The following is a 57,671-nucleotide window of genomic DNA, read 5'->3' on the forward strand; positions in this document are numbered from 1 at the left end:
ACAGTCCCTCACTCAGTATGTTGTTTTTACGGGTTATTAAATAATATCCTCTCTTCCTCGTGCTCTGTGTATTTACACTCTGTTTTGTCTTTCTGCTATCTGGATTCTAACCATCGAGTTGGTTGGGTTTTCTTTTGTTTTCTACTTTGGGGTATTTTGATGGCTAATGTTTTATCGAGGGGAAAGGGGCGCTCTACGCTTCTTCATAGTGGTGCGTATTTGCACAACTCATTGAGTTACAGTGTTAACTACGGTACAGGCTGTAAATGTTCACCACTCTATATTGAGATCTTAGATAAATTTACCAATGAAATTAATGCTATGCGTAGTTGCTATAACCGTACATATGCGTTCAGATTTGACTTACACATACCTGAAGGAATGAGTGTTGATGAATCTAACTCTCTGATCAGTGAGCTATTTTCTAAGTTAAGGGACAAATTCAAATCTAAGCAATGGGATAATCAGCCGATTAAAAAGTTTGCTTACGGGTGGGTATGGGAACTTGAAACCGTCAAACAAGTACATTATCACCTATGGATTGCACTACCCGGGAATCAGGTGCAAAACACGGGTCATGTTGATTACGGGATGTTTCAGATAATAAATGACTTGTGGCTAAAGCTCACTAAAGGCTTGGGGAGTGCTCACTTGGCTAAGAATCCGTATATGATTAAACGAAGCGATGACAAAGAATTAAAGAAGTTCGTTTATCGAATATCTTATCTAGCCAAGGACAGAGGTAAGTATTCTGAGGGGGACAAAACCAAACGTTTTGATGGTTCCAGACTCTTTGGTAAACTGGCTACCACGAGCATTGAGAAGCATTGAGAGGTAAACTGCTTAGCAACTCTCTTTACACTCTGGCATTACCGATTTAAATTTTTAATTCATATTGGTTACGGACCATCCTCTGCAATGCCTCTAAAAGAGCCTGTAGCGCTGCCTGTGATGATGTGTTCATATAGGTAATGCAACCCCAAAGGCTATGAATTAAATGGCCTTAAATGGCTCTGAATTGAGTTTTTCATCATTGATAGCTTTTCCTAACAATCCAGCCTCAACTTAAAGCCATTTCCTTCTTAATACGGAACACCGTGGCACGCCCACATTCGCATAGCTTAGCAATCTCATCAGCGGATAACTGGCTATTTGTAAGGTAGCTCTTTACCCGAGTATGTAACTCTTCATCTCTTGCTTTACCTTTGAATACCCCACCTTTCGCTTTAGCGATTGCTATACCTTCCTGCTGGCGCTGGCGGATGAAGCTACGTTCTAGTTCACCCACAGCTCCCAGCATAGTGATCATAAACTTGCTGGTGGGGCTATCATCAAACATCATAGAGTTGTCTAAAAAATAAACAGATACACCCTCGGTCGTCAATTCCTCCAACAATGATAAAAGGTCTTTTGTATTACGAGCTAATCGATCTACTGATTTAACTGTAACCTTATCACCCGCACGGACTTTGTTTAGGAGCTTTTGAAGTTCAGGGCGTTCAGTATTCTTACCACTGACTTTATCAATGAATAAACACTGTTCTTCTATGCCTGCGTTCTGCAATGCTTCAACTTGCCTACTCACATTTTGATCTTTACTGCTAACACGCACATATCCAAAAGAAGCCATAACCACCTCAAGTCTCGTTAACGTGGATTAAATGATACAGTATCATTAGGCTTACACCAAGAGATTATTGATACTCTATTGAAATGCTTTAAGGGGTATCAGTGGAGTCTACACGAATGGTACTGATATGGCTCCTAGGTGTGGTGACCTATACATCGGATATTTCCAAAAGACTAGACAATCAATTTGGGGACGTATCGAAGGTGCTTAACTACGTTGCTGATACAAATAGATATTTTTAAGCCGAAGATCCATCTGTGGAAAAAATTTACTTTATTCCACAGAGTAGGAGATGTGAATAAGTTGGTAATGCTATTTATCTTCAGGTTCAAGAGCTGACTTGATTACAGGTATGAGTGACTCCCCTTTACGTATACCGAGACTTAATTCGGTCGGAAGTTGTTCGACTGCAATCAGTGTGCTGCTATCCACGATGATAGTTTGGTCATTTAGAACCGCGTATGATGGGTACCACTTAAGGGCATCTTTATCCCATTCATAGGTTAACAGTCGCGCTGGTTTTCCTCGGTCTTTAAAATTACTTATCAATTGTGCAGCTTGTGCTGCTGCTTTTGGTAGTGCTTCATGTGCCGCATAGTGAAGTTTCACGTCCTTTCCTCGAAAAAGAAATGACACCTGACAGTCATTTTGATAAGAGCTTACGTCGAGCAGTGGATTTCGCCTGTCAGCTAATTTTGAAAGTAATTTACGGAGCCATTCATGGATCGCTGTATAAGTTCGTTTACCAGCCTCAGAAGCAACAGATGTAACGTAGGGATTCCAGACAATTGCTAGATATCCAATACCAATCCTAATCAACTCAAGTTCGGCGTCTGCTGCGTTGTGTGAAAGCTCTGTATATTCTATCGGTAGCGGGCAGTCATTGATAACTTGGGCCAGCCATGCTGCATCAACTTCTCTTGGGTCTGTTGCAAACTCAATTTGTTCTCCATCCGGCAACAGTGGGAGCATTTTAGGCGATGATACGAATGCTTTTTGAACAAAGTCTAAGCTGCTAAATTCAACGACACTTTTACCCGAATATAAACCCAAAACAGCAGCAACAAACTTTGTACCATCCTTGCTCTCAAAGCATTCACTTTCAAGAACATAGCCTTTTGGTTTTCCTGGATCATGATTGTGTAAGAGAATGAATGGATCCATGTTGATTTTTGCCACAAGGTTTACGGGATCTTCGTTGACTAATAGTTCACCATCGTTTCCTCGTGCATCTGTCCAGATAACAGCCGGTACAATTTTTCCATAAATACCATTAGCATGGCGTTGTATTGCCTTTTTCACCCAATCTCGTGCAGAGGGCGTATTTAACAGTTCAGACATAGCTTTTCCCGTATGATGGTACCTTAAGAGGTAATTGTAGCATCAGTCTGGGTTAATAATTGGTACTGAGATTTAGTTCCAATTGTATCTTAGCTAAAGTCATCAGGGACGGTATTTATGTATTTAAGAAGGATACTTTTGTTGTTTTGGGTGAAAAATTTTAGATAGGTTTTTGAGCAGTAGTAACGTTGCTCAACTTACAGTTTCTCTAATGTTTAATAAACCGATAAACGATCATGATTTTAAGATTTTCGGCAAAATCTTATCCCCCAGAGTGTCGAGCAGTAAGCCCCAGTAATGACGCAGTTTGTGAGCCTTTCGTAACAATTCGCCCCCAAGTTATCCACACAATTTAGCGATCTTGTTCACTTGCCAAAAGTCTCAATACTCACTATCTTGTGACTTGCTATAGGGGTTTGCACTATATGTAGTGTTCCTTCGGGGCGCAACAGTGTTCTCTAGGCAACAAAAAGCCGAACCCACAATGTGAATTCGGCTTCCGAGAAGCATGACTCGCGATGAGTTTCGAGACTCACAGCTAATCGCTAGCTTCTACTTCCTTACTTTAGTCAGTTGGATTGTAGTCAGCTTCGACGGGTCATGTAAACCTACTTTTACCCAAAAGGGTGAGGAAGAGTACATGGCAATTTGTCAAGATATGCATCGTTATTGGAGTTTATTGGCGGGTCTACCTGATGATCAAGGTGGAGTAGGTCGCCATAAGTGCTGTGGTTGCGCTTATGAACAGGGGTATAACGCTGGTTTTGCTCGTAGTGGGCATATTTGGGTTAACCTCGATTCGTTGCATCAGAGTCAAGCGGGGGTTGTTCGTCATAAAAGTCCTCACGCCGCATATGCGAAAGGATATCACGACGGTATGTTGGCTTCTTACAATCAGTCTTCATTGGCTGGTTAAGATACGACCTAATAAAGGGTGTTTAACGCATCCTTCTCTTATGATTGTGAGGATATAGCTATGACAACCAGAAAAGTAGTTCGCGATGCAGGAACCGGCCAATTTGTAAAACCGGAAGAAGCAAAACGCCGTCCTAAGACGACAGTTACAGAAACCATTAAAGTCCCTCCGACTAAAGGTAAAGGGAAAAAATAAGCAGTGCCAAAAGGCACTCGTAATAATGACACGCCCTGTGAGCGCTATGCTGGCAGGGTGTTTTTTTATGTATACCTAAGTAATTAGCTTGCTATGATGGGATACGAACTGAGATACACATTAACCTTTAACTACGTGTAAATGCAGCGGAAAACGGTCTTTCATTTGGCTAGTTGCCTTACCGGCCAACTCCACTCACTCCATAAACCCCGTTGCCATGCCACCACCAATTTCTCCCGTAGTTCCCGGGGTGAAACCCAGATTCGGCCATCTGAAACAGATGGCTAGTGATATTTGAGAAAGATCGGCGTTAGGTTTTGTACTCTATTGAAACTGCTAAGCAGCTCTATATGAATATCTAGGGTATTTCCAGCAACCCTATAGATATAGATGTTGTGCAGGTTGGTTTGGGTACAGCAAGAAGTAAACTTATATGGAAACAACATACTTCTTTGAGATGAAGCCCATTCTCCGCATCTGATAATACTTTCATCACTATCTTGGTGATACCTTAAATAAAAAATGACTGCATCTTTTATTACAAGGACGATATATGCCGATGGTTCGCCACTTAGAAATAGAGAACTTCCGTTCCATAAAAAAGTTAGTTTGGTGTCCTTCTCCCGGATTGAACTGTCTGATCGGCACTGGGGACTCAGGGAAATCGACAATATTAGACGCCATTGATCTCTGTCTTGGTGCAAGAAGGTCTTACTCTTTTAATGATGCTGATTTCTTCAAATCGAATGTCAATTCGCCAATCATAATTAGTGTTACACTTGGTAAGCTGGATGACGAATTGTTGAGCATTGAAAAGTACGGATTATTTCACCGTTCTTTTAATTCAGTGAATAACGAAATATATGATGAACCACAACCCAATATGGAGACGGTTCTAACTATCAAGATGTCAGTTGACGCAGATTTGGAACCAGATTGGCGCTTGTACTCAGTAAGGGCTGATGCGGATGGAATCGAGCGACGGCTCCCATGGAAACATCGAGAACTAATATCTCCCGCACGGTTAGGAACGACGTCTTACAATAACCTCGCTTGGGGTAGTCGTTCAGTTCTCAATAGGCTTTCGGAAGATACTTTTGATGTTTCCTCAGTTCTGGCGCAATTAGGTAGGCAAACTCGTCAAGCCTTTGCAACTGAACAAATTTTAGGAGTAACAAAGGTTCTTGAGCAAGTAGAGACAATTGGAAATAATCTTGGCGTCCCATTAGAGGGAGTAAAAGCATTATTAGATGTGAATGGATTATCTTTATCTAGTGGTGCAATAAGCCTTCATAACAATAATGATACCCCACTCAGACAGCTTGGTACGGGTTCATCTCGACTTCTTATTAGTGGTATTCAAAAAGCCACTAGTCGTTCAACTATGCTTATTGTTGACGAAGCTGAATATGGTCTTGAACCGTACCGTATTACTAGGCTGCTCCATGAGCTGGGTTCTAAAGATACTGAACCAACAAAACAAGTTTTTATTACAACTCATTCACCACACGTACTTCGTGAACTGCAAGCCAATCAGCTTCATGTGCTCCGCCCTATAGTGCTACCCCCACCAAATATTCCCCCAATTCTAAATCCTGCTTCACATATCGTATACCACCTTCAAGGTGGAGATAACCAACAGGCAACGTTGAGGGTATGTGCAGAAGCCTTTTTGAGTAAAAAAGTAATTGTATGTGAAGGAAAAACAGAAGTTGGGCTAGTTAGAGGGATAGACTTATATTGTAGTGATAAGCATGCTACGACTATAAACTCTAAAGGAGTGTATTGTGCCGATGGTGGTGGAGACAATATGTATTCCCGAGCTAAAGTATTTGCTTCTTTAGGATACCCAACCGCTATTTTCAAAGATTCAGATAAAGCCACCATACACCAACCGTTAACCGCAGAAGTAAACGCGCTTGGAATAAATGTTTTCGAGTGGAATGATAATAATGCAACAGAGGATGCCTTATTTAAAGCATGTCCACCAAATCTGATTTCCCAATTATTAGATATAGCAATTGAACGGAAAGGGGAGGACGCTGTACGAGCCGGAATTCTGGCGTGCTCAGAAAATAGAATTAATTTAGATCATTGTAGAAACAACTTTGATGATTCGTACCGAGTTATACTAGCAAAAGCGGCAAATAAGAAGAGTTGGTATAAAGACATAGAACCAGCCGAAAGTATTTTTTACCGTGTTGTATCACCTAATTACGAAAATTTTAGTGTGGTTCTAACTGCAACCGTTGCTTCACTTTTTTCTTGGGCATCCCAGTAAGGACTACGACATGATGCTTGATGAGGTAATTGAATGTAACATAGGCTCAGTCGTTGCCCCTGCGGGGTGTGGGAAAACCCAACTGATTATTGATATCTTAAGTATTAAACAGTCAAAGCCATATTTAGTCTTAACGCATACAACTGCTGGGGTGTCCGCCCTGAAGAGGCGTCTTCGTAATCTCAAAGTACCCGCTGAAAATTACGTAGTGACAACTATCGATGGCTGGAGTCTTAGGATAGCTAACAGCTTTCCACGTTCTTGTCCTATTCAATACTCAATGGATAATGAACGTCTTTTTTATCCGGAACTTCGTCAAGTTGTGCTTCATTTTCTCAATACAGGCGCATTGAATCAGATAGTAAAGGCAAGTTATTCAAAGCTATTTGTCGATGAATATCAAGACTGTAACTCAGAACAACACGCTATGGTTGTTTCACTTTCGTCAATTGTTCCCACAGTTGTTTTTGGTGATCCAATGCAATGCATTTTTGATTTTCGTAATGCTGTAATGCCAAACTGGGAGTCAGATGTCCAGCGTATTTTCCCTCTGATTGGCACCTTGAATACACCATGGCGATGGAATAATGCGAAAGCGGCGCAACTCGGGCTATGGGTTTTAGAAGCACGTGAGCTTTTAAAGCAAAACAAAACTATAGATTTACTGACATGTCCTAACCATATATTTTGGCATACTTTGACAGGGAACACTCAAATAGACCTTACAAATCAACGTCATGAACAACATTCTATTTTGAACCGTTTCCCAACAGACTCTTTACTAGTGATTGGTAGTTCAGTGAATGAGCTATCGCGACATAAATATGCTCAAGGCTCCTCCCGTATTGAAGTCGTCGAGAAAGTGAGTTTGGAAACTGTAATAGCCGCAGCCCGTCAATTTGATTTACTCCACGGACAAGCTCTTGTCGATGCAATTTTGCAAGTTGCATCGACAATGCTGACAAATGTTGAAATACCGCAAACAACTAGACGGATAGAAACAATTCTTAGTGGTCGAAGTAGATCCCCTGTTACTCTTTCAGAGCAGGCGTTTTGCAATATCGTTGCAAATAGTTCGCGTCATAATATTCTAGCTGCCCTTCAACAGTTAGAGTTAAAACAAGGTACCCGTCTATATAGAAGATCAGCGTATACCGCTTTAAAGGATACAATTTCTCTCTCTATAAGCGTTCCAGAAAAGACAATATCTGAAGCTGCATCTATTGTCCGCGAGCGAGTACGTCAAGAAGGCGATAGAAGAATCCCAAACAGAGCTATAGGTTCCACTTTGTTGCTTAAAGGTCTTGAAGCTGATCACTGCCTAATCCTTGATGCACAAGGCCAAGGTATGAATGCAAGACATCTATACGTAGCACTTTCTCGAGGAGCTAAAACAGTAACTATATTCTCGAAGTACCAACATATTGGTTAGTTGCCATACCGATTTATTAGCCCTAAAAGGGTAGGTGAACACAATCCTTAATGGGCTATGCTAGGTCTACTAGACTACAGATGAGTAGTGAAGCTACTGTTACTTTTCCTGATTTTGATTCCAGTTCTCCCACCATTTACCTATATCATCGACCACATCTAATAAGCCACCAGATGACTTCTGGATATCATTAAGTTGATCAATCTGACCTTGAAAAGTAGTTGCGTAATTGTCTGCTTGAATTCTTTTAGCTGCTTTTACATCACCTCTCCTAAAGTCAATTAAACCACTTCCTACCATAGCCCCTAAGATGACAACTAGGATAATGCCTTTTATCAGTATTTTCTTCATTGTTAGACCTATTATATCAATTCTTACAGAATGTTAGCGTGAGTAGTACAGAATCTCCTCATGCATTATTGATCGGTTAACTCGATCGATAAAGAGATTTCGATCGTTTAAATCGATATAAAAATTTATTTGGGGTATAAAGGGATGGTTCCAATAAGAAAGGATGTTCGCAGAACTATTATTTTGAGTAGGTTAGGCAATGAGCGAATTAGAAGAGGCGGGAAATATCAATAACGTCATAAAACTCATTGTTTTTAGAGGGATAACTCCACCTCTAGCTTGGTTATACAACCAATACATGCAGGAACAATAACGATGAGTAACCCAGATGCCCAAAAATCGATCGGGGGTAAAACACTATGTGTATTCAGTAATAAGATTTACAGTTTTCAACACGTGGACAAGGGGGCATGTCCTTATTCCAAAACGTTTGATATGAAGAATAGTAATTATTAACCTTTATATCCAGACAGACTTGGAGTCTCGACTATCTACAAGAAGATGGTCAATATCCAAGAGTGTCCCTTGTAGTTGCTTTGCGACCAGACAAATTAAACGCTATCAATACAATCAACTACCGGTAGTAAGTCTTTTATTGTTGGGGGGTGGGCATATATATCAGTCATCCCTAAATTACGAGTTCGGCTATGCCCTACAACAAATTGAATTAATGCAACGTTAGCAATAACAGTTATAGCTTTGCTGATGAATGTATGACGTAGACTATGAATGCGTCGTTTTAGCCCAGACTCATCATGATCAGGAATCTCAAGTTCTCTCATTACGCTCACCCATAGATTAGTAGTAGTTGTGTAATCCGGTAAATCGCTAAAAATCTGATCACTATGGGATAAGGTTTCAATCCGTTTTAATAATGCTTCCTCTATAGATTTATGGATCGGAACATTCCGTTTTGCGTGTTTTGTCTTACCACCTTTGATGGATATATAATAACGACCGGTATCGTCATTTTGTTTTATACTTTCTTTACGGATATCGGCTATTTCGCCACGGCGAGCGCCAGTATAGATTAGAGTAAGGAAATACAATTTCCGCCGATCATTATAAGGTAATTCATTGAGATAACTTTTGAGTTTGATCATTTCTTTAGCGCTATAGTATCCACCTCTGTTCGATGTAACTTCATAATTGATACCCTCAGTAGGAGACTTTAAAAGGATGTCTTTCTGGCCTACCAGATAGGTACTGAGCAACGAGCGCCAAATTTTGAGGTGTTTATAAACGTGTTCACTTGAAATCAGGTCTTCTTCTGGCACATCGTAGTCATCTCTTTTAATAAGCCCGATACATTCAAGAAGGGACATACTGTTATAAGGTTTTATAGTGCGTGATGGTAGATTCTTAGCAACTTGTAGCGCCTCGCGTATATGTTGCTTGGTTATTGCATCTACGGGGATATCACTTACAACAAAAAGTAAAACCTCATAGAAGCGCTGATTCTCTTTAGCAACAGGTAATCGCCAGTGCTTTCCTTTTTCTTCGACAAACATCTGCCATGCTGCTGATAACGTGATCGCTGGATTAATGCTTAATTCTGGGGTACTTGTTACATGGTCACGTTTTATTGAATTGTGGCTTAAATGTGATTCTGTAGATAACTGAGATTTCAGCGAGTTGACTAACTGTTCATACTTAAGAAAATCACCATTATAGAAGGCTTGGTATGCCTGATATACCTTGCTCTTAGACATATCTAACTTAGTGGACGCTTCAGAAATTTCGTTCAATAAAGACGATGGGTCAATGTTCTGATGTTGAAAGTGACTTTTGATAAGTTTTACTGTGCCATCGTTGCCTTCAAATACCCATGATTGAGCAGCCTTAGCATATTCGTGTGCTTGTCCTGCCGTATCATCTGGCTTGCTAATTGGTGTTCCCATCTCCTTTGCTAGTCTGCCGAGTTGGGGGATGTATTCAGCCTCAATTATATCGGCCTCAAGCGTTCGAAATAGAAAAGTGTCTAAATCTTGTTTTGTCAGGTCTGTCATGCCATTTAACTTGCTCTTAAAGGCTTCTACGGACATAGCACCGGATTGTACTAATGGAATATATGGTGATATTCGCGACATCATTGCTTGGGCTTGTCTCAGGCTATCTGTCCCTAAAGATAACCGTATGGATTTAGTGGAACCTTTCATCTTAAAATTAGTGTAATATGTCTGACCTCGAAGCATCAGGTGTGACAGTTGGTGTGACACTTTATTTGACATGCTTTATTCCAAAAGGTTTTACAATCCAATGAGTTGATGTGCAACATCGCGTAACTTGTTGATGATACGATTATATACGACGCCTGTGAAGGCGACATTAGAGGTTGCTCAATGAGCGAGAAGTCAGAAGACCAGAAATTACCAAATTCAAAGCCACAAAGCCCTAAACCGCAGGGCGCTAAAGTTGTGGGTGAAAAATTACAGAAAGTCTTGGCTCGAGCCGGTCATGGTTCGCGCCGGGAAATCGAAACAATTATCCAGCAGGGCCGCGTCAGCGTAGATGGTAAAATATCCACGCTGGGTGATCGTGTTGAAGTGACCCAAGCCACTAAAATCCGCCTTGATGGCCATCTTCTTTCTATTACAGAATCTGAAGAAGCCGTATGCCGTGTTTTGGCCTATTACAAACCGGAAGGCGAACTTTGTACCCGTAATGACCCTGAAGGCCGCCCAACGGTATTTGATCGTTTGCCTAAACTGCGTGGTTCGCGTTGGGTTGCGGTTGGCCGTTTGGACGTCAATACCTCAGGTTTATTACTGTTCACCACCGACGGTGAACTGGCCAATCGCCTGATGCATCCGAGCCGCGAAGTTGAGCGTGAGTATGCTGTGCGGGTGTTTGGTCAAATTGATGATGAAAAAATCAAGCAGTTGAGTCGCGGCGTGCAATTGGAAGATGGTCCTGCGGCATTCCGCACCATTAGCTTCCAAGGCGGCGAAGGGCTTAACCAGTGGTATAACGTCACCTTGACCGAAGGGCGTAACCGTGAAGTTCGCCGCTTGTGGGAAGCCGTTGGCGTGCAGGTTAGCCGCCTGATTCGTGTGCGTTACGGTGATATTAATTTGCCAAAAGGTCTGCCACGGGGTGGTTGGACTGAGTTGGATCTGAAAGCAACCAACTACCTGCGTGAATTGGTTGAGCTAGATTCTGAAACGGTCAGTAAATTGCCCGTTGAGAAAGATCGCCGCCGAGTGAAAGCCAACCAAATTCGTCGTGCGGTTAAACGCCACACTGAAGTGGCTGGCCGTCAGGTCGCAGGCCGTCAAGGTTCAGCCCGCAAAGGCTCTACCCGTCAAAATGTAGGCAGTGCAGCGCCAGCCGCGACGACCAATCGCCGCGGATCAAATAAGCGCGGGTAAGTCATACCATTGGAAGACGTAATTCTCTTCCCATCGGTCTAGATTCTAGCGCATATAAATAGAAGAGAAGCCGCAGGATTGCCACTGCGGCTTTTTATTATATTGATAATGAGGGGATAAGGCATTGTTTGCCAAATTACCAATCAATCCCTTGCTGAGCCTTAATTCCGGCATCAAAAGCATGTTTTACTGGCCGTAGCTCACTCACGGTATCGGCCATTTCCAGCAGGTCACGATGGCACCCACGCCCCGTAATAATCACCGTCTGATGAGCAGGGCGCTGCTTGAGCGCATTAACAACTTCATCCAGCGGCAGATAATCATAAGCCACCATATAGGTCAGTTCATCCAGCACCACTAAATCCAATGTGGGGTCCGCCAACATACGTAAAGCGTGCTGCCAAACCCCCTGACAGGCAGCGGTATCGGTCTCTCTGTTCTGGGTGTTCCAAGTAAAGCCTGTCGCCATCACCTGAAATTCAACCCCATGTTGCTGCAACAAATTTTTCTCGCCGTTCGGCCACTCGCCCTTAATGAACTGAATGACGCCCGCTTTTAATCCGTGGCCGACCGCACGAGTCACAGTACCAAAGGCGGCGGTGGTTTTACCTTTGCCATTGCCGGTGAAAACAATCATGATGCCGCGAATTTCCTGCGCGGCGGCAACCCGCGATTCAACTTTTTCTTTTATTTTTTGTTGGCGCTGCTGGTGGCGTTCTTCAGACATAAAACATTCCTTTTACTCTGCGGGGCCGGGTTTGCGGCCAGGTTGTGCATCAAAGCTGATTCCGGTTTTTCTCCGGCTATCATCGCCCATCAGATAAAGATACAGCGGCATAATATCTGTCGGTGTTTTTAATTTTCTCGCATCTTCATCAGGGAAAGCTGTCGCCCGCATCTGCGTTTTGGTTCCCCCCGGATTGATGCAATTCACCCGGAGATGAGTGTGTTTATACTCTTCGGCAAGGACTTGCATCATGCCTTCAGTGGCAAATTTGGATACGGCATAAGCTCCCCAACCCGCGCGACCTTGGCGTCCGACACTGGAACTGGTGAAGACCAGCGAGGCACTGGGGGATTTCAGCAACAAAGGTAGTAATGCCTGAGTAAGCATAAATGTCGCATTAACATTCACTTGCATAACCTCTTGCCAGACAGCGATATTTTGCTCGGCCATCGGGGCGATATCACCCAACAGGCCCGCATTATGTAGTACGCCATCCAAATGAGGAATCTGTTGGCCTAGAGTATCCGCCAACTGTTGGCAATCTTGCGCGGTTGCCTGTAACAGATCAAGTGTCATTACCGTCGCAGGTAAGCCATTCGCAGCAGCAATCTCTTGTTGTACGGCGATTAATTTGCTTTCGGTGCGGCCCACTAAAATCAAGCGGGCACCAAAACGCGCATAGGTCAGCGCGGCTTCACGACCAATGCCATCACCTGCACCAGTGACTAAAATACAGTGGTTATCAAGCAGGTCATGTTTAGGTTGATAGTGCATAATTATTCCTCTTACTGGCGGCGGGCATTTTACCCAAGCATGCCGCGATATCTCTTACATTCTTATATTTAAGCGAAACCAATGCAATTTTTCATTTGCGCAAGACGGCAGCGCAGTGGTTCGCTAGAATGCAAGTATCTCTCTAATAGCAGATGAATAAAGGCGGTATTTGTGGAGTTGATTTCTCTGTACGGACTGTTTCTGGCAAAAGTAGTGACCATCGTGATTGCGATTGGTGCGGTAGTTTTACTGATTGTCAGCCAAGGGATGAGGAAACAAGGGCAACGGGGAGAACTAAATCTGGTTGATCTGGGTGAGCAATATAAGGAAATGCAGCGCGAAATGCGGCTTGCACGCATGAGCCACGGGGAGCAAAAAGCCTGGAGTAAAGAGTTTAAAAAGCAGCAAAAAGCAGATCAAAAGTTGAAAAAGCAGCGCGCCAAAGCGGGGGCTGTGGCGGCGATAAAACCTTGTCTGTATGTGATTGATTTCAAGGGCAGTATCGATGCGCACGAAGTGACTTCATTACGTGAAGAGATTTCGGCAGTATTGGCGGTGGCTACCGCGCAGGATGAAGTGCTGCTCAGACTCGAAAGCCCCGGCGGCGTGGTACACGGCTATGGTCTGGCAGCGTCACAACTTGAGCGTTTGCGTCACAAAGGCATTCGCTTGACAGTGGCGGTCGATAAAGTGGCGGCCAGTGGTGGTTATATGATGGCCTGCGTAGCTGATCGTATTATCAGTGCGCCTTTTGCCATTATCGGTTCCATTGGCGTGGTGGCCCAAATTCCAAACTTCCACCGCTTGCTTAAAAAGAACGATATTGATGTAGAGCTGCATACCGCCGGTGAATTTAAGCGAACCCTGACGCTGTTTGGTGAAAATACCGAGCAAGGGCGTGAAAAATTCCGCGAAGATCTGAATGAAACCCATCTGTTGTTCAAGCAGTTCGTCCAGCAACAACGCCCATCGTTGGATATCGATGCTGTCGCGACAGGTGAGCACTGGTTTGGTACGCAAGCCAAAGATAAAGGATTGGTTGATGCGATTGGAACCAGTGATGATTTACTGATTGCCGAAATGGATAACCACGAGGTGATTGGTGTGCGTTATTCGCGCCGCAAACGTCTGATGGATCGTTTTACTGGCAGTGCAGCAGAAAGTGCTGATCGTCTGTTATTACGTTGGTGGCAACGTGGTGAGAAGCCGCTGTTATAAATAGAGGTAACGTCATTTATAACTAATCAATCAGGGGGCTTGGCCCCCTGTTTTTTTACGCCCAACGGTGAGCAATTTCAGTCAACAATGGCTATCAATCGACTAAATGATATTTGGCAGACAAGACGTGAGCCAAGTGTTTAAACATATTAAATACTGCCGTTGTTTTTGGCGTTGGCAGGCCATCTGCATCAAGGAAAAACTCCCCGCGAAAAACTAACACCGAGCCTTTTTGCTCAACCTCAGTTGCCAGCATACCGTGCATATAATCTTCATGTTGACGAATAATCTCATTGGCTTCTGCCAATAACTTATTACGCTCAATGGGTACTGTGTTTCCGAGCATGATATCTCCTCACTACCATTATATTTCCTCATTACAAGGCAATTTCTCTCACTATTGTACTGCGGGTTAGCATTTGTTCGCAAACAGGCTAAGGTTTATTCGAGCCTTTCGCCGTTTTGTTGCCACTATTGGATAAATACAGATTCCTGGCTAATTAGGTTGCGTAGCGCTTTTTATCAGGTACAGTGTGGGATTTTATACTATTAGGTGGAAGGTTTTGTTGACGCCATGAGGCAGAATTCACTGCTGTAACACTGGGCGCAGGCAAAAATTTTGAGGGTTCACCCGCTAAGATTCGGAACGCTATTTTGTTACCTAATCAAAAAAACAGGTTGATCTCCTGAGAAAGTACCGCAATATAAAAAAGAGATACAGAATGCCGCGGTACGGCAAGATAAAACCCTTCTTTTAGAAGAAATAATTTAGGTAAAGGTAATTATGGGTAAAGCTCTAGTAATAGTTGAGTCCCCGGCAAAAGCCAAAACTATTAATAAATACTTAGGGAATAACTACGTGGTTAAGTCCAGTGTCGGTCACATTCGTGATTTGCCGACCAGTGGCTCAGCCAGTAAGAAGAGCGCGACCTCAACTGAAGATAAAGCCAAGAAAGCAGCGGACAAACCCAAAACCAAAGTAAAGAAAGACGAAAAAGTTGCCTTGGTCAATCGCATGGGTGTCGATCCTTATCATGGCTGGAAAGCACAGTATGAAATTTTGCCCGGCAAGGAAAAAGTGGTTGCCGAGCTGAAAGCATTAGCTGAAAACGCTGACCATATCTATCTCGCAACCGACCTTGACCGCGAAGGAGAGGCGATTGCCTGGCATTTGCGGGAAGTGATTGGGGGTGACGATAAGCGTTTTAGCCGTGTGGTATTTAACGAAATCACCAAAAACGCGATTCAGCAGGCGTTTAATCAACCCGGTGAATTGAATATCGACCGAGTTAATGCCCAACAAGCCCGCCGTTTTATGGACCGGGTCGTGGGGTATATGGTCTCGCCACTATTGTGGAAAAAAATTGCTCGTGGCTTGTCAGCCGGGCGCGTGCAGTCCGTTGCCGTGCGTTTGGTGGTGGAACGCGAACGTGATATCAAAGCATTCGTTCCCGAAGAGTACTGGGAACTGCATGCTGATTTGTTGGCGAAAGGTGAAATTCCGATTCAAATGGAAGTCACCCATGCTCACAATAAGCCGTTTAAACCGGTCAATCGTGAACAGACCCATGCTGCCCTGAGCTTGCTGGAAAACGCCCGCTATAAAGTTCTGGATCGTGAAGATAAGCCGACCAGCAGCAAACCCGGCGCGCCGTTCATCACCTCCACCTTGCAGCAGGCTGCCAGTACCCGCCTGAGCTTTGGTGTGAAGAAAACGATGATGATGGCGCAGCGCTTGTATGAAGCGGGCCATATCACCTATATGCGTACTGACTCCACCAATTTGAGTCAAGATGCACTGAGCATGGTGCGCGACTATATCGGCGATAATTTCGGCGATAAATATTTGCCACCTGCGCCGAATCAATACAGCAGCAAAGAGAACTCGCAAGAAGCGCATGAAGCAATTCGGCCATCGGATGTGAATGTGCTGGCTGAGCAGTTAAAAGATATGGAAGCCGACGCCCAGAGGCTATATCAGCTGATTTGGCGTCAGTTTGTGGCTTGCCAGATGACACCAGCCAAGTATGACTCCACCACGCTAACCGTGCAGGCGGGTGATTTCCAACTGCGCGCCAAAGGCCGTACTTTGCGGTTTGATGGTTGGACTAAGGTGATGCCCGCACTGCGTAAAGGCGATGAAGACAGAACCTTGCCAGTGATTGAAGTCGGCAGTGAACTGGATTTACAGAAACTGATCCCAAGCCAGCACTTTACTAAACCACCGGCGCGTTACAGTGAAGCGTCGCTGGTCAAAGAGCTGGAAAAACGCGGCATTGGTCGCCCATCCACTTATGCGTCGATTATCTCGACCATTCAGGATCGCGGCTATGTGCGGGTAGAAAACCGCCGTTTCTATGCAGAGAAAATGGGCGAAATCGTCACCGACCGGCTGGAAGAGAACTTCCGCGAGTTGATGAATTATGATTTCACCGCACGCATGGAAAGTGGTCTGGATCAGGTTGCCAACAATCAGGCAGAGTGGAAAGCCGTGCTGGATGGCTTCTTCGCGGAATTTAGCGAACAGCTTGAAAAAGCCGAGAAAGATCCTGAAGAGGGCGGTATGCGCCCGAACCAGATGGTCATGACCAGCATCGACTGCCCAACCTGTGGTCGTCAGATGGGGATTCGTACTGCCAGCACCGGAGTATTCTTGGGCTGTTCCGGCTACGCATTACCACCGAAAGAGCGTTGCAAAACCACCATTAATCTGGTGCCGGAAGCGGAAATTCTGAATATTCTGGAGGGCGATGATGCAGAAACTAATGCATTGCGCGCCCGCCGTCGTTGCCAGAAGTGTGGCACCGCGATGGATAGCTATCTGATTGATAACCAGCGTAAATTGCATGTTTGTGGTAATAATCCGGCATGTGATGGTTATGAGATAGAGCAGGGTGAATTCCGCATCAAAGGGTATGAAGGCCCGATTGTTGAGTGCGAGAAGTGTGGTTCTGAAATGCACCTGAAAATGGGGCGCTTTGGTAAGTACATGGGCTGTACCAATGACGAGTGTAAAAATACCCGTAAAATCTTGCGCAGTGGTGAAGTTGCACCACCGAAAGAAGATCCGGTTCCACTGCCAGAGCTAGCTTGTGAGAAGTCCGATGCCTATTTCGTATTGCGAGATGGCGCTGCGGGTGTGTTCTTGGCGGCCAATACTTTCCCTAAATCGCGCGAAACTCGTGCACCGTTGGTCGAAGAGTTGGTGCGCTTTAAGGATCGTTTACCTGAAAAATTACGCTATCTGGCTGATGCGCCAGTGACGGATAAAGAGGGTAATAAAACGATGGTGCGCTTTAGCCGTAAAACCAAGCAACAGTATGTTTCATCTGAAAAAGAGGGCAAAGCGACCGGTTGGTCTGCTTTCTATGTTGATGGCAAATGGGTTGAAGCGAAAAAGTAAGTACCTGAGTGGTTCGATCGCGTTTATGTAGGTACATGCTTGCATATGAAATACTCAGTACCGCAAGTAAAAACCAGCCTTTATGGCTGGTTTTTTTATTGGGCTAATCTACCCAAGTGCTTTATAGTCTTAGTTAATCCATTGGAATTATCGATCTTTGGCCGCCATCTACATGACAAAAAAAATAGTATTTTTATGCTGATGCTCTCTCCAAGTCACAAGGGTCTATACAGCCACGGATGAAGTGATATAGTTATCCGGTTATATAAAATATTTTTTTATCACCTAAAGTTATTATAGGGTCAATGCGGGCCCGCTTGGGATTATGCAGTTATGGGGTTCAATTAATAACGTCTCGGCATACCGGGTGATATCGATATACCAAGCTGTGGGCTTCCCACAGTGTTCAACCTAGGATGGTATAGCTATGAAATTGCAGCAGCTTCGTTATATTGTTGAGGTGGTCAATCATAACCTTAACGTATCGTCCACCGCTGAAGGTCTGTACACCTCACAACCGGGGATCAGTAAACAGGTCAGGATGCTGGAGGATGAGCTGGGTATCCAGATTTTTGCCCGTAGTGGTAAACATCTGACGCAGGTGACCCCAGCAGGGCTAGAAATCATTCGAATAGCCCGCGAAGTTTTGTCAAAAGTGGATGCGATCAAAGCGGTTGCTGGTGAACACACCTATCCAGATAAAGGTTCTTTGTATGTCGCAACGACGCATACTCAGGCACGTTATGCATTGCCGAATGTGATCAAAGGTTTTATTGAGCGCTACCCGCGTGTGTCATTGCATATGCATCAGGGGTCGCCGACACAAATTGCCGAGGCCGTCTCCAAGGGCAGTGCGGATTTTGCTATTGCCACTGAAGCGCTACATCTCTATGACGACCTGATTATGCTGCCATGTTATCACTGGAATCGCGCGGTGGTGGTGAAGCCCGACCATCCCTTGGCAGGTAAATCCCATGTCAGCATTGAAGAGCTAGCCGCTTATCCTATCGTGACCTACACCTTTGGCTTTACTGGCCGCTCGGAGCTGGATACTGCGTTCAATCGTGCCGGTCTGACACCCCGCATTGTCTTTACGGCGACGGATGCTGATGTGATTAAAACTTACGTGCGCTTGGGATTGGGAGTGGGGGTGATTGCTAGTATGGCGGTTGATCCGATTCAAGACCCTGATCTGGTCACGGTCGATGCCCGTGATATCTTTACCTACAGCACCACCAAGATTGGTTTTCGTCGCAGCACTTTCCTGCGCAGTTATATGTACGATTTTATTCTGCGCTTTGCACCGCATCTGACTCGTGATGTGGTGGATAAAGCGGTTGCCCTGCGCTCCAATGAAGATATCGAGGCGATGTTTAAAGATATTAAATTGCCGACTAAGTGAGACTCCTGCCGATTTAAATAAAGCCCCCAACAAAGGGGCTTTATATTTTTCTAGCGTTTCTTATTGGCTTGAGCGAGTACAGAACCCGCCAACGTTTTAGTCTGTTCACTGTACTTAGGGCTTGCCAGAACTTGTGATGCCACATCTTCCATATGTGCGCCGGTTTGGTTATCTGTTCTGGATTGGGAAAGTGCTGACCCTGCCAGACTCTTTTGGATAGCGGAAGCATTAGGATCTTTCAATATTTGTGCTGCCTGTGAAGCTACAGATGCAGATGTTTTCTTGGTATTAGTCATATTTATTTATCTCTTGTTATATATATGGCGTGACTTATACAGTGTTACTGTTTAATAAATAACACTATATGTTGCTTTAACTGTATTTAAAAAGCAGTAATAGGGTCAAGTTAAATCTCTGATTAACTCTTTTAATTCATTAGTTTTATTAAGCGATAAATAAGTTTATATAGATAAATATTGCATAAAATAATCAAACGAGTTCGTGTCTAAATATTTCATATAAAATTAAAATTCGGCAAATATAGAAATATTAATTTAATTCACATATGACCTCGACGAGTACTGGCTACTCTCGTTTCCACCTATCGCGACCAAAGATCGCCATTGTTGCCAAAATGTTAACATTTCTTTGTGTTATATTTAATCCAGACCACATAATTTTAAGGGGATACACCCCTTGAGATGAATGCTGGCTTAGAACACATATAAGAAACAATGGAGGCACTATGTCGTTGGATCTGCGAAAAACGAGTATGGCCAAGTTGGTTGCCCTAAATCACGAATATCACTACTACAGCCTGCCGCAGTTGGCGGCAGTGCTGGGGGATATCGGCCGCTTACCTAAGTCACTGAAAGTCTTGCTGGAAAACCTGCTACGCCATCTGGATGGTGAACAGGTTCAGGAGGCGGACCTTAAAGCCATTGTTGCCTGGCAACAAACAGGTCATGCCGATAGAGAGATCGCTTATCGACCCGCCCGCGTATTGATGCAGGATTTTACCGGCGTACCTGCCGTGGTCGATCTGGCCGCGATGCGTGAAGCGGTCGCACGCCTGGGGGGCGATGTGGCGCAGGTGAACCCCTTGTCACCCGTGGATTTAGTGATTGACCACTCGGTGACGGTCGATGAGTTTGGTGATAAAGCCGCGTTCGGTGAGAACGTCCGCTTAGAGATGGAACGTAACCACGAGCGCTACATCTTCCTCCGTTGGGGGCAAAAAGCCTTTAGCCGCTTTCGGGTTGTGCCGCCGGGCACGGGTATTTGCCATCAGGTTAACTTGGAATATCTGGGGCAAACCGTTTGGCACGAACAGCAGGGTGATAAACGTGTCGCCTATCCTGATACGTTGGTGGGGACGGACTCCCACACCACCATGATCAATGGCTTAGGGATTCTTGGCTGGGGTGTCGGAGGGATTGAAGCGGAAGCGGCGATGCTGGGCCAACCTGTCTCAATGCTGATCCCCGATGTGGTGGGCTTCAAAATGACCGGCAAAATGCGCGAAGGGATCACCGCCACTGACTTGGTGCTGACCGTCACGCAAATGCTGAGAAAACATGGCGTAGTGGGTAAGTTTGTTGAGTTTTACGGCGACGGTCTGGCGGATTTACCGCTTGCGGATCGTGCCACTATTGCCAATATGTCGCCGGAATTTGGTGCCACCTGTGGTTTCTTCCCCGTCGATGATGTGACGCTGGGTTACATGCGTTTAAGTGGCCGCAGTGATGAGCAAATTGCTTTGGTTGAAGCTTACAGTAAAGCGCAAGGTCTATGGCGCAATCCGGGTGATGAACCCATGTTTACCAGTCAGCTATCACTGGACTTGAGCACTGTTGAAGCCAGTCTAGCGGGGCCGAAACGTCCTCAGGACCGCGTAGCACTGCCAAAAGTTCCGCTGGCATTTAAGGCTTTTGAAGAGCTGGAGTTCAATAGTCAAAAAGATAAAGTGGCTCAGGTCTCCTTCACCCTTGGGGGGGAAACTCATGAATTGGCACAAGGTGCGGTGGTGATCGCAGCCATTACCTCATGTACCAACACCTCCAATCCGAGCGTGCTGATGGCGGCGGGGCTATTAGCCAAAAAAGCGGCAGAGAAGGGGCTAAAAACTAAACCTTGGGTGAAAACTTCGTTGGCCCCCGGTTCTAAAGTGGTGACGGAATACCTTAATTCTGCGGGATTAACCCCTTATTTGGACAATTTGGGCTTCAATCTGGTGGGTTATGGCTGCACCACCTGTATAGGTAACTCTGGCCCATTGCCGGAACCAATAGAAAAAGCCATCAAAGCCGGAGACTTAACTGTCGGTGCGGTGCTCTCGGGGAATCGTAACTTTGAAGGGCGCATTCACCCGTTGGTGAAAACCAACTGGCTCGCCTCACCGCCGCTGGTGGTCGCCTATGCATTGGCCGGAAATATGAATGTCAATTTGACTCAAGACCCGCTGGGTCACGATCCTGAGGGTAACCCGGTTTATTTGAAGGACATCTGGCCGAGCGGGCTTGAAATCGCCAAAGCGGTTGAGGAGGTCAAAACCGACATGTTCCGTAAGGAGTATGCCGCCGTGTTTGATGGCGACAAAGATTGGCAGGCGATTCAGGTCGAAAGCACATCGACTTACGATTGGCAAAATGAGTCCACTTATATCCGCTTACCGCCTTTCTTCAGTGAGATGAAAGCCTTACCTGAGCCCGTTCAGGATATCCACCATGCCCGTATTTTGGCGATTTTGGCTGATTCAGTCACCACTGACCACATTTCACCCGCAGGTAATATCAAGTTGGACAGCCCTGCGGGCCGTTATTTGCGCGATCGCGGGGTCGAAATCAGTGAATTCAACTCCTACGGTTCACGTCGGGGTAACCATGAAGTGATGATGCGCGGGACATTCGCCAATATCCGTATTCGCAATGAAATGGTGCCGGGTGTCGAAGGGGGGATGACCCGACATATTCCGTCGCAGAATAAGATGGCTATCTATGATGCGGCAATGCGCTACCAACAGGAAAATGTGCCACTGGCCGTTATTGCGGGCAAGGAGTATGGCTCGGGTTCCAGTCGCGACTGGGCAGCCAAAGGGCCGCGATTATTGGGGGTTAGGGTGGTGATTGCCGAATCATTTGAACGCATTCACCGTTCTAATTTAATCGGCATGGGTATTTTACCGCTCGAGTTTCCACAGGGGATAAACCGTAAAACACTGGGTTTGGCAGGAGACGAATCCATTAGTGTCAGTGGGTTACAAAATCTCTCCCCTGGGCAGACCGTGCCGGTGACCATAACCTATGCTGACGAACGACAGCAAATAGTCAATACTCACTGCCGTATCGATACAGGTAATGAATTGGCTTATTTCGAAAATGGCGGCATTTTGCATTACGTAATTCGTAAAATGTTGTAGTTTTTAGTGACACTGTCACTGCGATATCGTGACGATAAAAAGGGTGATTGAGAAATCACCCTCCACACTCTGCAACGGGTTGGCACCACATCACTTAGTCAATAAATGGCCCATTTTAGCCGCTTTGGTCGCCATATAGTGTTCGTTTTTCGGATTCCGGCCGACGATCAGTGGCACGCGTTCGACGATATTAATCCCCGCTTCAGTAAGAATCTCGACCTTCTTCGGGTTGTTTGTCAGCAAGCGCACGGCCTTAACGCCCAATAATTTATACATATCTGAACACAGGGTGAAATCGCGTTCATCGGTGGCAAAACCGAGTTGATGGTTGGCTTCAACCGTATCAGCGCCCAGATCTTGCAAGGCATAAGCGCGAATCTTATTCAGCAAGCCAATGTTTCTGCCCTCCTGACGATGATAGATCAGCACGCCACGGCCCTCTTCGGCAATATGTGCCAGTGCAGCTTCTAGTTGAAAACCACAGTCACAGCGCAGGCTAAACAGTGCGTCACCGGTCAGACACTCAGAATGAACTCGGGAGAGCACAGGCTCTTCGCCGCTGATATCACCAAATATTAAGGCCAGATGGTCATGGCCAGTGGCCAACTCTTCAAAACCAACCATCAAAAAATCACCCCAAGGGGTGGGTAATTTGGCTTCTGCTACACGTTTTAGCTGCATCTTACTGTTCATATTATAATTTCAGCCCCTTAGGGAGTTTGTTGCTATCCTACTGTGGATACCCGCTCTAATCAGCGATCTACCCGATACATCTTTGTCTTAGGGATAGAATTAAATAAAAAATCTCGCTGCAATTATTAGCTATATTGCCATAACTTCCGACGGACTGCTGTTCAACAAAGCAGCGATAAGCCAAGAGAACATCTCAGGTGGGAACTTATTTCGATAATATGAAAAAATTGTTTATATTATCAATGGCTAGGGAAACTTATACTATATCGCTATAGCATCGTTGCAAATTGTGCTATCACCATGGTTTATAGAATGTGGACGTCGCCAGAAAGGATCTCAGATGTGGAATATAGCAAAACGCATTAGTGCAGGAACATTTATCTTACTGCTGCCAACCCTTGTTATCTGGTTAGCTGGCTGGCAGTGGCAACCCGGTGGTAATGAAAGTTGGCTGAAAGCGCTTTTCTGGATCACAGAAACCGTGACTGCGCCATGGGGGATAGTGACCAGCGCGTTACTCAGCGGCTGGTTTTTGTGGTGCTTGCGCTTTCGAATTAAGCCAGCCATTGCCTTGCTGGTGATACTGGGCTGCGTCATTCTTGTAGGTCAGGGCGTGAAATCATTGATTAAAGAGCAGGTGCAAGAGCCTCGACCTTTTGTGGTATGGCTGGAAGCTGAACATCAAATTGATAATCGCTATTTCTATTCATTACCCCGTGCTGAACGCAGTGCATTGGTCAAGCAGCAATTGGAGAGCCAATCCCTTATTCCGCCGTGGTTAAACAGTCACTGGCAGTTTGAAACTGGCTTTGCATTCCCGTCAGGTCATACCGTTTTTGCTGCCAGTTGGGCACTGTTAGCGGTGGGTTTGTTATGGCCGCGTCGGCATTACAAAACGGTTATCATTCTGATGCTATGGGCGCAGGGTGTCATGATGAGCCGCTTGGTATTAGGTATGCACTGGCCACGGGATCTGGTGGCGGCGACGCTGATTAGCGGGTTATTGGTCGCGATTGTTTGTAGTTTGGTGCAACGTTGGTTAGGTCCGCTCACGATTACACCGCCAGAACAGCGTGAAATCGAGCAGCGAGAGCATAAGGAAGACTAAGCGATTAGCCCTCCGGCCGCTTAAAAAATTATCGATTAGCGATTGAATCGGCGCTTTATCTTGGTGCAGGGTTCTTTGCTGAGTAAGGAAGTGCTAATTTATTAAGTAACGACGCCACATTTTTGGCATAATTCATCAGGTTGATTCGGCCTTTAGGAAAAAACGTGAAATATTTGCTAATTTTTTTGTTAGTGCTGGTGATTTTCGTGATTTCAGTCACGTTAGGGGCGAATAACGATCAGGTTGTGACCTTTAACTATTTATTGGCTCAAGGCGAATATCGGGTATCTACGTTATTGGCAACGCTTTTTGCGGCGGGTTTAGTGCTGGGATGGGTTATTTGTGGGCTTTTTTATCTGCGAGTCCGCATTTTACTGGGCCGTGCAGAGCGGAAAATTAAGCGTCTTGAATCACAGCAAGAGCCACCGACTGAATCCCGTGCAACTGTGCCTACAGCCGCTGTCAGCAAGGAATAATTTTCTATGTTAGAAATGCTGTTTCTGCTGTTGCCCGTCGCGGCCGCTTATGGCTGGTATATGGGGCGTAGAAGTGCTCAGCAGGATAAACAGCAGGATGCCAACCGCCTGTCACGCGAATATGTGGCAGGGGTTAACTTCCTTCTCTCCAATCAGCAAGATAAAGCGGTTGATCTGTTTCTTGAAATGTTGAAAGAAGACAGTTCAACGGTTGAAGCACATCTGACGCTCGGCAATCTGTTTCGTTCACGTGGCGAAGTTGACCGCGCTATCCGCATCCATCAGGCATTGATGGAGAGCGCCTCCCTGACATTCGAACAACGCCTGCTGGCTATCCAACAGCTTGGTCGCGATTATATGGCGGCGGGTTTTTATGATCGTGCCGAAGATATGTTCAATCAATTAGTTGAGGAGCAAGACTTTCGGCTCGGTGCATTACAGCAGTTATTAGTCATTTATCAGGCTACCAGTGATTGGAATAACGCTATTGAAGTGGCGGAAAAACTGGTCAAGATGGGCAAAGATAATCAGCGTCTAGAGATAGCTCATTTTTATTGCGAACTGGCACTGCAAGCCATGGGAAGTGATGATTTGGATAAGGCGATGGGGTTGCTGAAAAAAGCGGCCTCTGCTGACAAACAGTGCGCCCGCGTGTCGATCATGCTAGGTCGGGTGCATATCGCCAAGGGCGAGTATGCCAAAGGGGTGGAAGCGCTGGAGCGCGTGCTGGAGCAAGATAAAGAGGTGGTCAGTGAAGCACTGCCGATGCTCAATGACTGCTACCAACACTTACAGCAGCCTGAAGCGTGGGCTAATTTTCTTAAGCGCTGTGTCGAAGATAATACCGGTGCAACGGCTGAATTGATGCTGGCAGAAATTCTGGAGCAGCATGAAGGCCGTGATGTGGCCCAAACCTATATTAACCGTCAATTGCAACGCCATCCGACCATGCGTGTTTTCTATCGTTTGATGGATTATCACTTGGCTGATGCAGAAGAAGGGCGAGCGAAAGAGAGCTTGCTGTTGCTGCGGGATATGGTCGGCGAACAGATTCGGACCAAACCCCGCTATCGCTGCCATAAGTGTGGTTTTACGGCTCACTCACTTTACTGGCACTGTCCGTCTTGCCGTGCTTGGGCCTCGGTTAAGCCTATCCGTGGGCTGGATGGCCAATAATAATACCCGTCATCTTTCAAGTTGCCGGTGTGTTGGCCGCGTTCGCTTACCCGAATCACTGACTGATGTCAGCTCATCGGGATGCACTCACTTGCCGCCTTCCCGCACCTCGAAATCTATTGGGTACGCGGCAATAAAGGAGTGGGTCACTTACTTTTTCTTCGGAGGAGCTTTCAGTAATTGGCGTAGTTTCTTCAACTCTTTCTGGCTTAACGGCTGCTCTGAAATCTCTTCTACACCTTGGTTATCAATCTCTCCGTGATGCAATTTGGCCTCTTTACGACTGCCTTTGGTACTTTTAACATCAACCTCAAAACTTTGTTCTAATCTTTCGCAGACTTCGGTACTGAGAGAAAACTGTTTTTCTAAGGCGGCCGCTTTGATTTTCTCTTTTAATTCCAGAGGGATTTTAATGGTTAATGTCGATATCTCGCTCATTATATAACCTTCAACTTAGGGGAAAACACCAAGCTAAGCGAGGGAAGAAGAACTGTCTAGGGGATAACACAACTGTCACAAAAAATTCACATAAGAAAATGCCAAAAGAGCGCTTTTGCACTCTTTTGGCGGTAGACACAGACTTAACCCGAGGAAGGGTAAGACTTAACGATAAATGACAGCGGTACCGTGCAGTTTGTTATTGCCGGTAGCTGAGGTAATCAGGAAGGAGGTTGCACCAGCATCTTCAGCTTTCTTCGCCAGCGCATTCTCTAAATCAGTCAATGTACCGGCACTGCTTGCTGAAACTACGCCAATTTCATTCAATCCAGTTGATGGTGAATGCTGAATTTGTGTTGCTGCAATGCTTGCAAATGAGGCGAAAGAGAGCCAATGCGGGAACGATGTATTTGATGCTTTTCATGTGAAACTCCATTTATGACATATTATTTGTATAGTTAAGGTTTGACTTATTTGTTTGCCAGACAATCAATGTCTTGCGATGGAGTGAATGATACCGCATTGGCATTGAATGAAAATCACAAAGAACTGATGATATCAATCAAATTATCTGATTAACAATTTACGCTTCTTGAAACTAGTTTACTTAACTCTGGGTATGCTGCTGGCGCCCGCTTGACGTCAATTGACCCATCCTGCCAAAGCCTGACACAACAGTGGCAAACGCCGTGCTGCCCGACCGCTGTAATTTCAGTGGCACACCCTGTAGAATGTCAGTGTTATCCTTATTTTTTGACTGAAAAAGGCTTAAAAATGACGTCTGCAACTAAAACTAATAACAGTGGCTCGATCTCCTCTCCCATCGTGGTTGCACTGGATTATGCTAATAAAGACGCTGCGTTAGCCTTTGCTGATCGTGTTAATCCACGGGATTGCCGGTTAAAAGTGGGCAAAGAGATGTTTACCTTATTTGGCCCGCAACTGGTGCGTGATCTTCAACAACGCGGTTTTGACGTCTTTCTCGATCTGAAATTCCACGATATTCCCAATACCACAGCGCACGCCGTCGCCGCTGCCGCAGAGCTTGGCGTATGGATGGTGAATGTCCATGCCAGTGGTGGTGCTCGCATGATGACTGCCGCGAAAGAAGCGCTGTTACCTTATGGTCCACAAGCCCCCTTGCTGATTGCCGTGACGGTATTAACCAGCATGGATGGCGAAGATTTGCGTGATATCGGTATTAATATCAGCCCAGCTGAACATGCAGAGCGGTTGGCGAAACTGACATGGGATTGCGGTTTGGACGGCGTAGTCTGTTCTGCCCATGAAGCGGTACGCTTGAAACAGGTATGTGGCACAGATTTTAAACTGGTGACGCCAGGGATTCGTCCGCAGGGCAGTGAAGCGGGTGATCAGCGCCGAATCATGACCCCCGAACAGGCTGTTGTCGCGGGTGTAGATTATATGGTAATAGGCCGCCCGATCACCCAATCACCTGACCCAGAAAAGACGCTGAGTGACATTCTGGCCTCACTGAATCAGGTGGCATAATGAGCAATGATAATAGCCGTCTGGTTTATTCAACTGGCACTGGCCGCATCAGTGAACCTGAGGTTAAGACTGAACGGCCAAAAGGTGATGGTATTGTTCGCATTCAGCGCCAAACCAGTGGTCGCAAAGGAAAAGGCGTCAGTTTGATTACCGGCATTGACGGCAGTGATGACGAGCTAGAGAAACTGGCGGCTGAGCTGAAGAAAAAATGTGGTTGCGGTGGCTCGGTGAAAGAGGGCGTCATTGAGATTCAGGGCGATAAACGCGATCTGTTAAAGCAACTGCTAGAAGCCAAAGGAATGAAAGTTAAGCTGGCGGGTGGCTGAGTTAATACCACTGAGAATATTATAATAATCACGGCGCTTATATTTAAGCGCCGTATGTAAAGTAACGTACAAGCGCTACATCGACTACATTTTATCCAAAGTAATTGAGTCTGTGCCTAGGCAGCAAACGAATGAATCCCAATGAGCTGACTTATGTCAGTGATTCGGGTGATAGAGTGTAGCTAACAACGGCACAGCCCCAAGTACGAAGGATAAAGTTATTTGCCGACCTGATGGCCAATAACCCCACCAATCGCGGCCCCGCCTAATGTCCCTAACGTACTGCCCGTCAGTACCGCACCACCTACCGCACCCGCACCGGCACCAATGGCGGTATTACGGTCACGTTTGGACATGTTTGAGCAAGCAGACAGTGATAAGGCTAGCGTGAGTGCTAATGCAGCGGTCGCAAAACGTTTAGTGTTCATCATAGCAATTCTCCTGACGTTAGCTTTCGGTACAGATAGATCAGGTGATATACATTGAATGTATATGTCCTGATCTATCTGTGCCGAATTGAACTGACCCTACTAAGTATAGGCGTTGTATCAATTTTAGCCGCAGTCTCAATGTGTAAGTGTTTAGAATAAAAAATGCCGTTTAGGCTTAAATTCGGAATTATTACTGAAAAGTCCTTTTGTCACCGATAGAAACAAGTATAAATCTCCGAGTGTTATTTAATAGGTGAATAGTCTTAATTTGGCTGGGTGAAGGGACTAATTAGGCATTATCCGAGTTGAAAGACACGATTAACTCATTGTCTGTGCTAAATAAAATATGACTCTTTGACACATACAACTCTCAGTGTGTGCTTTCCAGCCGATCCTTACGCAGTTTATAGCTATTTATCCCATACCTGTTCTGAGCTGTGGCGCTGAAAATGAGTCAAATTCAGTTATTCAGGATATGACGATGCTCAACGAACTGAAACAGCAAGTCCTTACCGCTAATCTGGCTCTGCCACGCCATAATTTGGTGACATTCACTTGGGGCAATGTCAGCGCCGTTGATCGACAAAGTGGTTTGCTGGTCATCAAACCTTCCGGCGTGGAATATGATGTGATGACACTGAATGACATGGTGGTCGTGGAGTTGGATACCGGTAAAGTGGTTGAGGGCAGCAAAAAAACCTCGTCAGATACAGATACTCATCGAGTGCTTTACCTTAATTTTCCGCAAGTGGGCGGCATTGTTCATACCCATTCACGCCATGCCACCATTTGGTCGCAAGCTGGGCTGGATTTACCCGCATGGGGCACGACACACGCTGATTACTTCTATGGCACCATTCCCTGTACCCGCCAGATGACCTCCGAGGAGATTGCCGGTCGCTATGAGTGGGAAACGGGCAATGTGATTGTCGAAACATTTCATGAACGGGGTATTAAGCCAGAAGATGTGCCTGCGGTTTTAGTCAATTCGCACGGGCCGTTTGCTTGGGGAAGCAGTGCGGATAATGCGGTTCACAATGCCGTGGTGCTGGAAGAACTGGCCTATATGGGGATTTTCTCCCGCCAATTGAACCCACAATTAGGTGACATGCAACCGCAACTGCTGGATAAACACTATTTGCGTAAACACGGGAAAAATGCTTATTACGGGCAGTAAATGCTGAATGGTTAAGGAGACCCGTCCTCAATCTTGCACGGGTTTTTCCAGCCATAGTACCGAGTCAGTGATGTCCAATACCTTTGCTTCTACTTGGGCAATGGCATCATTAATGCCTTGGTTGTAGTAGTGTGCGCCTAACTCACGGCTGATAAATTCGAGTAAAAACTCCGCGTCAAAATCCTCCAGTTCAATGCTGTGTTCTTGCTCCAAATAGCGCTGAATTTTCTGCGCCATACGCTGTGTTTGCTCACGCGTGAAAATAATGTCTGCCACTGTGTGACTCCGTTAATCTGTGTTATTCACTGAGGATATCGACTTGGATGCCTTCGGCCATCAACTGCTGTTGATAGTCAGCGGGTAGGCGGCTATCGGTGATCACCCGGCTAATGGCGGATAGCGGCGCTAATGGGTATTGATGGACCAAACCAAATTTTGAGGCATCGGACAAAATGATATTCTCAGCACCTTTGGCTAACACGCTATTGATGACTTCCGCGCGCAATATATCGCGCCCAGTAAATCCGGTATCGATTTGATAGCCATCAATGCCGATAAACGCCTTACTGAAATGGACATGGCGCAGGCAGAGTTGCGTCAATGGGCCAACCATACTGTCACTTTTTTTCTGATAAATGCCGCCGAGCAGAATGACTTCACAAGCAGAATCTTTTAATTGGCGGGCAATGTAACCGCTGACGGTCACCAGTGTGATCCCTGGGCGTTGAGCCAGATGATGCGCTAGCAGAGCATTGCTACTGCCACTTTCGATAAAAACCGTCTCACCGTCATTGACCAGCGAGGCGGCATAATGGGCCAATTTTTGCTTCATCGCAAAATGGGTCATCATGCGGACATCCACATCGTCGCTCTCAAGGGCCGCCGCTGAACCGTGGACACGTTTGAGTAAGCCTCGTTTCTCCAGCACGTTGAGATCCTGTCGGATAGTCACCTCAGAGACATGGGTAACCTGCGCCAACTCATTGACGCTGATTCGTTTCCGGTCATTGACCAATTGTAAAATTGCCTGCTGTCTTGGGTTCATGGTGTTCCAGAGGGATAAATGTACTGAATAGTCATGCTGTCAATGATAGCGGTACGCTAGCATGGGTAAATAATACCTTAAATAGCACGGATAATACGCGGTATTCCTAAGGTAAAAGTGAAGCTCACCACAACGCGGTCAGTGACTTATTTGCTGTTAACGAAAACAGTAAAATACTTCGTTTGAAGTTTAATTGACTTTCGAATGAAAGTTAATTGATAAGGATCACATTATTGATGGGGGATTAGTCTATGATTGCAGCTAATGATTCTTTGTTAATCTATTCGCTCAGTTAGGGTGTTTGCTTCACCTGTCTGGTCGCTTAACTCATCCAAACCGGAGGTTTTTATGGAGCTTTATCTCGACACCGCAGATGTGGCCGCAGTGAAACGGCTGGCACGTATATTGCCCTTGCAAGGGGTCACCACCAACCCGAGTATTCTGGCAAAAGCAGGTAAACCTATCTGGGAAGTGTTGCCTGCACTACGTGATGCTTTGGGCGGTACGGGCAAACTTTTCGCGCAAGTGTTGGCCAGTGATAGCGAGCTAATGGTGTCTGAAGCGGTACTGTTGTCGCAGCGCGTCCCCGGTTTGGTGATCAAAGTTCCGGCAACTGCTGAGGGGCTGGCGGCGATTAAAAAACTGAAAGCGATGTCGATTCCGACACTCGGCACGGCGGTCTATGGCGCAGGGCAAGGCTTGTTGTCAGCTCTAGCGGGGGCAGAATATGTTGCGCCCTATGTCAATCGGCTAGATGCACAAGGCGGTGATGGCATCGCGATGGTTCGTGAATTGCAACAGTTGCTGACCTTACATGCACCGAGTGCAAAAGTGCTGGCGGCCAGTTTCCGCACCCCACGCCAAGTGCTGGACTGCCTGCTGGCGGGCTGCCAATCAGTCACTATTCCGGTGGATGTGGCTGAGCTATTTATCAGCACACCAGCAGTAAAAGCGGCAGTCGAACAGTTTGAGCAAGATTGGCAGGGGGCATTTGGTTCGGCCATTCTCAGCTAGTGAGATAAGTGTTTTTGCATGATAGCGGTACTTTGCATAAGAAAAGAAAAACGCCCTGCGAATATCCAACAGGGCGTTACGGTGTCACCTAAATGCCAGTGTCATGACATCAACAAGGGCATTTTCCTAATTTACCCGCCTGACTAGGGAAACGAGCATCCAGACAGTAGCGGTGGAAATCCCGTTCACTCATTGGCGGTGTCTCTGGGTGATGGCGGCGCATATGATTCACATAATTACCATAATCCTGTACGCCCACCATCAGCCGAAAACTCTGCGCCACGCGTTGTGCAATCAAGCGCACCCAGGCCCGCAAATGGGTGGGGTGAGCGACCACCGGCACCAGCGGAATGCAGCGCGTAATCTGGCGCGACGCACTTGCGGATCGTGGACGAAAGGGGATACCTGCATTAGCCACGGACAGCCTCCTCACGGAATACAATTTCAGTTTCATGAGTGGTCGGTTTGCTGGATTTCAGCGCACGACGCACCACAAACACGGATGAAATCAACATGGTCACCGCCACCAGCATGAAGAAGGCGCATAACGCCGCATTGATCTGGTTGTTGAAGACGATAGTTTCCATGTCTTTAATGCTCTTAGCGGGGGCGATTAATACCCCTTGCTCAACACCGGCAGAGAATTTCCGTGCTTGAGCCAAGAAGCCAATACTCGGTTTTTCATGGAAAATCTTCTGGAAGCCCGCCGTCATTGAGGTGATAAACAGCCCAATAGTGGGCACGATGGTTACCCAAGCATAGCGCTGCTTCTTCATTTTAAACAGCACCACGGTCCCCAAAATCAACGCCATTGATGCCAACATCTGGTTACCAATGCCGAACAGTGGCCACAAGGTATTGATGCCGCCAAGTGGATCGACCACACCTTGATAAACGAAGAAGCCCCAGCAGGCCACGGCGACCGTAGTGCCCGATAAGTTACCCAGCCATGAGCGGTTATTGGCCATGCTTGGGACGACGACCCCAACCAAATCCTGCACCATAAAGCGGCAAGCACGGGTTCCGGCATCAACGGCGGTCAGAATAAACATCGCCTCAAACAGAATGGCGAAGTGATACCAGAAGGCCATCATGTTACGGCTGTTAAAGACTTCACTGATGATATGGGCCATGCCGACAGCAAAGGTCGGCGCGCCCCCCGCACGAGACAGAATCGACTTCTCGCCGACATCTTGGGCGATCATCGTCAAGGTTTCTGGCGTCACCACAAATCCCCAGCTATTGATCGCCAGCGCGGCACTCTCTACCGTGGTGCCGATCAACGCCGCCGGTGAGTTCATGGCGAAGTAGACGCCCGGATCGATAACCGAAGCACAGATAAGCGCCATGATGGCGACGAAGGACTCCATCAGCATCGCGCCGTAGCCGATAAAGCGGATATGACTCTCACGCTCAACCAGTTTTGGTGTAGTCCCACTCGCCACCAGTGCATGGAAGCCAGAGATGGCACCACAGGCAATGGTGATAAACAGGAACGGGAATAAGCTGCCGGAGAATACCGGGCCGCTGCCATCAATAAAGCGTGAGACGGCGGGCATCTTCATTTCAGGCATGGCGAAGACGATCCCCACGGCCAAACCGATAATGACGCCAATTTTCAGGAAGGTGGAGAGGTAGTCGCGTGGCGCTAGCAGCAGCCACACTGGCAATACTGAGGCGATAAAGCCATAGATAATCAGCACCCACGTTAGGGTAGTGCCGTGCAAGGTGAAGAATGGCCCCCAATAGGGGTCAACTGCGATATTCCCGCCGTAAATAATGGCGGTCATCATCAGCACGAAACCGATTAATGACACTTCAGCAATTTTACCGGGGCGAATAAATCGCATATAGACACCCATAAACAGGGCGATTGGGATGGTGGCGGCGATGGTAAACAGACCCCATGGGCTGTCGGCCAAGGCTTTCACCACCACTAATGCCAGCGCGGACAAGATGATAATCATCACGCCCAATGCGCCCAGCATGGTGATCACCCCAGCAAAGGCGCCCAGCTCTTGTTTTGCCATCTCACCGAGGGAGCGACCATCGCGGCGGGTGGAGATAAACAGGATCAAGAAATCCTGTACCGCACCGGCCATCATCACCCCAACCAGAATCCAGATAGTGCCGGGTAAAAAGCCCATCTGCGCGGCGAGAATTGGCCCGACTAATGGCCCGGCCCCAGCGATGGCGGCGAAGTGGTGGCCGAACAGCACCCACTTATTGGTCGGAACATAATCCAAACCATCATTACGGCGTTCTGCCGGCGTTAGACGCCGATCATCCAGTTCAAAGACATTTTTGGCAATAAAGAGGCTGTAAAAGCGGTAAGCAATGCTGTAACAGGCCACCGATGCAATCACCAACCAGATGGCATTAACATGCTCACCCCGGCTAAGTGCCAGCATGGCAAAGGCAAATGCACCTATTAACGCCACGGTCAGCCAAATGACGACAGTCTTGACGTTCTTCATGGGTAACGACTCCTTCGTTTTGTAGGGGGATCTTACGATCCATTAACATAGGAGCTTTGATGTGAAAGAAAAGTAGCGAAAGTGAAAAATGTGATGTGTAAAATGTTTTTACGTCATAATTGGTAGCACTTTTTTACATATTGCTATATTGGCATGAATAAGTCTGCGGATAGGGATAAGGGGAGTTAATTGAACGGGGTGGCACAGAATTGAAAAAACCGTGGGATGTTTTACATCACCACGGTTTGTCATAGGATTCACGATAACTTCAGGTCATAAACGATATTAAGCCACCGGACGGGCAACCACATTGCGGGTTTCCATGCGAACTTCAGCAATGCAAACTTCAATTTTGTCACTCTGGCTGTAAACCGTCTCACCTTTAACCTGCACGGTGCCAGTTTCCTGACTGCACACCATCTCATCACGAACGGCATGAATAAAGGGTGCGGGAATAAAGGCCACCGCGCCATTATCCAGCAAGCGCACGCGCAAACCGCCACGGGTCACATCAATGATCTCCGCAGGGAAGCGAGTCTCAGTGCCAGCCATCGGCTGGAGATAACGGGCATATAACCAGTCACCGACATCGCGTTCAGCCATGCGATTCAGGCGACGACGTTCAGCCAATTGCACCGTGATCTCATCTTGCGGTTTCTCCGCTTGTTGGCCGGTAATAATAGCTTTTAGCAGGCGGTGATTGACCATATCGCCATATTTACGAATAGGCGATGTCCAAGTGGCATAAGCCTCCAGCCCCAAACCAAAGTGTGGACCTGGCACCGTGCTGATTTCAGCATAGGTCTGGAAGCGGCGGATACGGCTGTCGAGGAACTGGGTTGGCAAGGCATCAAGATGGCGGCGCAACTCACAGAAGCCCGGCAGAGTCAGCAGCGCTTGTGGGTCAGCTTCGACGCCATTGGCTTGCAGTACCGTCGCTGCTTGCTCAACCAGTGCCGGATCAAATCCGGTATGCACGTTATAAATGCCAAAGCCAAGATTATCACGCAGCGCAAGGGCGGCGCAGACATTGGCGGCAATCATGCACTCCTCAACAATGCGGTTCGCAATGCGGCGATGCTCAACAATGATGTCCAGCACTTCGCCTTTTTCACCCAGCAGGAAGCGGTAGTCTGGGCGATCTTTAAATACCAGCGCATGTTCGGTACGCCACTGGCTGCGGGCCTCACAAACTTGTTTCAGCAGGGTGATTTGCTGCGCAATTTCTGGGTTTTGCGGCTGCCAGTCACTTTGGCCTTCCAGCCAATCAGAGACTTCGTCATACACCAGCTTGGCTTTGGATTCGACCCACGCGGCAGAGAAGCGAATGTCGTCACCCAAAGCCCCATCAGCGGCGATGGTGACACGGCACACCAGCACCGGACGGCGCTCATTAGGTCGTAAAGAGCAGAGATTGTCGGACAAATCCCGTGGCAGCATGGGGATGTTAAAGCCCGGCAGATAGTTGGTGAACGCGCGTTTACGGGCGATTAAATCCAACTCACTGTTTTCATCGACATAAGCCGTCGGGTCGGCAATCGCAATGGTCAACAACAGGGAACCGTCACCTTTGTCTTCCACATACAGCGCATCATCCATATCTTCAGTACTGGCACTGTCGATGGTGACAAAATTGAGTGCGGTGAGATCTTCACGTTGCAGATCAGTATCATGCAGTGCGGATTCCACCATCACTGGGGCTTCACGCTCCAGATTATGACGCGCTAAAGTGACCCACCAAGGGACGAAATGGTCCTCGCCGTGGGTAATGAAGGCGGTTAAATCAGCATTAAAAGCGCGATCGCCTTTTAATGGGTGGCGGCGCATTTCGGCGACGGCCCAATCACCGGTCTGGAAGTCATGCGGCAGATCAGTGGCTGCACGGCAGTGAATCGCATCACGCAGCAGTGGGTGGTCAGGGACGATAGAGAGGCGATCATCTTTTCGTTGTACGCGACCCACAAAGCGCGATAAAAATGGCTCAACCAGTGTTTCTGGCTCCACAATTTCACGATCTTTATCGGTGTGCAGGGTGGCAATAATCCGATCGCCATGCATCACTTTTTTCATCTGCGGCGGCGGAATAAAATAACTTTTCTGTCCGTCTACCTCAAGAAAGCCAAAGCCTTTCTCAGTACCTTTTACTACGCCTTCAACGCGCGGGGTCTGAGTGTGAAGTTGCTGTTTTAGCTGCGCCAGCAGCGGGTTATCTTGAAACATAGCGTCCAGTGAATGGTGTAGTGAGTGGGATTAATCCGGCTGACAGTTTTACGCGAATCAGCCCCATCGGGCAAGCGGCATATCATGCTGAACGGAAATTCTCAGTTAAATTCATGGGCCTATCCACAGCCCCTGATGGCTGGTCCATCAGGACCAGTTCGGGGGCATACCTTCAGGCGATACGCGCCGAGGCTGGCGGTAACCAGCGCCGGACAGTGACCGGCACGGATTTCGACGTCGGCGTATGGGTGCCATCACCAAAACTGGACAGCGGCACCAGCGGGTTGGTTTCAGGATAGTACGCCGCCAGATTGCCACGCGGGATATCATAGCTGACCAGTTTGAATCCGCTGACTTTACGGGTGATGCCGTCATGCCACAGGGTTTCGATCTCCACCAGATCGCCATCCTCTAAGGCTAACGCCACCAAATCTTGCGGGTTAATAAACAGTACTTCCCGCTGACCATAAACACCGCGATAGCGATCGTCGAGGCCATAAATCGTTGTGTTGTATTGATCATGTGAACGTAAGGTCTGCAACACAAAGGGCGCGGCTTCGCCCGACATGGGTGGGAATAGGCTCTCCGGTAGGGCGGAGGCGCAAAACTCCGCTTTGCCACTCGGTGTCGCAAACTGCATATCAGCCGCTGCACTCCCCAGATAGAAGCCTCCGGGTTGCTCGCAACGGGCATTGAAATCAGCAAAACCAGGTAAGGTGGCCGCAATATGATCACGAATCAGATTGTAATCATCTGCCAATGCCAGCCAATCAAGCGACGGCTTGGCGGTGGGTTGATTACTGACGGTAGCTTGCTGGGCGAAAACGGCATGGGCGATGCCACAGACAATGGCGGTTTCGGAATGTTGAGTCTCCGCCAGCGGCTTACCCACCCCTTCGGAGGCGTGCACCATGCTGAAAGAGTCTTCGACAGTAATAAATTGCGAACCACTGGCTTGTATATCGCGCTCAGTGCGGCCCAATGTCGGCAGAATCAGGGCTTCAGCACCGGTTATTAGGTGGCTGCGATTGAGTTTGGTGCTGATATGCACCGTCAAATCACAATTGCGCAAAGCTTGTGCGGTGCGCTCGGTATCGGGTGCCGCTGCCGCCAGATTGCCGCCAAGGGCAATCAGCACGCGGACATCCCCGCGCAGCATCGCCTCCAGCGCTTCCACCGTATTATGGCCCGCCGCTTGGGGTGGGGTGAAACCAAAATGATGGCCTAAGCGCTGGAGCATCGCGGCGGAGGGTTTTTCATCGATGCCCATGGTGCGGTTACCCTGCACATTGCTGTGCCCTCGCACCGGACACAGACCCGCGCCCGGCTTACCTAACTGACCGAACAGCAGTTGAAGGTTAGCCAGCTCCCGCACTGTGATAACAGAGTGTTTATGCTGTGTAATGCCCATCGCCCATGTCAGGATCACGCGCTCGGCGTGCTGATAGATATCCGCAGCATGGCGGATTTGCGTTTCGCTCAGGCCCGATTGTTGCGTGATTAGCCCCCATGAGGTGCTATCGACCGCCGCCAGATAGCCATCGATCCCCTGAGTGTGCGCCGCAATAAATGCTTGATCGAATAAGCCCGGCTCCCCCAATGCGAGTTGTTGACGATGGTTCTCCAGCAGGGCTTTCACCATGCCGCGTACCGCCGCCATATCTCCGCCCAGATTGGGTTGGAAATAGGCCGAACTGATTGGCGAGGATTTAGGCGTTAACATCTCAATGGGGTTTTGCGGATCAGCAAAACGTTCCAATCCGCGCTCGCGTAGGGTATTGAAGCTGACAATCCGCGCTCCGCGATCTTTAGCATGGCGCAAGCTATGCAACATGCGCGGGTGATTGGTTCCCGGATTCTGTCCGAACACAAAAATGGCGTCTGCCAGCTCGAAATCTTGCATCCGAATGGTGCCTTTACCGACACCGATACTCTGTTTAAGCCCGGTGCCACTGGCTTCATGGCACATATTTGAGCAGTCAGGGAAGTTGTTGGTCCCCAACATGCGGCCAAAAAGCTGATAGAGGTAAGAGGCTTCGTTACTGGCGCGACCCGAGGTATATAGCTCCAACTGATTTGGGCTATCTAACTCATTAATGTGCTTAGCAATCAAGGCGAGGGCGCTCTCCCAACTGATCGGTTGGTAGCGGTCAGTTTGTGGGTTATAGCGCATCGGGTGGGTAATTCGCCCTTGATACTCAAGGAAATAGTCGCTCTGTTGGCGCAGTGTGCTTAGGCTGTGGTCGGCAAAAAATTGTGGCTCTACCGCTTTGCGAGTCGCTTCCCAACTGACCGCTTTAGCCCCATTTTCACAAAAGCTAAAGGTGCTGTGGTTGTCGTCGCCCCAAGCGCAACCGGGGCAGTCAAAGCCTTTCACCTGATTGACGCGCAGCAAGTTCCGGATATTTTTCAGCGCTTGTTTGCTGTCCAGTACAAAGCGGGTGGTGGCTTCAAGGGAACCCCAACCACCAGCCGCGCCGGTATAGGGTTTTATGGTCGATTTAAATTTCATGATGGTATGCCGCAGGTGTTTTTTGTTCTAAGTAGGTGTAGCGACCCACATTTATAAATTCACAAACCTGCATTTATCGCGTTTTTCGACCCGAATTATCTGCATCTATTCGGAGTGGAAAACCCAGATTAAGTGCAAATGAACCTGCATTTTATGACTTCGACCTACATTCCATTCAGACGAACCCACAATAGCTGTAACTCGAAAGTTTTAGACGGCATAGGGACTCCAAGGTTCGTACTCGATATGGGACAAGCCAAAAAATAAATAGCCTCAGTGGCCGAATACGTTGGTAGTGAGTTTATGCCTAGACATTATTAATACGCCGTGCCTGCTCATATCGTGCCCCCCAATACTTATTATCGAGTTTTGATATGGTGACGCCCACGCTGCTGGATGCATGAACAAACTTGCCTTCACCGATGTAAACACCCACGTGTCGTGTTTGTCGTGAGGTCTTGAAAAAAACCAGATCGCCTGTATCTATAGCTTCTCTAGTGATCCGAGAGCCTTGTTTCATTTGTTCCTGGGAGCTTCTTGGCAAACTCAGGGAAAACTCATCTTCAAAAACGCGCTGCATGTAAGCAGAACAATCAATACCTTTACGTGTGTTCCCGCCGAGCTTGTAACTGACGCCTTCCCACTTGTCATAATGGGTCAGGATTTTTTTGAGTTTTTGCGTCTCATTGTGCCCAGTAGCGGAGCGGGTTGAGGCTTGCAGAGTAGATGATGAATTAACAACATTCTGATGAGTGCTCGCTGAAGCAGAAAATGCATACAAAGAGGTAATCGCAATCATAACGGGGATTATAGTCTTAAACATAGGGGTATCTGAAATATGAGGTGAATGGCTTTCCTTGGTTAACGCATTGACTAAAATCCTTCTGGAGAGCGGCATTCTACACATTAAAGCTCATAAAAGAAGCACTAATGGTACATTTAATGAGCTAATTTGTGGTGCAAAAGTCTGACTTTTGCTGTAACTCGTTAATGAATATATAAACTTCAGACAATTATTAATTTTGACATTGTTATAAATACCTACATCATCAAATGGTATTAAATACTTATTAAACCTGTGTGAATGTGTTGCATTTCCATTTGTAAGTAGTGGTATTTATATGTTTCATATCATTCAAGTCCCCGCTCACATTTTATATTCTGCCCTTTGTCACTCATTATCTATATCATTTGATTTTATGCTATGGATGATAATAATTATCATCTATATGTCATTTATTTAGAAATCAAGGATAGTTTCGCTAGGTTTTAATTTTTATATTTTTATATTTTTAAGTTTTTTATTTCATGCATTTCATGTTTTTAAGTTTAATAAATCAAGTGAGTAAGTGAGCTTAGTGATTCAGCAAGGTTTTCCCTCAGTACTTGACCTTTAAATGTTCCTTAATCGTTATTAAAACGCTTGAATTTTAATTTATTAATTAAAAAACAATGCATTAGATTTTATTCACTGAAAAAAAAGCTGGCTAATTATAGTGTCCTCGCCCTGGAATGGCTCAATATATAATCATATTCCTACAATTGCGTAGGAATTTTATTTTTAATTATCAGGCTTAATTACCGGAATAATAAGATTATTTTCATTGATGTGATGAAATGGATTATTTTATTCTTTAAATTAAAAACATAATAATCTACTAAAATGATCTAAATCAATATTAACGGTTGTCTTTTTATACGCGTACGATATAAAAAACATTGCTACACATCAATAACGGAATATAATACTGGTAATTTACCTTGATTGCAGACCATTGATCTGTGATATTGGTGTTTACTAGATGAATTGAACGCGTATACTTCAATCCATAGCAAGAGAGTACAGCGATAAGGACATTTCAAGTTTCTAAAATGCTTTATATACAGTACGGACATTGTGAATATTAGAAACGCGCTTTACTCCTACTATTAAAAGATATTTAAAGTATCGTTTTCGCTACCAAGCACACACATTGAGTTTCGACATTTATTGGATTGTTAAAAGAACTCATCAACTGGTCTTATTGTCCAGCAGCGATAAATAAATATCTAATGGATTCTTGTGGAATAACCACAATCGAATTAACACACAACAGTACCGAGTTATTTAACTCATACATCTATTACTAATTGGAAATTTAAATGAAAAAGTTAGCTATTATTGCCTCAATCGTTGCTGCATTCGCGGGTGTTAACGCTGCTCAAGCCGCTTCTACCGGTACCATCACTTTTAACGGTGAACTGACAGCATCTACTTGTGACGTATCCGTCGATGGTCAGGGTGCAGATGCAACAGTAGTACTGCCGACAGTAGGTACTAACCAACTGACTTCTGCTAACCAGGTTGCAGGCAGCACCGGCTTTAGCATGGCACTGAGCAACTGTGCTGGCACCCTGAAAACAGTTTCTGCTTTCTTCGAAGCGGGTCCAAGTGTCGATGTGGTTACCGGCCACCTGAAAAATGTAAGCGGTACTGCCGGTCAGGTTAGTCTGGAACTGCTGGATGCGTCTAACGCCATGACACCAATTAAAGCTGGTAACAGCAACCAGACGACCAGCACGACTTATATTGATGCTGCTACGGGTTCTGCTTCACTGCCGTATGCAGTCCAATATTATGCTGATGGCACAACCACTGCCGGTACTGTTGTCAGCAACGTGGTTTACTCTATTCAATACAAATAAGTATTAACGAGTAACACAGAAATATAAAAGGGCAGATATCTGCCCTTTTTGACGATAAGCACTAAAATTAAAGCATGCACACATTCATTAAGTGTCGAGGTTGTTATGAACAGCACTAACCGTCTTTTATTAACTGTCTTCTCAGCCTTGTTCTTGATTCTATTTGTCGGACGCGCTGTTCAGGCCAGTGTGGTTATTACCGGCACCCGGGTAATTTATCCGGAAAAACAAAAGGAAGTGACGGTAAAGGTGAATAACACAGGCACCGGCCCGGTGGTATTACAAAGCTGGATTGACAACGGGGATGTGAATGCCCGCCCGGAAACGCTAAAAGTGCCTTTTGTACTGACACCCCCGATTAACCGGGTTGAGCCGAATAAAAGCCAGACACTGCGCATCAGTTATACCGGTGCGGCTTTACCAAAAGATAAAGAATCTGTTTTTTGGTTAAATGTCTTAGAGATACCGGCTAAAGCGGATGCGGGTAGCAGCCAGAACTATTTACAGATGGCCTACCGTTCCCGTATTAAATTGTTCTTCCGTCCTACCGGTTTGGTCGGTAATCCCAATGATGCCGCACAATCTTTAGTCTGGACCAACGTCCCTGGCGGACTTAAAGCCACCAATCCGACACCGTTTCATGTTTCGTTGGTCACGGTGGGAATAACGGGCAGTAAAACAGCGCCGGTTGAAGGCCAAATGATTAGCCCTAATAATTCGCTGACCTTTTCGTTACCGGGAAATACCGCTGGGAATAGCGTTGATTTTGAATTTATTAATGATTATGGCGCACTTAATAAACTGAGTCAGCCCATTAAACCTTAATTTAATTTATATACAGCAGTCATACATAGCGTCCGCTGATGACCACATTTATTTCGTGGGGGCGGAATACGTCTGTACACTACGGAATAATTGAATAATGAAACACCCTGCAATCACATTCTCTGCAGAATTGTCTGCCCGTAGTGGTCGTTTAACGCCCGTGGCGGCTGCCCTTATTGCTGCTTTTTTATCGCCGGCTGTTTTGGCTGTTGAGAGCGTTGAGGCCAACGCATCCCCTCAGACTGGCCATTCCCAGTCGGCCGAGTTTGACAGTATCTTTCTCAATACCGAACACGGTGGTTCCGGCATTGATTTAAGCCGCTTCTCGAAAGGGGGCAGCGTGTTACCCGGCACTTACCGGGCTGACATTTATTTAAACAATACCCTGATTGGCAATGAGAATGTGGAATTTAAGGCCCGCGACGATAAAAGTGTCCATGCCTGCTTATCCTCATCGGTCATTGCCAGTCTTAATCTCAAGACAGAAGCATTGCCGCCTGAATCACTGGCCCCCCTGAAAAAAGAGGACGGCTGTGTTGATCTGGAGTCATTACTCCCCGATGCCCAGGCGGTCTTTGACAGTGGCGAACAGCGGCTGGATATTACTATTCCACAAGCGCTGTTACTCCGTACCGCCCGTGGCACCGTCAATCCGGCTTTGTGGGACAGCGGCGTGACATCAGGGATGTTGGGCTATTCACTCAATGGCTACAGCTCCTCCGCCAACGGACAGACATTTAACTCGGCTTTTGCCGGGATTAACACCGGGGTAAACCTCGGCTCATGGTATTTCCGTCATAACGGCTCGTATAACTGGCAAGAAGACGGTGACAGCAAATACACCAGTATTAACAGTTATGTGCAGCGGGATGTCCCGGCTGCGCTAGGCCGGGTGTTGCTGGGACAATCCAATACCACCGGGCAGTTATTCGATACCGTGCCTTTCACTGGGGCACAATTCAGCACCGATGACCGCATGTTGCCAGAGTCCCTGCGTGGCTATGCGCCGGAAGTGCGCGGGATTGCCCGCACCAATGCGCTGGTGACCGTGCGCCAGAGTGGTCAGGTATTGTATGAAACCACGGTTTCGCCGGGCGAATTTATCATTGATGACCTCTATCCGACCGGTTACGGCGGCAATCTGGATGTCACGGTGCGTGAAGCCGACGGCAGCACACAGAATTTCCAGGTGCCGTTTGCGGCAGTGGCGCAATTGCTGCGCCCCGGTTCGCAGCGCTACAGCCTGACGGTGGGTAAAGTGCGCAATGATTCGCTCTCCTTTACCCCAGGTCTTTATCAGGGAACCTATCAGCGTGGTCTGAATAACAGCATTACCGGTTATACCGGGGCGCAGGCCAGTGAAGACTACTATGCCGTGCAGGTCGGGACTGCGTTCAGTACCCCGATTGGGGCGGTGGCGGTCGACGTGACCCAGGCCAATACCCGCCTGCGTAACGGCAATGAAAGTGGCCAGAGCTATCAGGTCAGTTACAGCAAGGTGATTGCTGAAACCAACAGTAACCTGAGTGTGGCGGCGCACCGCTTTTCGACTCAGGGCTATCTCGATTTCGCCACGGCGATGCAAACCCTTGATGCCGAACGTCAGGGCTATGACGCCAACAGTATCTACCGGGCAAAAAACCGCTTAACCGTGACCGCCAATCAGGGGTTACCGGACGGCTGGGGCCAGATGTATATCAGTGGTTCTTTGCAGGATTACTGGAATAAAGGTGGCAGTGACCAGCAGTATCAGGTGGGTTACAGCAACAACTATAAAAGCATGACCTACGGCGTCAGCGTGAACCGCAGCCGCTCCGGGTTTGGCGAGATGCAAAATACTTATCTGGTCAGTATGAGTTTCCCGTTGGGGCGTAATGACCAGCAGAACGTGCCGCAAATGCGACTGGAAATGAACCGCAATGGTCAGGGCAACTGGGGCGAACAGGCATCGGTTTCAGGCAGTGCCGGCGAGCAAAGCCAGTTCAGTTATGGGGCAACCGCCATGAACAGCAACGGCGGCTCGGGGGCCAGTGGCAGTGTCAATGGTCAGTACCGCGGTTCTAAAGCCACCAGTATGGCGTCTTACGGTGGCGGTCGCGACTATCAGAGTGGCTCGGTCGGCATTTCAGGCAGCATGATTGCCCACCCCGGCGGCGTGACATTAACGCCGTACAGCAGTGAGACCTTTGCGGTGGTGGAAGCGAAGGGCGCTGAAGGGGCCGAAGTGTCCGGTTACTCCGGCGTGAAAATTGATTCACGGGGTTATGCCGTGGTGCCGTATCTGAGTGCCTATCAGATGAATGAGATAACCATCGATCCGAAGGGGACCTCTTATGACGTGGAGCTGGAATCCACCAGTCAGAAAGTGGCGCCGAATGCCGGTGCGGTGGTGATGGTGAAATATAAAAGTACCAAGGGCTATCCAATATTGGTCAATGCCACCCAGTCAGATGGCGAGCCGGTGCCGTTTGGCGCACAAGTGTTAGACACCAAAGGTCAGGTAGTGGGTTCTGTCGGTCAGGGTGGTCAGATTTATGCGCGGGTGAGCGAGGAGCGTGGCCGTTTGCAAGTCAGTTGGGGTGAAGGTACCGGCCAGCAATGTTACCTGAACTATATTCTGCCGCCGCAATTAGCCAACGGTAAAGCCAGCGCGATGATGCGGTTTACCTCGACCTGTGTGCCTCAGGAGCAATCACTTCGTGAATAAAGGCTTCGATATGACGTATTTTTTCCGCGGAAAAGACGATAACGCTGCAGGAAGGCACTAACCCAATGCTGTTTACTGCCAGAAAAAGAGGCAATGATGTATGAAACTATCTATGAATAAAGTGGGTGGGCTGTTTGGCGGCCTCTTGTTAAGTGTTATCAGTACCAGTAGCTGGGCCGTGGCGAATTGTTCATTTCCCGCTGGCTCGACTCAAACCGAAACAGTCCCCTTGAGTCCACCAGTGATTTCGGCAGGGGTCGATATTCCTGTGGGGACGGTTCTTTATCAAGGGGCCTGGGTGATGAAAAATACGCTTATGGAGTGCCAGTGGGCGCAGGCTGATGTAGGTAAATCATTTTGGTACAGCAGTTCAACGTTGATTAGCCATGCCCCACTCCCTCTGAGCGGCTTGATGACCGGTCCGTTTGCGGGTGCCGTCTATCAGACCAATATTCCGGGGATTGGTGTGGCCATTTCACGAACCCCGGATGGCAATCCGATAATAGTTAACCGGCCTGCGGTAACCACGGATGTAGAAAACCCTATAAGGCAGGTAAGCAATGAATTAGGCGGCGCCTTGAATTTTGGCGGTTCAACACGTTATGTCTCGCTCATTAAAACGGGGGCTATTACCCCCGGTAGCTTTACGATTAGCGGTGCAAATTTCCCGAGTATCACGACTGCGATTGAGCCCGCGGTGAATACTCATGCGGGTTCTGTTCCCGTCACCGGGTTGCCGTTTACTTTTTACAATATCAATTTTCAGGGAACCCTGACGGTGTCTACGCAAACCTGCACCACACCAGATGTCACGGTTGCATTGGGACGTTATGACAAAAATGAAATTTTTAGGGGGATAAACTCAACAACACCTTGGATTGATGCGTCAATTAACCTTATAAATTGCCCTAGATTCTACGGTTTTTATAACAGTACCAATACGACGATATTGATGGATTACAATACCGGAATGGGGAGTCCATCCAACTCGCTCAATAACGGTATTGGCGTGCGCCTGACACCTGCTACCAATGTAATTGATGCCGCCAATGGGATTATGGCTATCGACTCGACGGTATCCGGTGCAGCATCGGGCGTAGGTATCCAGATTGGTTGGGGAAGTAGTAGCCAAACCCCAACGCTGTTTAACTTTGCGGCAGAACAAACAGTGACGCTGCCAAAAGACGGCAGTTCTACAATCCGTGTTCCGCTGTCTGCCCGTTATATTCAAACAGAAGCGAACGTCACACCGGGTAAAGCGAATGGTAAAGCCGTGTTCTTGATCAATTATTATTAATGTCCTACGTCGAATGCGTTATTAACCTCGCCCGAGGGAAGTGAATTTCCCATGGCGTGTTGGATAAATAACGTTGAACTTAATAAGTCCGTAATTTGAGGCTGTTGAGCGTAACGGTGATTTTTATTGTTCTGACAGGAAAATATTTTTACGATTAACCGCTATTAAACCACGATGGATAAAGAGACCAAGGAAGGTCTCAACGCACACTCTTTAATCCACACCAGATATTTGATTTTGCGTTTAACTGTTTTTTATTCAATTAATCGTTAGATAATTTAAATGCAAAAGGTGATTTATGAGAGATATTGTTATATTCAGTGGCAGTGATTTAATCCGATTCGCCTTAAGAGCGATTATAGAGCCAGTGATCATTCACCAGCCTGATAGAGTCAGTGCGGTCCTTAAGGGGTCCGCTTGGAAAACGGAATCTATGGTCACTCCCGTTTTTGCAACACCGATTTCGACGATAAGTTGGCTTGCTTGAATCTATCCGGCGTCTGAATGGGATTTTATTCCCGCGCCTCGATGAGTTCCGCGCCTGATGAACCTCAAGAAAATATACGGCTTCAATGAGCCTTTCCGTTTTACAGGTTCCTCAACAGGCCGGTGGGCCGTTAGTATCATCAATATCAGTATTCGCAAAACCAGATGAGTGATTGTTTAAACTAGTGTATTTATGCCGTTATGCTGCGTAAGTTTGCTGTCGCGCCGTCAGTGCCCAGGCTATTCTGGCCAGCTTGTTTGCCAGAGCACAGGTGACGACAAAGTTGCTTTTCCGGCACAACAACTCCCTGACCCAATCGGCCAACTTGCCAGACTGATGTTCCAGTTTTTGTATGAATACCCTTGCACACTGAACCAACAGAGTTCGGATTTTTTTGTTACCTCTTTTGCTAATCCCCAACAATGTCGTTCGACCTCCCGTGCTGTACTGTCGAGGTACCAACCCTGTTGCCGCCGCAAAGTCACGGCTGCTGGCGTATTGCTTCCCGTCGCCAATCTCAGTTGAAATAGTACTCGCTGTCAGCGTTCCGACACAGGGAATGCTCAGCAAACGCTGTCCAACCTCATCCTCGTCCAGCTTTCGCTTCAACTGGGATTCCAGATCTTTAATCTGCTCAACAAGATAGTGATAATGTTGTTGTAGTTTCAGCAATAACTGGCTGAGATAAAGAGGCAAACTATTGTCCTCAAGAATGGTACTCAGCCGACTAATAACGGCAGCACCTCGTGGTACGCTGATACCAAACTCCAGTAGAAAAGCATGCATCTGATTAGTTGTTTTTACCTTATCCTGAACCAGAGATTCACGAACACGATGCAGAGCCCGCATTGCCTGCTGAGATTCCGTTCTGGGCTGTACGAAACGCATGGACGGACGCGATGCAGCTTCACAGATAGCTTCGGCATCAACGAAGTCGTTTTTGTTGCTTTTAACGAATGGGCGGACAAATTGTGGTGATATCAGCTTTGGAAAATGCCCCAACTCTGCCAGCTTACGGGCCATAAAGTGGGAACCGCCACAGGCTTCCATCGCAATGGTTGTTGCCGGGCATGATGCCAGAAACTCGATTAGCTTTGGTCGGGTAAACTTTTTACGGTAAACAGCCTTCCCACGATGATCCTGACAATGGATATGGAAAGAGTTCTTACCCAGATCGATACCAATAAGCGCAATATTTTCCATGATGGTTCTCCGAATGAAAGCCTGTCCTCAGCATAGTACCGGGAAGGAGGGAGTGACCATCTCATTAAATATCCTACGTTAAGCCTGTTTTTTAAGCAGGAATGACAGGCAGCTTTGAGCGAAAAGCGGAAATTGGTATCACAGTGTATTGAGCCGTTGAAGTAACCACTTTACTGATGAGACATTTACACTTGGATGTCTAACGAGTGGGTACACATCGCACCTCTGACCAGGACTCACGCGCAATGTCGCCAATAGAACGCGGACTCCCGCTTAACTTACAGAGCTATCCAGATTAACGACCGGCGTTTCCAGCTGAACACATTTAATCCCATTACGATCCACATATGAATCCCCCCAATTTTTCATTGCATGCAGAACAGGCTCCAGAGTTTTTCCGTATTGAGTCAAGGAGTATTCGACCCGTGGCGGCACTTCAGCGAAGACCTCCCTGTTTATGATGCCATGCGATTCCAGTTCCCGAAGCTGTAGCGTCAGCGAACGCTGAGATACATTCCCTGCGAGCCGACGGAGTTCCCCAAACCGTTTAGTACCTGACATTAAATGGAAAATAATCAGAGGTTTCCATTTTCCTCCAGCCACGGCAATGGTCACTTCTACCGGGCAGTTAAACGGTTTTGATTTCATGCCTATCCCATTAGTGTAAAAAATACACCTATATATAAAAATGTGCCTACTTGCGATTTTATACTCTTGGACTGATTATCACATAACCTTTTGGCGAAATATTTAATGGGATCGATGGAGATAATGGAATGAAAGCAGCATTTTATGAAAAGTGCGGTGCAGCACATGATGTTTTGTTGATAAGCGAGTTACCCGACCCAATCCCTGGACCAGGTGAGGTGCGCGTCCGCATCACCTTCTCCGGACTCAATCCGACTGACATCAAATCTCGTACTGGATTTGCGGGATCAAAACAGAAATTTCCACGAATTATTCCGCATCAGGATGGTTCTGGCGTGATTGATATGGTCGGAGCTGGAGTTACGGCAGAGCGCGTTGGACAGAAAGTGTGGGTTTATGAGGCACAATCAGGGCGTGCTTTTGGAACCGCTGCACAATATGTTGTTATCCCTTCACAAAATGCCGTTGTATTACCGGACAATGTTTCTTTTGAAACAGGTGCATGCCTCGGTATTCCCGCGATGACAGCACACCGCTGTTTGTTTGCCGATGGAGATTTACGTGGGAAATGGGTACTGATTCAGGGCGGTGCAGGGGCTGTAGGAACAGCAGCCATTCTTCTGAGTAAATGGTCTGGGGCAAGAGTTATAACCACTGTGAGTCGTCCGGAGCAAGAAGACGTCGTTCGTAAACTTGGCGCCGATATTATTGTTAACCGGCGTACCGAAGATGTGGCTGAGCGAGTCAAACAAGCAACCGGTGGATTCGGTGTTGATCGAATTGTCGATGTCGACTTAGTCAGTAACTTCAATACAGATGTGACTTGCCTGAAAAAATCCGGTGTCATTAGTGCCTATGCCTCTGAAGAGCCATCGGCTCAGCTGCATATTCCTTTTTTGAAAACAATGTTTGAAGGTTTTGTCTTTCGTTTTGTATTTGTCTATACCATGCCGGAAGAAGCACGAAACGAAGCCATCCGTGATATCACAGCCTGTCTGAGAATGGAGGCATACACTCCTGAGATCGCTCTAACGCTTCCTCTTGCTGATATTGCCGTTGGTCATGAGGCTATGGAGCAGGGAAAGACTATCGGCAGAATATTAATCAGCCTGGAATAGCGCTTTCTTGAATCATTTAAATGGCCGTTTCTGGCACATAGCAGAGCATCCAGCTAAGAGGTTTTGAGCTGTATTTACACTCAGGATTATTGCTGCCCTGCTTTTACCCGGAGGATGGTTTGCCGGGTAGTATTAAATTCCCGCGCAATGGCGCTGATACTTATTCCGGCGTTAATCCGTGCAATCACCGTAAGTTGCTGTTCGTCCTTCAGTACTGAAGGACGTCCAAACCGTTTTCCGGCTGCTTTTGCTCGCGCGATACCAGAGTGCGTACGCTCAAGCAGCAAATCTCTTTCAAATTCCGCCACAGCAGAGATGACCTGCATGGTCATTTTTCCTGCCGGGCTGGTCAGATCCACCCCGCCCAGGGCTAGGCAATGAACGCGAATATCTGAAGCAGCCAGTTGTTCCACCGTTTTTCTGATATCCATCGCATTGCGTCCCAGACGGTCAAGTTTGGTGACAATCAGCACATCGCCATTTTCCATCCGGTCGAGCAGTTTAGAAAAACCTGGCCGCTCACTGGCGGCAACTGAGCCGCTGATGTGTTCTTCAATCAGTCGCTGAGATTTAACAACGAAACCCGCCGTCTCAATTTCTCTTCGCTGATTTTCGGTTGTCTGCTCCAGGGTAGAGACACGACAGTAGGCAAAAACTCGTGACATAGTGATATTTTCTGTACGAAAAGGATGTACGAATTATAACGCATGTACGATAGTAAATTCACTGACTTTCGGACAGCATTGATGATAGGTGTACGAAACCGACCGGTTTCGTACAGTGTAAAGCGATAACTAAAATCAACTATATGCAGAGGAAGCATTTATGCCACGGAGACAAATACTCAGCAGTGAAGAAAAAGAGCGCTTGTTGGTTGTGCCAGACGATGATGTTCTTCTGATGCGCATGTGTTTTTTGAGTGAACCTGACCTCGCTCTTATAAGTAAACACCGCAGACCTGCAAATCGCCTGGGCTTTGCTGTTTTACTCTGTTATTTGCGAGGGCCGGGGTTTCCTCCCGACAAAAATATACCCCCTCACGACGGGATTGTTTCCCGGCTTGCGGCTCACTTGAAACTTCAGCCTGATTTGTGGGCCGAGTATGCATCAAGAGAGGTCACCCGCTGGGAGCATCTGGCTGAACTCTACCGCTACCTGGAATTGTCCCCCTTCAACCGTGCGCTGCAAAAAATCTGCATTCGCCACCTTTATCCCCACGCCATGCGGACAGACAGAGGTTTTTTACTTGCGGAAGAAATGCTCTCCTGGCTTCACAATAATAATGTCATTTTCCCCTCTGCTGATGTCATTGAGCGGACCCTGGCCGAAGCAACAACGCTTGCCGACAGGGCGGTTTTTTCTGCGCTTACCGCGCAGCTTGAACCAGGGCACAAAGCGGCACTGGACCGTCTGCTGGTATCTGAGAGCGAGCAACCCTCACGGCTGGCCTGGCTGCTCCAGCCTCCGGGGAAAATTAATGGTAAAAATGTCCTCCAACATATCGACCGGTTAAATGCGATTGAGGCGCTGGCACTACCTGACGGTATTGCGCTTTCCGTTCACCAGAACCGGCTCCTGAAACTCGCACGCGAAGGCAGGAAAATGAGTAGCCGGGACCTGGCAAAATTCACGGATGTTCGCCGTTATGCCTCGCTGGTTTGTGTCATATCGGAAGCCAGGGCCACCCTGACTGACGAAGTGATTGATCTGCACGAGCGTATTCTGGGCAGTCTGTTCAGCAGGGCAAAACGCACGCAGGCCGAACGGCTTCAGCAAACCGGAAAGCTGATTCAGAGTAAGCTGAAGCAATACGTTACCATTGGGCAGGCATTACTTAACGCCAGAGAGTCTGGTGAAGATCCCTGGGCCGCAATAGAAGACGTCCTTCCATGGCAAGAGTTTATCAACAGCGTGGAAGAGACGCGCTTCCTGTCACGTAAGGACAACTTCGACCCGTTGCATCTGATCACAGAAAAATACAGTACGCTGCGTAAATACGCCCCCAGGATGCTGTCCGCGTTGCAGTTCAGGGCGGCACCCGCCGCAATGCAGCTCAGTGCCGCGCTGGATACCGTTAGAGAGATGTATCGGAAACAACTCCGAAAAGTACCGCTTTCCGCGCCAACCGGATTCATCCCGGAAAGCTGGAGAAAGGCTGTGCTCACTCCCACCGGCATTGACCGCAAATATTACGAGTTTTGTGTGCTGAACGAGCTTAAGGGAGCATTACGTTCTGGCGATATCTGGATAAAGGGGTCGCGTCGCTACAGGAATTTCGATGATTATCTGATCCCGTCAGACGATTTTGAAAAATCACTTCGGGACAATCAGTTATCCCTTGCCATTCCGACCGATTGCCATGAATACATCAAGAGCCGTATGACGCTTCTGACATCGCGCCTGGAGGAAGTGAATGCGATGGCGCTGGCCGGTGATTTGCCTGATGTTGATATATCGGATAAAGGTGTGAAAATTACCCCGCTGGATAACAGTGTCCCTTCAGCAGCATCCCCTTTTGCCGATCTGGTTTACGGTATGTTGCCTCATCCTAAAATTACGGAAATGCTGGATGAAGTGGACGGCTGGAGCGGTTTTACACGCCATTTCACGCATCTCAAAAATAATAACGTCAGGCCGAAAGATAGAAAATTGTTACTGACCACCATCCTGGCCGATGGGATCAACCTGGGACTGACAAAAATGGCCGAATCCTGTCCGGGAACAACAAAATCGTCACTGGAGGGCATTCAGGCCTGGTACATCAGGGATGAAACCTATTCAGCCGCGCTGGCTGAGCTGGTTAATGCTCAGAAACAGCGGCATCTGGCTGCATTTTGGGGCGATGGTACAACGTCATCGTCTGACGGGCAGAACTTTCGGGTTGGCAGTCACGGGCGTTATGCCGGTCAGGTCAATTTGAAATATGGACAGGAGCCAGGCGTGCAGATTTACACGCATATTTCGGACCAGTACAGCCCGTTTTACACCAAAGTAATCAGCCGCGTGCGGGACTCCACCCACGTACTTGATGGTCTGCTGTATCACGAAAGTGATCTGGAAATTACAGAGCATTACACCGACACCGCAGGTTTTACGGAGCATGTTTTCGCACTGATGCATCTGCTCGGATTCGCTTTTGCCCCAAGGATCCGGGATCTTCACGACAAGCGGCTTTTTATTCAGGGAAAGGCTGAGCGTTATCCGGGACTTCAATCTTTGATATCCACAACACCACTGAATCTTAAAGAAATTGAGACGCACTGGAATGAGGTACTTCGCCTCGCAAGCTCGATAAAACAGGGGACTGTTACCGCATCGCTCATGATGAAAAAACTGGCCAGTTATCCTAAACTAAATGGCCTTGCAAAGGCATTGAGGGAAATCGGACGCATCGAACGGGCACTGTTTATGCTGGACTGGTTTCGCGATCCATCACTGCGCCGACGCGTACAGGCAGGGTTGAATAAAGGTGAGGCCCGCAATGCGCTTGCACGAGCGGTCTTTATGCACCGGTTGGGTGAGATCAGAGATCGGGGGCTGGAGAATCAGAGCTACCGGGCCAGTGGTCTGACGTTGCTGACTGCGGCGATCTCCCTGTGGAATACGGTATATATAGAAAGAGCTATAGATTCCCTGAGACGAAAAGGGATCCCGATTAATGAGCAACTGATTTCTCATTTGTCCCCGCTGGGATGGGAGCACATCAATCTGAGTGGGGATTACGTCTGGCGGACAAACCTTAAGCTGGGACAGGGTAAATACCGTTCATTACGCTCAGTGGATAGTGGTCTGTACAAAAAACAGGCTTAACGTAGGATATTTAATGAGATGGTCACTCCCTCCTTCCCGGTACTATGCTGAGGACAGGCTTTCATTCGGAGAACCATCATGGAAAATATTGCGCTTATTGGTATCGATCTGGGTAAGAACTCTTTCCATATCCATTGTCAGGATCATCGTGGGAAGGCTGTTTACCGTAAAAAGTTTACCCGACCAAAGCTAATCGAGTTTCTGGCATCATGCCCGGCAACAACCATTGCGATGGAAGCCTGTGGCGGTTCCCACTTTATGGCCCGTAAGCTGGCAGAGTTGGGGCATTTTCCAAAGCTGATATCACCACAATTTGTCCGCCCATTCGTTAAAAGCAACAAAAACGACTTCGTTGATGCCGAAGCTATCTGTGAAGCTGCATCGCGTCCGTCCATGCGTTTCGTACAGCCCAGAACGGAATCTCAGCAGGCAATGCGGGCTCTGCATCGTGTTCGTGAATCTCTGGTTCAGGATAAGGTAAAAACAACTAATCAGATGCATGCTTTTCTACTGGAGTTTGGTATCAGCGTACCACGAGGTGCTGCCGTTATTAGTCGGCTGAGTACCATTCTTGAGGACAATAGTTTGCCTCTTTATCTCAGCCAGTTATTGCTGAAACTACAACAACATTATCACTATCTTGTTGAGCAGATTAAAGATCTGGAATCCCAGTTGAAGCGAAAGCTGGACGAGGATGAGGTTGGACAGCGTTTGCTGAGCATTCCCTGTGTCGGAACGCTGACAGCGAGTACTATTTCAACTGAGATTGGCGACGGGAAGCAATACGCCAGCAGCCGTGACTTTGCGGCGGCAACAGGGTTGGTACCTCGACAGTACAGCACGGGAGGTCGAACGACATTGTTGGGGATTAGCAAAAGAGGTAACAAAAAAATCCGAACTCTGTTGGTTCAGTGTGCAAGGGTAGCATCCAATGGTATTGCATAACATACTTCTTTCACTTCCACTAAATTTGTAAAGTTTAATTCTCTGTTATTTATAACTAACCTGAGTGATTGCGAAAGTTTTTTCTTTATTAAGATAATTAATATTAACGTTAAATAATTTATTTTTTATATCATAAATGGAATTTTTGGTTGCGCTTAAGCGGTTGGTTTTTTTTAGATGTTTTCCAATATCATTAGTCTGATATGTGGATTCTGTTATAGCGCCTGCAAATTTAATCTGTCCATTCGCGTGGGCTAAATTTATAGTAAGTATAATGAAAGTAGTTACGATTAGTTTTGATATCATTGAACACCTTCCATTGGTTAGAGGATAATCAACGTTATTTAATAAAACCGTACAATTTAAACATAGTGCAGACAACAAAAAACGTCAATTACCTATTTGATACTTTAAAATAAAAAAATCCATAAAAGCTGATAGCTAAAAATCACTATTGGAAGCAACGAAGAAGTCCATAAAACGGTCGTTTATTGGACTTCATTCATTAAGCTCACCAGTCAATCCGAAACCCGCATTGCAGGAGTGCACTTTCTCATTCCACTATTCATTTTCCATCTATACTCAAATTTTAAGACTTAGTGGAATGAATAGTATGTTGATCGGTTACGCCCGTGTTTCCACCGATGACCAAAATCTCGACCTCCAGCGGGATGCTTTAACACAAGCAAAGTGTGAGCGGATTTTTGAAGATACCGTCAGTGGTGCCTTTTCGGAACGCGAGGGATTGACACGATTGATCGACACCCTTCGACCTGGGGACACCGTCGTGATATGGCGACTGGACCGACTTGGCCGATCACTCAAAAACCTGCTGCAGTTGATTGACCGTTTGGAAAAAATCCAAGTGGGATTACGCAGTCTACAGGAGAATATCGATACCACCTCCAGTGGGGGGCGGTTGGTGTTTCATCTGTTTGGTGCATTAGCCGAATTTGAGCGAAACCTCACTCGTGAACGGACTCAGGCAGGGTTGTCTGCGGCCCGTGCCAGAGGGCGGCAAGGAGGAAGGCCCACCATGCTTAATCCCGCCAAACGAGCACTGACACTGAAGTTACATCAGGAACGGAAGCATACCGTTGAGGAAATCTGCAACATGATGGGGATCTCAAAATCAACGTTGTATAACTACCTGAGTAAGGCGGATAAAGATGGCATCGGAATGGCGTAAACATATTCCGGTTGATGCATTATTACAGTTGCGACAGCGGCTGGATCGTTTGCCGCGCAAAAGTACTGAAAGAGCGGCTCAGATAGCTGCAATGTCTAACCTATATGGTCTGTCACCAACATCGGTTTACCGAGCGCTAAATGACCTTCTCAAACCCCATGCAGCTCACCGTATTGATCACGGGCAACCACGGGTCATGCCTAAGCCTGATATGGAGAAATATTGCGAATTGGTCGCTGCGCTTAAATTCAGAACCACGAATAAACAGGGACGCCATCTTTCAACACGCCGGGCTATTGAATTACTGGAGGACTACGGTGTTGATACTGAGCAGGGACACATTCAGGCTCCAAAAGGAATATTGACCCGGAGTACCGTAAATCGGTATTTATCCCGCTGGCATCTGGATCAACCTCATCTACATCGACCTCCTGCAGCGGTTCGTTTTCAAGCTGAGTGCAGTAATGACTGCTGGCAGTTTGACATGTCACCTTCCGACCTCAAGCACATCGATGCACCTGATTGGGTCGATCCGAGCAAAGGTGAGCCGACATTGATGCTGTTCAGTGTGGTTGATGATCGCAGTGGCGTAGCCTATCAGGAATATCATTGTGTTTACGGTGAGGACGCTGAATCTGCATTGAGATTTCTTTTTGCGGCAATGGCATCTAAAGCCGAAGATATATTCCCTTTTCAAGGGCGGCCGCAGATGATTTATCTCGATAATGGTCCCGTGGCCAAAAGTCGCGTTTTTCAGAATGTGATGTTGGCGCTAGGTATTGAATGGTTGACACACCTCCCCGCAGGGAAAGATGGTGAACGTGTGACCGCTCGGTCCAAAGGAAAAGTGGAACGCCCGTTCCGCACCGTTAAAGAAGCTCATGAAACGCTGTACCATTTTCATAAGCCAGAAACAGAGCAGCAGGCAAATGCCTGGCTGTGGCGCTATTTACACCACTACAACGGTCAGCCTCATCGTTATGAGTCGCATTCACGGCTTGAAGACTGGTTGGATAACGTCCCCGCCAATGGGATCCGTGAAATGTGTACCTGGGAACAGTTTTGTCGTTTTGCCAGAGAGCCTGAGCGACGCAAAGTCGGTATCGATGCACGAGTTACGGTGGAAGGTACTGCTTATGAAGTTGAATCGGATTTGGCTGGGGAGACCGTGATACTCCTGTGGGGGCTATTTGACAATGAGCTCTATGTTGAGTTTGAAGGTGAACGGACAGGGCCGTATTATCCTGTTTCTGGGCCAATTCCACTTAATCGTTACCGGGCATTTAGGCAAGGGAGGATTAGTCAACGCGCTGATCGTATTCGCACATTGGCCCATCAGCTCAAGTTACCCATAGCGGCGTTAACAGGGGAAAACATTCAGTTAGTTACTCAATTGATCCCGAACGACCTTCCCAAACAAGCTTTCCCAGCAATACATGAAGAATGTTATACCAACGTTATCGTTGCTAAGTTAGCGATCGCCAGCGAATTAGCCACTCCATTGGCAAAATTGGCAGCTCCCGAGCGGCATTTTATTGACCAGATACTGAGTGAAACACTCATACGCCACATTGTACTGGCCCGCGTACGAGATTATTTTCGTAAGAAGAAACAGGAAGAAGATCATGCGAGTTGAGGTCATGCAATATTATGGTCTGGTAAACCCACTGAGTCAGGCCGGCTATTATGAAAC

General features: G+C 47.2%; 47 protein-coding genes and 3 pseudogenes (1 of these 50 only partly in view). 28 read left to right on the forward strand and 22 right to left on the reverse strand.

The features are described from left to right. The first annotated feature begins 159 nt into the window (after positions 1-159). Positions 160-831 carry a YagK/YfjJ domain-containing protein gene (locus tag HRD69_RS15205; protein ID WP_032815088.1) on the forward strand — a complete coding sequence of 224 codons (672 nt, stop codon included), beginning with the start codon at positions 160-162 and terminating at the stop codon, positions 829-831. 229 nt (positions 832-1,060) lie between these two features. On the opposite strand, the gene HRD69_RS15210 is transcribed toward HRD69_RS15205, so the two are convergent. Together HRD69_RS15210 and HRD69_RS15215 are read right to left on the reverse strand one after the other, a co-directional pair. Then, the gene (locus HRD69_RS15210) at positions 1,061-1,630 is read right to left on the reverse strand and encodes a recombinase family protein (protein ID WP_032815087.1); all 570 of its coding nucleotides are present in this window, start codon (positions 1,628-1,630) and stop codon (positions 1,061-1,063) included. 312 nt (positions 1,631-1,942) lie between these two features. Continuing rightward, on the reverse strand, positions 1,943-2,971 hold the full coding sequence (locus HRD69_RS15215) for a hypothetical protein (protein ID WP_004876211.1): 1,029 nt from the start codon (positions 2,969-2,971) through the stop codon (positions 1,943-1,945). Positions 2,972-3,611: 640 nt separating this feature from the next. Here HRD69_RS15215 and HRD69_RS15220 point away from each other — a divergent pair. The 4 genes from HRD69_RS15220 (at position 3,612) to HRD69_RS15230 (ending at position 7,795) form a co-directional block, all read left to right on the forward strand. Then, complete coding sequence (locus HRD69_RS15220; RefSeq protein WP_050413215.1) at positions 3,612-3,887, forward strand: hypothetical protein; 276 nt, start codon at positions 3,612-3,614, stop codon at positions 3,885-3,887. Between the two features lie 60 nt (positions 3,888-3,947). Beyond that, entirely contained in the window at positions 3,948-4,082 is a 135-nt protein-coding gene (locus tag HRD69_RS20735; RefSeq protein ID WP_004876210.1) for a hypothetical protein, read from the forward strand. 553 nt (positions 4,083-4,635) lie between these two features. Then, positions 4,636-6,363, forward strand: coding sequence for an ATP-dependent nuclease (locus tag HRD69_RS15225; RefSeq protein ID WP_004876209.1), 1,728 nt, complete (start codon positions 4,636-4,638; stop codon positions 6,361-6,363). A gap of 10 nt (positions 6,364-6,373) precedes the next feature. Next, complete coding sequence (locus tag HRD69_RS15230) at positions 6,374-7,795, forward strand: UvrD-helicase domain-containing protein (protein WP_004876208.1); 1,422 nt, start codon at positions 6,374-6,376, stop codon at positions 7,793-7,795. A 99-nt stretch (positions 7,796-7,894) separates the two neighbouring features. Here HRD69_RS15230 and HRD69_RS15235 read toward each other — a convergent pair whose 3' ends face one another. Beyond that, positions 7,895-8,146, reverse strand: coding sequence for a hypothetical protein (locus tag HRD69_RS15235; protein ID WP_032815086.1), 252 nt, complete (start codon positions 8,144-8,146; stop codon positions 7,895-7,897). A 551-nt stretch (positions 8,147-8,697) separates the two neighbouring features. After that, positions 8,698-10,377 carry a tyrosine-type recombinase/integrase gene (locus HRD69_RS15240; RefSeq protein ID WP_004876206.1) on the reverse strand — a complete coding sequence of 560 codons (1,680 nt, stop codon included), beginning with the start codon at positions 10,375-10,377 and terminating at the stop codon, positions 8,698-8,700. 111 nt (positions 10,378-10,488) lie between these two features. Between HRD69_RS15240 and rluB the strand changes: the two genes are divergently transcribed. Further along, positions 10,489-11,517 carry a 23S rRNA pseudouridine(2605) synthase RluB gene (rluB, locus tag HRD69_RS15245; RefSeq protein WP_004876205.1) on the forward strand — a complete coding sequence of 343 codons (1,029 nt, stop codon included), beginning with the start codon at positions 10,489-10,491 and terminating at the stop codon, positions 11,515-11,517. A gap of 136 nt (positions 11,518-11,653) precedes the next feature. On the opposite strand, the gene cobO is transcribed toward rluB, so the two are convergent. Both cobO and HRD69_RS15255 read right to left on the reverse strand, forming a co-directional pair. Further along, entirely contained in the window at positions 11,654-12,244 is a 591-nt protein-coding gene (gene cobO / locus HRD69_RS15250) for a cob(I)yrinic acid a,c-diamide adenosyltransferase (protein ID WP_004876204.1), read from the reverse strand. Between the two features lie 12 nt (positions 12,245-12,256). Then, positions 12,257-13,018: a YciK family oxidoreductase gene (locus HRD69_RS15255; protein WP_004876203.1), complete on the reverse strand. Its 762-nt coding sequence runs from the start codon at positions 13,016-13,018 to the stop codon at positions 12,257-12,259. 171 nt (positions 13,019-13,189) lie between these two features. Here HRD69_RS15255 and sohB point away from each other — a divergent pair, with 171 nt between their 5' ends. Further along, the gene (gene sohB, locus HRD69_RS15260; RefSeq protein ID WP_004876202.1) at positions 13,190-14,236 is read left to right on the forward strand and encodes a protease SohB; all 1,047 of its coding nucleotides are present in this window, start codon (positions 13,190-13,192) and stop codon (positions 14,234-14,236) included. A gap of 94 nt (positions 14,237-14,330) precedes the next feature. Here sohB and HRD69_RS15265 read toward each other — a convergent pair whose 3' ends face one another. Then, the gene (locus HRD69_RS15265; RefSeq protein ID WP_004876201.1) at positions 14,331-14,582 is read right to left on the reverse strand and encodes a YciN family protein; all 252 of its coding nucleotides are present in this window, start codon (positions 14,580-14,582) and stop codon (positions 14,331-14,333) included. Between the two features lie 3 nt (positions 14,583-14,585). On the opposite strand from HRD69_RS15265, the pseudogene HRD69_RS20860 reads away from it, so the two are divergent. The 3 genes and pseudogenes from HRD69_RS20860 to cysB all read left to right on the forward strand — a co-directional run. After that, positions 14,586-14,786: pseudogene (locus tag HRD69_RS20860) on the forward strand (hypothetical protein); the annotation flags it as partial. 234 nt (positions 14,787-15,020) lie between these two features. After that, positions 15,021-17,639 (forward strand): type I DNA topoisomerase, encoded by a 2,619-nt coding sequence (topA, locus tag HRD69_RS15270; RefSeq protein WP_004876200.1) that lies wholly within the window; start codon positions 15,021-15,023, stop codon positions 17,637-17,639. Positions 17,640-18,066: 427 nt separating this feature from the next. Beyond that, on the forward strand, positions 18,067-19,041 hold the full coding sequence (gene cysB / locus HRD69_RS15275) for an HTH-type transcriptional regulator CysB (RefSeq protein ID WP_004876199.1): 975 nt from the start codon (positions 18,067-18,069) through the stop codon (positions 19,039-19,041). 50 nt (positions 19,042-19,091) lie between these two features. Here cysB and HRD69_RS15280 read toward each other — a convergent pair whose 3' ends face one another. Beyond that, positions 19,092-19,337, reverse strand: coding sequence for a hypothetical protein (locus HRD69_RS15280; RefSeq protein WP_004876198.1), 246 nt, complete (start codon positions 19,335-19,337; stop codon positions 19,092-19,094). 449 nt (positions 19,338-19,786) lie between these two features. Here HRD69_RS15280 and acnA point away from each other — a divergent pair, with 449 nt between their 5' ends. Beyond that, entirely contained in the window at positions 19,787-22,459 is a 2,673-nt protein-coding gene (gene acnA / locus HRD69_RS15285; protein WP_032815084.1) for an aconitate hydratase AcnA, read from the forward strand. Positions 22,460-22,549: 90 nt separating this feature from the next. Here the strand turns inward: acnA and ribA are convergent, their stop codons facing one another. After that, positions 22,550-23,140, reverse strand: coding sequence for a GTP cyclohydrolase II (gene ribA, locus HRD69_RS15290; RefSeq protein WP_004876196.1), 591 nt, complete (start codon positions 23,138-23,140; stop codon positions 22,550-22,552). Between the two features lie 352 nt (positions 23,141-23,492). On the opposite strand from ribA, the gene pgpB reads away from it, so the two are divergent. From pgpB to lapB, 3 genes are all read left to right on the forward strand, one after another. Then, entirely contained in the window at positions 23,493-24,260 is a 768-nt protein-coding gene (pgpB, locus tag HRD69_RS15295; protein WP_004876195.1) for a phosphatidylglycerophosphatase B, read from the forward strand. Between the two features lie 164 nt (positions 24,261-24,424). Beyond that, complete coding sequence (locus tag HRD69_RS15300) at positions 24,425-24,736, forward strand: LapA family protein (RefSeq protein WP_032815083.1); 312 nt, start codon at positions 24,425-24,427, stop codon at positions 24,734-24,736. Positions 24,737-24,742: 6 nt separating this feature from the next. Next, entirely contained in the window at positions 24,743-25,912 is a 1,170-nt protein-coding gene (gene lapB, locus HRD69_RS15305) for a lipopolysaccharide assembly protein LapB (protein WP_004876193.1), read from the forward strand. A 150-nt stretch (positions 25,913-26,062) separates the two neighbouring features. Here the strand turns inward: lapB and HRD69_RS15310 are convergent, their stop codons facing one another. Together HRD69_RS15310 and bhsA are read right to left on the reverse strand one after the other, a co-directional pair. Then, a complete protein-coding gene (locus HRD69_RS15310) occupies positions 26,063-26,350 on the reverse strand; it encodes a hypothetical protein (RefSeq protein WP_004877461.1) in 288 nt (95 codons plus the stop codon). 165 nt (positions 26,351-26,515) lie between these two features. Next, positions 26,516-26,774 (reverse strand): annotated as a pseudogene (gene bhsA / locus HRD69_RS15315) (multiple stress resistance protein BhsA). Between the two features lie 350 nt (positions 26,775-27,124). Between bhsA and pyrF the strand changes: the two are divergent. Further along, a complete protein-coding gene (pyrF, locus tag HRD69_RS15320; RefSeq protein WP_032815450.1) occupies positions 27,125-27,862 on the forward strand; it encodes an orotidine-5'-phosphate decarboxylase in 738 nt (245 codons plus the stop codon). Beyond that, positions 27,862-28,188 carry a stress response translation initiation inhibitor YciH gene (gene yciH / locus HRD69_RS15325; protein WP_032815449.1) on the forward strand — a complete coding sequence of 109 codons (327 nt, stop codon included), beginning with the start codon at positions 27,862-27,864 and terminating at the stop codon, positions 28,186-28,188. The genes pyrF and yciH overlap by 1 nt, the downstream gene beginning before the upstream one ends. A gap of 218 nt (positions 28,189-28,406) precedes the next feature. Here yciH and osmB read toward each other — a convergent pair whose 3' ends face one another. Next, positions 28,407-28,619 carry an osmotically-inducible lipoprotein OsmB gene (gene osmB / locus HRD69_RS15330; protein ID WP_004877453.1) on the reverse strand — a complete coding sequence of 71 codons (213 nt, stop codon included), beginning with the start codon at positions 28,617-28,619 and terminating at the stop codon, positions 28,407-28,409. Between the two features lie 481 nt (positions 28,620-29,100). Between osmB and araD the strand changes: the two genes are divergently transcribed. After that, positions 29,101-29,796, forward strand: a complete 696-nt coding sequence (gene araD / locus HRD69_RS15335) for an L-ribulose-5-phosphate 4-epimerase (protein ID WP_032815448.1) — start codon at positions 29,101-29,103, stop codon at positions 29,794-29,796. Positions 29,797-29,823: 27 nt separating this feature from the next. Here the strand turns inward: araD and HRD69_RS15340 are convergent, their stop codons facing one another. Next, entirely contained in the window at positions 29,824-30,072 is a 249-nt protein-coding gene (locus HRD69_RS15340; RefSeq protein ID WP_004877447.1) for a DUF2164 domain-containing protein, read from the reverse strand. A gap of 22 nt (positions 30,073-30,094) precedes the next feature. After that, a complete protein-coding gene (locus tag HRD69_RS15345; RefSeq protein WP_004877445.1) occupies positions 30,095-30,841 on the reverse strand; it encodes a DeoR/GlpR family DNA-binding transcription regulator in 747 nt (248 codons plus the stop codon). 348 nt (positions 30,842-31,189) lie between these two features. Here HRD69_RS15345 and fsa point away from each other — a divergent pair, with 348 nt between their 5' ends. Further along, positions 31,190-31,855, forward strand: a complete 666-nt coding sequence (gene fsa, locus HRD69_RS15350) for a fructose-6-phosphate aldolase (RefSeq protein ID WP_032815447.1) — start codon at positions 31,190-31,192, stop codon at positions 31,853-31,855. A 109-nt stretch (positions 31,856-31,964) separates the two neighbouring features. On the opposite strand, the gene HRD69_RS15355 is transcribed toward fsa, so the two are convergent. From HRD69_RS15355 to HRD69_RS15375, 5 genes are all read right to left on the reverse strand, one after another. After that, the gene (locus HRD69_RS15355; RefSeq protein ID WP_032815446.1) at positions 31,965-32,273 is read right to left on the reverse strand and encodes a YbdD/YjiX family protein; all 309 of its coding nucleotides are present in this window, start codon (positions 32,271-32,273) and stop codon (positions 31,965-31,967) included. Next, entirely contained in the window at positions 32,266-34,332 is a 2,067-nt protein-coding gene (locus HRD69_RS15360; RefSeq protein ID WP_004877439.1) for a carbon starvation CstA family protein, read from the reverse strand. Before HRD69_RS15360 ends, HRD69_RS15355 begins: the two co-directional genes overlap by 8 nt. A gap of 285 nt (positions 34,333-34,617) precedes the next feature. Continuing rightward, entirely contained in the window at positions 34,618-36,552 is a 1,935-nt protein-coding gene (locus tag HRD69_RS15365) for an exoribonuclease II (RefSeq protein WP_004877437.1), read from the reverse strand. A gap of 172 nt (positions 36,553-36,724) precedes the next feature. After that, positions 36,725-39,064: an FdhF/YdeP family oxidoreductase gene (locus HRD69_RS15370; protein ID WP_004877435.1), complete on the reverse strand. Its 2,340-nt coding sequence runs from the start codon at positions 39,062-39,064 to the stop codon at positions 36,725-36,727. A 307-nt stretch (positions 39,065-39,371) separates the two neighbouring features. After that, positions 39,372-39,962: an NlpC/P60 family protein gene (locus HRD69_RS15375; RefSeq protein WP_244263007.1), complete on the reverse strand. Its 591-nt coding sequence runs from the start codon at positions 39,960-39,962 to the stop codon at positions 39,372-39,374. Between the two features lie 1,244 nt (positions 39,963-41,206). Here HRD69_RS15375 and HRD69_RS15380 point away from each other — a divergent pair. The 4 genes from HRD69_RS15380 (at position 41,207) to HRD69_RS15395 (ending at position 46,578) form a co-directional block, all read left to right on the forward strand. Beyond that, positions 41,207-41,749 carry a fimbrial protein gene (locus HRD69_RS15380; protein WP_004877429.1) on the forward strand — a complete coding sequence of 181 codons (543 nt, stop codon included), beginning with the start codon at positions 41,207-41,209 and terminating at the stop codon, positions 41,747-41,749. 105 nt (positions 41,750-41,854) lie between these two features. After that, positions 41,855-42,574: a fimbrial biogenesis chaperone gene (locus HRD69_RS15385; RefSeq protein ID WP_004877428.1), complete on the forward strand. Its 720-nt coding sequence runs from the start codon at positions 41,855-41,857 to the stop codon at positions 42,572-42,574. A 97-nt stretch (positions 42,575-42,671) separates the two neighbouring features. After that, positions 42,672-45,281, forward strand: a complete 2,610-nt coding sequence (locus tag HRD69_RS15390) for a fimbria/pilus outer membrane usher protein (protein ID WP_004877425.1) — start codon at positions 42,672-42,674, stop codon at positions 45,279-45,281. Positions 45,282-45,381: 100 nt separating this feature from the next. Next, positions 45,382-46,578, forward strand: a complete 1,197-nt coding sequence (locus tag HRD69_RS15395) for a fimbrial protein (protein ID WP_032815442.1) — start codon at positions 45,382-45,384, stop codon at positions 46,576-46,578. Between the two features lie 685 nt (positions 46,579-47,263). Here the strand turns inward: HRD69_RS15395 and HRD69_RS15400 are convergent. Both HRD69_RS15400 and HRD69_RS15405 read right to left on the reverse strand, forming a co-directional pair. After that, positions 47,264-48,268, reverse strand: a complete 1,005-nt coding sequence (locus HRD69_RS15400) for an IS110-like element IS5075 family transposase (RefSeq protein WP_172984585.1) — start codon at positions 48,266-48,268, stop codon at positions 47,264-47,266. 273 nt (positions 48,269-48,541) lie between these two features. Continuing rightward, positions 48,542-48,916, reverse strand: coding sequence for a winged helix-turn-helix transcriptional regulator (locus HRD69_RS15405; RefSeq protein WP_050413236.1), 375 nt, complete (start codon positions 48,914-48,916; stop codon positions 48,542-48,544). A 128-nt stretch (positions 48,917-49,044) separates the two neighbouring features. On the opposite strand from HRD69_RS15405, the gene HRD69_RS15410 reads away from it, so the two are divergent. After that, positions 49,045-50,034, forward strand: a complete 990-nt coding sequence (locus HRD69_RS15410; protein WP_004878191.1) for an NADPH:quinone reductase — start codon at positions 49,045-49,047, stop codon at positions 50,032-50,034. A gap of 86 nt (positions 50,035-50,120) precedes the next feature. Here the strand turns inward: HRD69_RS15410 and HRD69_RS15415 are convergent, their stop codons facing one another. Then, positions 50,121-50,699, reverse strand: coding sequence for a recombinase family protein (locus HRD69_RS15415; RefSeq protein WP_004878189.1), 579 nt, complete (start codon positions 50,697-50,699; stop codon positions 50,121-50,123). Positions 50,700-50,859: 160 nt separating this feature from the next. On the opposite strand from HRD69_RS15415, the gene HRD69_RS15420 reads away from it, so the two are divergent. The 5 genes and pseudogenes from HRD69_RS15420 to HRD69_RS15440 all read left to right on the forward strand — a co-directional run. Further along, positions 50,860-53,844, forward strand: a complete 2,985-nt coding sequence (locus HRD69_RS15420) for a Tn3 family transposase (RefSeq protein WP_032815639.1) — start codon at positions 50,860-50,862, stop codon at positions 53,842-53,844. 78 nt (positions 53,845-53,922) lie between these two features. Beyond that, a pseudogene (locus tag HRD69_RS15425) lies at positions 53,923-54,765 on the forward strand (IS110-like element IS5075 family transposase); the annotation flags it as partial. Between the two features lie 637 nt (positions 54,766-55,402). After that, the gene (locus tag HRD69_RS15430; RefSeq protein WP_004874414.1) at positions 55,403-55,978 is read left to right on the forward strand and encodes a recombinase family protein; all 576 of its coding nucleotides are present in this window, start codon (positions 55,403-55,405) and stop codon (positions 55,976-55,978) included. Between the two features lie 4 nt (positions 55,979-55,982). Next, positions 55,983-57,614, forward strand: a complete 1,632-nt coding sequence (locus tag HRD69_RS15435; RefSeq protein ID WP_244953509.1) for an IS481 family transposase — start codon at positions 55,983-55,985, stop codon at positions 57,612-57,614. Beyond that, positions 57,604-57,671, forward strand: the 5' end (the start) of a protein-coding gene (locus HRD69_RS15440; RefSeq protein WP_032813729.1) for an ExeA family protein. 904 nt of this gene lie beyond the right edge of the window; 68 of the gene's 972 nt are visible here — the first part of the coding sequence; it begins with the start codon at positions 57,604-57,606; its stop codon lies beyond the right edge, outside the window. Before HRD69_RS15435 ends, HRD69_RS15440 begins: the two co-directional genes overlap by 11 nt.

Source organism: Yersinia mollaretii ATCC 43969 (assembly GCF_013282725.1).
Taxonomy (GTDB): Bacteria; Pseudomonadota; Gammaproteobacteria; order Enterobacterales; family Enterobacteriaceae; genus Yersinia; species Yersinia mollaretii.

What these genes read in the sequence shown, in the direction of transcription:
- HRD69_RS15345 (WP_004877445.1), bottom strand. Translation starts at nt 30,841, where the DNA reads ATGAACCCAAGACAGCAGGCAATTTTACAATTGGTCAATGACCGGAAA.
- HRD69_RS15280 (WP_004876198.1), bottom strand. Translation starts at nt 19,337, where the DNA reads ATGACTAATACCAAGAAAACATCTGCATCTGTAGCTTCACAGGCAGCA.
- acnA (WP_032815084.1), top strand. Translation starts at nt 19,787, where the DNA reads ATGTCGTTGGATCTGCGAAAAACGAGTATGGCCAAGTTGGTTGCCCTA.
- pyrF (WP_032815450.1), top strand. Translation starts at nt 27,125, where the DNA reads ATGACGTCTGCAACTAAAACTAATAACAGTGGCTCGATCTCCTCTCCC.
- yciH (WP_032815449.1), top strand. Translation starts at nt 27,862, where the DNA reads ATGAGCAATGATAATAGCCGTCTGGTTTATTCAACTGGCACTGGCCGC.
- HRD69_RS15405 (WP_050413236.1), bottom strand. Translation starts at nt 48,916, where the DNA reads ATGAAATCAAAACCGTTTAACTGCCCGGTAGAAGTGACCATTGCCGTG.
- HRD69_RS15210 (WP_032815087.1), bottom strand. Translation starts at nt 1,630, where the DNA reads ATGGCTTCTTTTGGATATGTGCGTGTTAGCAGTAAAGATCAAAATGTG.
- HRD69_RS15370 (WP_004877435.1), bottom strand. Translation starts at nt 39,064, where the DNA reads ATGAAATTTAAATCGACCATAAAACCCTATACCGGCGCGGCTGGTGGT.
- HRD69_RS15420 (WP_032815639.1), top strand. Translation starts at nt 50,860, where the DNA reads ATGCCACGGAGACAAATACTCAGCAGTGAAGAAAAAGAGCGCTTGTTG.
- osmB (WP_004877453.1), bottom strand. Translation starts at nt 28,619, where the DNA reads ATGATGAACACTAAACGTTTTGCGACCGCTGCATTAGCACTCACGCTA.
- HRD69_RS15310 (WP_004877461.1), bottom strand. Translation starts at nt 26,350, where the DNA reads ATGAGCGAGATATCGACATTAACCATTAAAATCCCTCTGGAATTAAAA.
- HRD69_RS15400 (WP_172984585.1), bottom strand. Translation starts at nt 48,268, where the DNA reads ATGGAAAATATTGCGCTTATTGGTATCGATCTGGGTAAGAACTCTTTC.
- HRD69_RS15380 (WP_004877429.1), top strand. Translation starts at nt 41,207, where the DNA reads ATGAAAAAGTTAGCTATTATTGCCTCAATCGTTGCTGCATTCGCGGGT.
- HRD69_RS15205 (WP_032815088.1), top strand. Translation starts at nt 160, where the DNA reads ATGGCTAATGTTTTATCGAGGGGAAAGGGGCGCTCTACGCTTCTTCAT.
- HRD69_RS15240 (WP_004876206.1), bottom strand. Translation starts at nt 10,377, where the DNA reads ATGTCAAATAAAGTGTCACACCAACTGTCACACCTGATGCTTCGAGGT.
- HRD69_RS15235 (WP_032815086.1), bottom strand. Translation starts at nt 8,146, where the DNA reads ATGAAGAAAATACTGATAAAAGGCATTATCCTAGTTGTCATCTTAGGG.
- fsa (WP_032815447.1), top strand. Translation starts at nt 31,190, where the DNA reads ATGGAGCTTTATCTCGACACCGCAGATGTGGCCGCAGTGAAACGGCTG.
- topA (WP_004876200.1), top strand. Translation starts at nt 15,021, where the DNA reads ATGGGTAAAGCTCTAGTAATAGTTGAGTCCCCGGCAAAAGCCAAAACT.
- HRD69_RS15410 (WP_004878191.1), top strand. Translation starts at nt 49,045, where the DNA reads ATGAAAGCAGCATTTTATGAAAAGTGCGGTGCAGCACATGATGTTTTG.
- HRD69_RS15225 (WP_004876209.1), top strand. Translation starts at nt 4,636, where the DNA reads ATGCCGATGGTTCGCCACTTAGAAATAGAGAACTTCCGTTCCATAAAA.
- pgpB (WP_004876195.1), top strand. Translation starts at nt 23,493, where the DNA reads ATGTGGAATATAGCAAAACGCATTAGTGCAGGAACATTTATCTTACTG.
- HRD69_RS15365 (WP_004877437.1), bottom strand. Translation starts at nt 36,552, where the DNA reads ATGTTTCAAGATAACCCGCTGCTGGCGCAGCTAAAACAGCAACTTCAC.
- HRD69_RS15230 (WP_004876208.1), top strand. Translation starts at nt 6,374, where the DNA reads ATGATGCTTGATGAGGTAATTGAATGTAACATAGGCTCAGTCGTTGCC.
- HRD69_RS15215 (WP_004876211.1), bottom strand. Translation starts at nt 2,971, where the DNA reads ATGTCTGAACTGTTAAATACGCCCTCTGCACGAGATTGGGTGAAAAAG.
- cysB (WP_004876199.1), top strand. Translation starts at nt 18,067, where the DNA reads ATGAAATTGCAGCAGCTTCGTTATATTGTTGAGGTGGTCAATCATAAC.
- HRD69_RS15220 (WP_050413215.1), top strand. Translation starts at nt 3,612, where the DNA reads ATGGCAATTTGTCAAGATATGCATCGTTATTGGAGTTTATTGGCGGGT.
- HRD69_RS20735 (WP_004876210.1), top strand. Translation starts at nt 3,948, where the DNA reads ATGACAACCAGAAAAGTAGTTCGCGATGCAGGAACCGGCCAATTTGTA.
- HRD69_RS15395 (WP_032815442.1), top strand. Translation starts at nt 45,382, where the DNA reads ATGAAACTATCTATGAATAAAGTGGGTGGGCTGTTTGGCGGCCTCTTG.
- lapB (WP_004876193.1), top strand. Translation starts at nt 24,743, where the DNA reads ATGTTAGAAATGCTGTTTCTGCTGTTGCCCGTCGCGGCCGCTTATGGC.
- araD (WP_032815448.1), top strand. Translation starts at nt 29,101, where the DNA reads ATGCTCAACGAACTGAAACAGCAAGTCCTTACCGCTAATCTGGCTCTG.
- HRD69_RS15390 (WP_004877425.1), top strand. Translation starts at nt 42,672, where the DNA reads ATGAAACACCCTGCAATCACATTCTCTGCAGAATTGTCTGCCCGTAGT.
- HRD69_RS15415 (WP_004878189.1), bottom strand. Translation starts at nt 50,699, where the DNA reads ATGTCACGAGTTTTTGCCTACTGTCGTGTCTCTACCCTGGAGCAGACA.
- ribA (WP_004876196.1), bottom strand. Translation starts at nt 23,140, where the DNA reads ATGCAGCTAAAACGTGTAGCAGAAGCCAAATTACCCACCCCTTGGGGT.
- HRD69_RS15375 (WP_244263007.1), bottom strand. Translation starts at nt 39,962, where the DNA reads ATGCCGCTCTCCAGAAGGATTTTAGTCAATGCGTTAACCAAGGAAAGC.
- cobO (WP_004876204.1), bottom strand. Translation starts at nt 12,244, where the DNA reads ATGTCTGAAGAACGCCACCAGCAGCGCCAACAAAAAATAAAAGAAAAA.
- rluB (WP_004876205.1), top strand. Translation starts at nt 10,489, where the DNA reads ATGAGCGAGAAGTCAGAAGACCAGAAATTACCAAATTCAAAGCCACAA.
- HRD69_RS15385 (WP_004877428.1), top strand. Translation starts at nt 41,855, where the DNA reads ATGAACAGCACTAACCGTCTTTTATTAACTGTCTTCTCAGCCTTGTTC.
- HRD69_RS15360 (WP_004877439.1), bottom strand. Translation starts at nt 34,332, where the DNA reads ATGAAGAACGTCAAGACTGTCGTCATTTGGCTGACCGTGGCGTTAATA.
- HRD69_RS15255 (WP_004876203.1), bottom strand. Translation starts at nt 13,018, where the DNA reads ATGCACTATCAACCTAAACATGACCTGCTTGATAACCACTGTATTTTA.
- HRD69_RS15265 (WP_004876201.1), bottom strand. Translation starts at nt 14,582, where the DNA reads ATGCTCGGAAACACAGTACCCATTGAGCGTAATAAGTTATTGGCAGAA.
- HRD69_RS15430 (WP_004874414.1), top strand. Translation starts at nt 55,403, where the DNA reads ATGTTGATCGGTTACGCCCGTGTTTCCACCGATGACCAAAATCTCGAC.